The 55,406-nt window shown below is 63.6% G+C and carries 54 protein-coding genes and 6 pseudogenes (2 of these 60 running past the window's edge); 26 read left to right on the top strand and 34 right to left on the bottom strand.

From position 1 onward, the window contains the following. The 3 genes from OKW39_RS28745 to OKW39_RS28755 all read right to left on the bottom strand — a co-directional run. Positions 1–41 carry the 5' portion of a branched-chain amino acid ABC transporter permease gene (locus OKW39_RS28745; RefSeq protein WP_187613388.1) on the bottom strand. The gene continues 886 nt to the left of window position 1, outside the view, so the window shows 41 of its 927 coding nt (coding positions 1–41); it begins with the start codon at positions 39–41; its stop codon lies beyond the left edge, outside the window. A 23-nt stretch (positions 42–64) separates the two neighbouring features. Continuing rightward, on the bottom strand, positions 65–940 hold the full coding sequence (locus OKW39_RS28750) for a branched-chain amino acid ABC transporter permease (protein ID WP_187613387.1): 876 nt from the start codon (positions 938–940) through the stop codon (positions 65–67). A gap of 91 nt (positions 941–1,031) precedes the next feature. Further along, entirely contained in the window at positions 1,032–2,297 is a 1,266-nt protein-coding gene (locus OKW39_RS28755; RefSeq protein WP_187613386.1) for an ABC transporter substrate-binding protein, read from the bottom strand. Between the two features lie 576 nt (positions 2,298–2,873). Between OKW39_RS28755 and OKW39_RS28760 the strand changes: the two genes are divergently transcribed. The 7 genes from OKW39_RS28760 (at position 2,874) to OKW39_RS28790 (ending at position 9,989) form a co-directional block, all read left to right on the top strand. Beyond that, a complete protein-coding gene (locus tag OKW39_RS28760; protein ID WP_429332688.1) occupies positions 2,874–4,130 on the top strand; it encodes an ABC transporter substrate-binding protein in 1,257 nt (418 codons plus the stop codon). Positions 4,131–4,170: 40 nt separating this feature from the next. Continuing rightward, positions 4,171–5,040 (top strand): carbohydrate ABC transporter permease, encoded by an 870-nt coding sequence (locus tag OKW39_RS28765; protein ID WP_090810929.1) that lies wholly within the window; start codon positions 4,171–4,173, stop codon positions 5,038–5,040. Further along, positions 5,040–5,891 carry a carbohydrate ABC transporter permease gene (locus OKW39_RS28770; protein ID WP_429332687.1) on the top strand — a complete coding sequence of 284 codons (852 nt, stop codon included), beginning with the start codon at positions 5,040–5,042 and terminating at the stop codon, positions 5,889–5,891. The genes OKW39_RS28765 and OKW39_RS28770 overlap by 1 nt, the downstream gene beginning before the upstream one ends. Before the next feature lie 57 nt (positions 5,892–5,948). Next, entirely contained in the window at positions 5,949–6,833 is an 885-nt protein-coding gene (locus OKW39_RS28775; RefSeq protein ID WP_429564179.1) for a phosphatidylinositol-specific phospholipase C, read from the top strand. 1,448 nt (positions 6,834–8,281) lie between these two features. After that, positions 8,282–9,025 carry an acetoacetyl-CoA reductase gene (gene phbB, locus OKW39_RS28780; RefSeq protein ID WP_090811854.1) on the top strand — a complete coding sequence of 248 codons (744 nt, stop codon included), beginning with the start codon at positions 8,282–8,284 and terminating at the stop codon, positions 9,023–9,025. A 375-nt stretch (positions 9,026–9,400) separates the two neighbouring features. Then, positions 9,401–9,595, top strand: a complete 195-nt coding sequence (locus OKW39_RS28785; RefSeq protein ID WP_429564180.1) for a hypothetical protein — start codon at positions 9,401–9,403, stop codon at positions 9,593–9,595. Positions 9,596–9,734: 139 nt separating this feature from the next. Continuing rightward, entirely contained in the window at positions 9,735–9,989 is a 255-nt protein-coding gene (locus tag OKW39_RS28790) for a hypothetical protein (protein ID WP_090810919.1), read from the top strand. A gap of 112 nt (positions 9,990–10,101) precedes the next feature. On the opposite strand, the gene OKW39_RS28795 is transcribed toward OKW39_RS28790, so the two are convergent. Further along, entirely contained in the window at positions 10,102–10,479 is a 378-nt protein-coding gene (locus OKW39_RS28795) for a DUF3022 domain-containing protein (protein ID WP_090810917.1), read from the bottom strand. Between the two features lie 302 nt (positions 10,480–10,781). On the opposite strand from OKW39_RS28795, the pseudogene OKW39_RS28800 reads away from it, so the two are divergent. Next, positions 10,782–11,258: pseudogene (locus OKW39_RS28800) on the top strand (ATP-binding cassette domain-containing protein); the annotation flags it as partial. 44 nt (positions 11,259–11,302) lie between these two features. Here OKW39_RS28800 and OKW39_RS28805 read toward each other — a convergent pair. Then, a complete protein-coding gene (locus tag OKW39_RS28805; protein WP_090810915.1) occupies positions 11,303–12,166 on the bottom strand; it encodes an alpha/beta fold hydrolase in 864 nt (287 codons plus the stop codon). A 108-nt stretch (positions 12,167–12,274) separates the two neighbouring features. Here OKW39_RS28805 and OKW39_RS28810 point away from each other — a divergent pair, with 108 nt between their 5' ends. Beyond that, entirely contained in the window at positions 12,275–13,126 is an 852-nt protein-coding gene (locus OKW39_RS28810) for a LysR substrate-binding domain-containing protein (protein WP_184069590.1), read from the top strand. Between the two features lie 177 nt (positions 13,127–13,303). On the opposite strand, the gene OKW39_RS28815 is transcribed toward OKW39_RS28810, so the two are convergent. Then, the gene (locus tag OKW39_RS28815) at positions 13,304–14,434 is read right to left on the bottom strand and encodes an MBL fold metallo-hydrolase (RefSeq protein ID WP_429564181.1); all 1,131 of its coding nucleotides are present in this window, start codon (positions 14,432–14,434) and stop codon (positions 13,304–13,306) included. A gap of 84 nt (positions 14,435–14,518) precedes the next feature. On the opposite strand from OKW39_RS28815, the gene OKW39_RS28820 reads away from it, so the two are divergent. From OKW39_RS28820 to OKW39_RS28830, 3 genes are all read left to right on the top strand, one after another. After that, positions 14,519–15,133, top strand: coding sequence for a TetR/AcrR family transcriptional regulator (locus OKW39_RS28820; RefSeq protein ID WP_429332682.1), 615 nt, complete (start codon positions 14,519–14,521; stop codon positions 15,131–15,133). Between the two features lie 251 nt (positions 15,134–15,384). Further along, a complete protein-coding gene (locus tag OKW39_RS28825) occupies positions 15,385–15,759 on the top strand; it encodes a hypothetical protein (RefSeq protein ID WP_429564182.1) in 375 nt (124 codons plus the stop codon). Positions 15,760–16,135: 376 nt separating this feature from the next. Next, on the top strand, positions 16,136–16,627 hold the full coding sequence (locus OKW39_RS28830; RefSeq protein ID WP_184067903.1) for a lytic transglycosylase domain-containing protein: 492 nt from the start codon (positions 16,136–16,138) through the stop codon (positions 16,625–16,627). 74 nt (positions 16,628–16,701) lie between these two features. Here OKW39_RS28830 and OKW39_RS28835 read toward each other — a convergent pair whose 3' ends face one another. The 5 genes and pseudogenes from OKW39_RS28835 to acnB all read right to left on the bottom strand — a co-directional run bounded on the left by OKW39_RS28835 (position 16,702) and on the right by acnB (position 21,994). After that, positions 16,702–17,970 carry an RNA polymerase sigma factor gene (locus OKW39_RS28835; protein WP_429564183.1) on the bottom strand — a complete coding sequence of 423 codons (1,269 nt, stop codon included), beginning with the start codon at positions 17,968–17,970 and terminating at the stop codon, positions 16,702–16,704. Then, complete coding sequence (locus tag OKW39_RS28840; RefSeq protein WP_018422516.1) at positions 17,967–18,335, bottom strand: YciI family protein; 369 nt, start codon at positions 18,333–18,335, stop codon at positions 17,967–17,969. The genes OKW39_RS28835 and OKW39_RS28840 overlap by 4 nt, the downstream gene beginning before the upstream one ends. 284 nt (positions 18,336–18,619) lie before the next feature. Next, entirely contained in the window at positions 18,620–18,952 is a 333-nt protein-coding gene (locus OKW39_RS28845; protein ID WP_429564286.1) for a LysR substrate-binding domain-containing protein, read from the bottom strand. Continuing rightward, positions 18,906–19,361: pseudogene (locus OKW39_RS28850) on the bottom strand (hypothetical protein); the annotation flags it as partial. The gene OKW39_RS28845 and the pseudogene OKW39_RS28850, both read right to left, overlap by 47 nt. A 47-nt stretch (positions 19,362–19,408) precedes the next feature. Beyond that, positions 19,409–21,994, bottom strand: coding sequence for a bifunctional aconitate hydratase 2/2-methylisocitrate dehydratase (gene acnB / locus OKW39_RS28855; RefSeq protein WP_429564184.1), 2,586 nt, complete (start codon positions 21,992–21,994; stop codon positions 19,409–19,411). Between the two features lie 289 nt (positions 21,995–22,283). Here acnB and OKW39_RS28860 point away from each other — a divergent pair, with 289 nt between their 5' ends. Together OKW39_RS28860 and OKW39_RS28865 are read left to right on the top strand one after the other, a co-directional pair. Continuing rightward, positions 22,284–22,886: a DUF1326 domain-containing protein gene (locus OKW39_RS28860; RefSeq protein ID WP_090810898.1), complete on the top strand. Its 603-nt coding sequence runs from the start codon at positions 22,284–22,286 to the stop codon at positions 22,884–22,886. Positions 22,887–22,888: 2 nt separating this feature from the next. Further along, positions 22,889–23,680, top strand: a complete 792-nt coding sequence (locus OKW39_RS28865) for a DUF2182 domain-containing protein (RefSeq protein ID WP_090810896.1) — start codon at positions 22,889–22,891, stop codon at positions 23,678–23,680. A 119-nt stretch (positions 23,681–23,799) separates the two neighbouring features. On the opposite strand, the gene OKW39_RS28870 is transcribed toward OKW39_RS28865, so the two are convergent. After that, positions 23,800–24,273, bottom strand: a complete 474-nt coding sequence (locus OKW39_RS28870; protein ID WP_429564185.1) for an alpha/beta fold hydrolase — start codon at positions 24,271–24,273, stop codon at positions 23,800–23,802. A gap of 296 nt (positions 24,274–24,569) precedes the next feature. Further along, complete coding sequence (locus OKW39_RS28875; RefSeq protein ID WP_090810894.1) at positions 24,570–25,127, bottom strand: TetR/AcrR family transcriptional regulator; 558 nt, start codon at positions 25,125–25,127, stop codon at positions 24,570–24,572. Between the two features lie 259 nt (positions 25,128–25,386). Here OKW39_RS28875 and OKW39_RS28880 point away from each other — a divergent pair, with 259 nt between their 5' ends. After that, positions 25,387–26,916, top strand: a complete 1,530-nt coding sequence (locus OKW39_RS28880; protein WP_429564186.1) for a CHAD domain-containing protein — start codon at positions 25,387–25,389, stop codon at positions 26,914–26,916. Positions 26,917–27,007: 91 nt separating this feature from the next. Here the strand turns inward: OKW39_RS28880 and OKW39_RS28885 are convergent, their stop codons facing one another. The 4 genes from OKW39_RS28885 to OKW39_RS28900 all read right to left on the bottom strand — a co-directional run bounded on the left by OKW39_RS28885 (position 27,008) and on the right by OKW39_RS28900 (position 32,773). Beyond that, the gene (locus OKW39_RS28885) at positions 27,008–27,409 is read right to left on the bottom strand and encodes a hypothetical protein (RefSeq protein WP_090810890.1); all 402 of its coding nucleotides are present in this window, start codon (positions 27,407–27,409) and stop codon (positions 27,008–27,010) included. Positions 27,410–27,608: 199 nt separating this feature from the next. Continuing rightward, positions 27,609–28,643 carry a phosphate ABC transporter substrate-binding protein PstS gene (gene pstS, locus OKW39_RS28890; RefSeq protein ID WP_090810888.1) on the bottom strand — a complete coding sequence of 345 codons (1,035 nt, stop codon included), beginning with the start codon at positions 28,641–28,643 and terminating at the stop codon, positions 27,609–27,611. Between the two features lie 248 nt (positions 28,644–28,891). Continuing rightward, complete coding sequence (locus tag OKW39_RS28895) at positions 28,892–30,694, bottom strand: thiamine pyrophosphate-binding protein (protein WP_429564187.1); 1,803 nt, start codon at positions 30,692–30,694, stop codon at positions 28,892–28,894. Between the two features lie 354 nt (positions 30,695–31,048). Beyond that, a complete protein-coding gene (locus tag OKW39_RS28900) occupies positions 31,049–32,773 on the bottom strand; it encodes a methyl-accepting chemotaxis protein (RefSeq protein WP_429564188.1) in 1,725 nt (574 codons plus the stop codon). Between the two features lie 447 nt (positions 32,774–33,220). Here OKW39_RS28900 and OKW39_RS28905 point away from each other — a divergent pair, with 447 nt between their 5' ends. Next, the gene (locus OKW39_RS28905) at positions 33,221–33,724 is read left to right on the top strand and encodes a flavin reductase family protein (protein ID WP_429564189.1); all 504 of its coding nucleotides are present in this window, start codon (positions 33,221–33,223) and stop codon (positions 33,722–33,724) included. A gap of 20 nt (positions 33,725–33,744) precedes the next feature. Here the strand turns inward: OKW39_RS28905 and OKW39_RS28910 are convergent, their stop codons facing one another. Next, positions 33,745–34,212, bottom strand: a complete 468-nt coding sequence (locus OKW39_RS28910; RefSeq protein ID WP_429564190.1) for a hypothetical protein — start codon at positions 34,210–34,212, stop codon at positions 33,745–33,747. Between the two features lie 129 nt (positions 34,213–34,341). Here OKW39_RS28910 and OKW39_RS28915 point away from each other — a divergent pair, with 129 nt between their 5' ends. Then, positions 34,342–34,848 carry a PRC-barrel domain-containing protein gene (locus OKW39_RS28915; protein WP_184044898.1) on the top strand — a complete coding sequence of 169 codons (507 nt, stop codon included), beginning with the start codon at positions 34,342–34,344 and terminating at the stop codon, positions 34,846–34,848. A gap of 80 nt (positions 34,849–34,928) precedes the next feature. Here OKW39_RS28915 and OKW39_RS28920 read toward each other — a convergent pair whose 3' ends face one another. Next, on the bottom strand, positions 34,929–35,168 hold the full coding sequence (locus tag OKW39_RS28920; protein ID WP_090811852.1) for a hypothetical protein: 240 nt from the start codon (positions 35,166–35,168) through the stop codon (positions 34,929–34,931). 349 nt (positions 35,169–35,517) lie between these two features. On the opposite strand from OKW39_RS28920, the gene phaZ reads away from it, so the two are divergent. Beyond that, positions 35,518–36,816 (top strand): polyhydroxyalkanoate depolymerase, encoded by a 1,299-nt coding sequence (gene phaZ / locus OKW39_RS28925; protein ID WP_429564191.1) that lies wholly within the window; start codon positions 35,518–35,520, stop codon positions 36,814–36,816. 68 nt (positions 36,817–36,884) lie between these two features. On the opposite strand, the gene OKW39_RS28930 is transcribed toward phaZ, so the two are convergent. From OKW39_RS28930 to OKW39_RS28940, 3 genes are all read right to left on the bottom strand, one after another. Beyond that, positions 36,885–37,199 carry a hypothetical protein gene (locus OKW39_RS28930; RefSeq protein WP_429332670.1) on the bottom strand — a complete coding sequence of 105 codons (315 nt, stop codon included), beginning with the start codon at positions 37,197–37,199 and terminating at the stop codon, positions 36,885–36,887. A 137-nt stretch (positions 37,200–37,336) separates the two neighbouring features. Further along, positions 37,337–38,083 carry an acetoacetyl-CoA reductase gene (phbB, locus tag OKW39_RS28935; RefSeq protein WP_187613367.1) on the bottom strand — a complete coding sequence of 249 codons (747 nt, stop codon included), beginning with the start codon at positions 38,081–38,083 and terminating at the stop codon, positions 37,337–37,339. 64 nt (positions 38,084–38,147) lie between these two features. Further along, complete coding sequence (locus OKW39_RS28940) at positions 38,148–38,495, bottom strand: polyketide synthase (protein WP_429332669.1); 348 nt, start codon at positions 38,493–38,495, stop codon at positions 38,148–38,150. A 204-nt stretch (positions 38,496–38,699) separates the two neighbouring features. Here OKW39_RS28940 and OKW39_RS28945 point away from each other — a divergent pair, with 204 nt between their 5' ends. Further along, positions 38,700–39,539, top strand: a complete 840-nt coding sequence (locus OKW39_RS28945; protein WP_184069548.1) for a universal stress protein — start codon at positions 38,700–38,702, stop codon at positions 39,537–39,539. A gap of 23 nt (positions 39,540–39,562) precedes the next feature. Beyond that, positions 39,563–39,934: pseudogene (locus OKW39_RS28950) on the top strand (universal stress protein); the annotation flags it as partial. 207 nt (positions 39,935–40,141) lie between these two features. Here the strand turns inward: OKW39_RS28950 and OKW39_RS28955 are convergent. Beyond that, positions 40,142–40,603: a universal stress protein gene (locus OKW39_RS28955; protein ID WP_187613365.1), complete on the bottom strand. Its 462-nt coding sequence runs from the start codon at positions 40,601–40,603 to the stop codon at positions 40,142–40,144. A gap of 320 nt (positions 40,604–40,923) precedes the next feature. On the opposite strand from OKW39_RS28955, the gene OKW39_RS28960 reads away from it, so the two are divergent. The 4 genes and pseudogenes from OKW39_RS28960 to OKW39_RS28975 all read left to right on the top strand — a co-directional run. After that, entirely contained in the window at positions 40,924–41,331 is a 408-nt protein-coding gene (locus OKW39_RS28960; protein WP_429332667.1) for a two-component system response regulator, read from the top strand. A gap of 16 nt (positions 41,332–41,347) precedes the next feature. Beyond that, on the top strand, positions 41,348–42,130 hold the full coding sequence (gene fnr / locus OKW39_RS28965) for a fumarate/nitrate reduction transcriptional regulator Fnr (protein ID WP_429564192.1): 783 nt from the start codon (positions 41,348–41,350) through the stop codon (positions 42,128–42,130). 122 nt (positions 42,131–42,252) lie between these two features. Further along, on the top strand, positions 42,253–43,353 hold the full coding sequence (locus tag OKW39_RS28970; protein WP_429564193.1) for a PAS domain-containing sensor histidine kinase: 1,101 nt from the start codon (positions 42,253–42,255) through the stop codon (positions 43,351–43,353). Then, positions 43,287–43,427, top strand: a pseudogene (locus tag OKW39_RS28975) (hypothetical protein); the annotation flags it as partial. The gene OKW39_RS28970 and the pseudogene OKW39_RS28975, both read left to right, overlap by 67 nt. Here the strand turns inward: OKW39_RS28975 and OKW39_RS28980 are convergent. From OKW39_RS28980 to OKW39_RS28990, 3 genes are all read right to left on the bottom strand, one after another. Then, positions 43,387–43,857 (bottom strand): universal stress protein, encoded by a 471-nt coding sequence (locus OKW39_RS28980; protein WP_429360140.1) that lies wholly within the window; start codon positions 43,855–43,857, stop codon positions 43,387–43,389. The pseudogene OKW39_RS28975 and the gene OKW39_RS28980 overlap by 41 nt on opposite strands. A gap of 50 nt (positions 43,858–43,907) precedes the next feature. Then, positions 43,908–44,909: a universal stress protein gene (locus tag OKW39_RS28985; RefSeq protein ID WP_429360142.1), complete on the bottom strand. Its 1,002-nt coding sequence runs from the start codon at positions 44,907–44,909 to the stop codon at positions 43,908–43,910. A gap of 159 nt (positions 44,910–45,068) precedes the next feature. Then, positions 45,069–46,058, bottom strand: coding sequence for a zinc-dependent alcohol dehydrogenase family protein (locus tag OKW39_RS28990; RefSeq protein WP_429564194.1), 990 nt, complete (start codon positions 46,056–46,058; stop codon positions 45,069–45,071). 431 nt (positions 46,059–46,489) lie between these two features. Here OKW39_RS28990 and OKW39_RS28995 point away from each other — a divergent pair, with 431 nt between their 5' ends. After that, positions 46,490–46,864 (top strand): DUF3564 domain-containing protein, encoded by a 375-nt coding sequence (locus OKW39_RS28995; RefSeq protein ID WP_090810855.1) that lies wholly within the window; start codon positions 46,490–46,492, stop codon positions 46,862–46,864. A 49-nt stretch (positions 46,865–46,913) separates the two neighbouring features. Here OKW39_RS28995 and OKW39_RS29000 read toward each other — a convergent pair. The 5 genes and pseudogenes from OKW39_RS29000 to OKW39_RS29020 form a co-directional block, all read right to left on the bottom strand. Continuing rightward, positions 46,914–47,033, bottom strand: a pseudogene (locus tag OKW39_RS29000) (RNA polymerase sigma factor); the annotation flags it as partial. 55 nt (positions 47,034–47,088) lie between these two features. After that, complete coding sequence (locus OKW39_RS29005; protein ID WP_429564195.1) at positions 47,089–48,507, bottom strand: FAD-binding oxidoreductase; 1,419 nt, start codon at positions 48,505–48,507, stop codon at positions 47,089–47,091. 139 nt (positions 48,508–48,646) lie between these two features. Further along, positions 48,647–50,194, bottom strand: coding sequence for a UxaA family hydrolase (locus OKW39_RS29010; protein ID WP_429564196.1), 1,548 nt, complete (start codon positions 50,192–50,194; stop codon positions 48,647–48,649). A gap of 48 nt (positions 50,195–50,242) precedes the next feature. Further along, positions 50,243–51,532 (bottom strand): MFS transporter, encoded by a 1,290-nt coding sequence (locus tag OKW39_RS29015; protein WP_429564197.1) that lies wholly within the window; start codon positions 51,530–51,532, stop codon positions 50,243–50,245. A gap of 131 nt (positions 51,533–51,663) precedes the next feature. Continuing rightward, positions 51,664–51,819, bottom strand: a pseudogene (locus tag OKW39_RS29020) (mannitol dehydrogenase family protein); the annotation flags it as partial. A 326-nt stretch (positions 51,820–52,145) separates the two neighbouring features. Between OKW39_RS29020 and OKW39_RS29025 the strand changes: the two are divergent. After that, positions 52,146–52,856 (top strand): FadR/GntR family transcriptional regulator, encoded by a 711-nt coding sequence (locus tag OKW39_RS29025; RefSeq protein ID WP_090810849.1) that lies wholly within the window; start codon positions 52,146–52,148, stop codon positions 52,854–52,856. Positions 52,857–52,900: 44 nt separating this feature from the next. On the opposite strand, the gene OKW39_RS29030 is transcribed toward OKW39_RS29025, so the two are convergent. The 3 genes in view from OKW39_RS29030 to OKW39_RS29040 are tightly spaced (at most 52 nt apart) and all read right to left on the bottom strand, a layout consistent with a single transcriptional unit that may run on beyond the window. Next, positions 52,901–53,878 carry a N(4)-(beta-N-acetylglucosaminyl)-L-asparaginase gene (locus tag OKW39_RS29030; protein WP_429564198.1) on the bottom strand — a complete coding sequence of 326 codons (978 nt, stop codon included), beginning with the start codon at positions 53,876–53,878 and terminating at the stop codon, positions 52,901–52,903. Between the two features lie 41 nt (positions 53,879–53,919). After that, positions 53,920–54,633, bottom strand: a complete 714-nt coding sequence (locus tag OKW39_RS29035) for an ABC transporter substrate-binding protein (protein ID WP_429564199.1) — start codon at positions 54,631–54,633, stop codon at positions 53,920–53,922. A 52-nt stretch (positions 54,634–54,685) separates the two neighbouring features. Next, positions 54,686–55,406: the 3' portion of a LysR substrate-binding domain-containing protein gene (locus OKW39_RS29040; RefSeq protein ID WP_429564200.1), read on the bottom strand. It continues 200 nt past the right edge of the window; 721 of the gene's 921 nt are visible here — the last part of the coding sequence; its start codon lies beyond the right edge, outside the window — the gene reads right to left on this strand; the stop codon is at positions 54,686–54,688.

Raw genomic sequence — 55,406 nt, forward strand, 5'->3', positions numbered from 1 at the left:
ACGGCGATCCATGCGCCACGCGAACGGAGAAGAACGGACATGGGGGTACGCTCCATTCGCACTGTTAGCGGCGTCCCAGGAAGCCCTGGGGTCTTACATACACCACGAGCACCAGCAGCAGCAACGCGGGCAGCGGCCGCAGGGTCGGCGCGATCAGATAGGCCGTAATGGTTTCCAGATAACCGACGACATACGCGGCCATCAGCGAACCGGACACGCTGCCGAGCCCGCCCAGCACCACAATGGAGAATGCGCTGGCCGTGAGCTGCCCCGCATTGTTGGTGCTCACGCCGAGGAACGAAGCGAGCAGCACGCCCGCGATACCGGCCAGCACCCCATAGATGCTCCACGCGAGAAGATAGATTCGGGAGAGTTCGAAACCGAGCAGCGTGAGACCACGAGGGTTCATCGAAGCCGCGAGCAGCGCCTTGCCCGCGCGCGTGCGGTTCACGAACAGCCACAACATGGCGATCACGGCCCAGCAGACCGCCGCGATCATGATTTCGTTGAACGGCACGCGCACGCTGCCGACCATCGCCACACCGCTGATCAGCGGGCGCATCGTCACCGGGTTGTCGGTGAAGAGCCACGCCATGCCCTGCTGGATCATGATGCCCCACAGCAGCGTGCCGGTGAGCACGAAGATTTCCTTCTCTTCGCCGGGAATCGCGGCCGAGCGTTGAATGGGCCGCACCACCATCAGGTAGGTGACGAAGGCCGTCACGAGACCCGCCAACACGCCGAGCAGCGTACCGAGATAGGTGCCAAGTCCCGCCTCGCCCGCGAGCATCCAGCCCATCAGCGCCGCGACCAGCATCACGCCGCCGTGCGCGAGATTCAAGATGCCGGAGACGCCGAAGATCAACGTGAAACCGATCGCGCCCAGCGCGTAGAGGGAACTGATCGCAAAGCCGTCGACGAGAATCTGCAGTAGCAACATGCCCGGCCTTTCATGTTGGTTAAGGTGTCGATGCGTGCGCTGTCCGGGCCTTCGCTACGCGCGGGTCCGGACAGTCGCGATCGTCGCGCTGCTAGTTCGCGCTTGCCTGCTGCACCTTCATGAAGGTCGGGAATTTGACCACGCCGTTGGCAATCGACTTGGGCCAGATCGCAACCTGCTTGCCGTTTTGCCATTGCAGGTCGATGCCTGTGATATAGCCGGGCCCGTACTTCAGCGCGTGCGTGAACTGATCGCTCTTGCCGTAGAACTGCCAGCGTCCGATCGTGCCCACGTAGTCGGTTTTCTCGAGTGCGTCGACCATCCGGTCCGGATCGGTCGAGCCCTTGTTGCGCTTGATCGCGTCCGCGAGGATGTAGACGAGGTCGTAGCTCGTGAAGCCGCAATACGCCGGAGAAACGCCGAACTTCTTCTGATACTCATCCGTAAAAGGTATCGTTTTCGGCGTGATCGCCACGCCCGGCGCCGCGGCCGAGGCCGTGATCACGCCTTCCGTCGCGCCGTTCGTGTCCTTCCAGAAGCTCGTGGTCGTGGCCTGCGAGCTTTGGCCCGACATCGGGATCGGCACCTGCTGGTCGTGCCATTGCACGGTCGGCTGCACGCCAACGTGGCTGATGCCGGTGGTGATCGTATCGGGGTGCTTCGCCTCGATCTGGTTGAAGATCGGCGTGAAGTCGGAAGTGTCAGGATTGAAGCGGATGTGATCGAGCACCTGAAGCCCCGCTTTGGGCAGGCATTCGAGGTAGCGTTCGTCGAGCGGCTTGGTCCACGCCGCGTCCTCGCTCATGACGACCGTCGTTTTCATCTTGAACTGGCCGACCAGAACGTCGTGTGAGAAGTCGCAGATGGACTGTGCGATGAACGCCGACGTCATCCAGCCGTGGAACGTGTACTTGTAGTGGTCGTAGTCGTCGTGAACGTGCTTCGAAATGTCGTTGCTAGCCGCGCCGGGCGTAATGAAGGGCATCTTCAGGCGTCCCGACCACGGCTCCATCGCGAGCGCCACTTCGCTGATGTAGCTGCCGATCACAGCGACTACCTTGTCCTGGGTCGCCGCGCGCTGGAAGGCGCGCACGCCGTCCGAAGCCGATGAATGGTCGTCGTACGCGACGATCTGGATGGGCCGGCCATCGACGCCACCGCTGGCGTTGATCTGGTCCGCGGCGAGTTGCGCCGCCTTGCTGATCGAAGCGCCCGCCACCGAGGATTCTTCGCTGATCACGCCGATCTTGATCGGCTCTGCCGCCGCATGGGCGCCTGCCGGCAGACCCAGGCCCGCCGCTACCATCCCCGTCGCGACGACGCAATGAAAGTTTCGCCACACACTGTTACTGGACATCATGCATCTCCGATTCGAAAGGATCGTTGAGCAACATTTGCCCGCCACATCGCAGCATTTGAAGAATGCGCACACAACAATATTCACGGGACTCGCAGCGCTCAATCGGTACAAACGATGACCGGGTCCCTACGGATTTCATGGTGCAGAGCGGAAAAAATTTTGCCGCCCGCGCCGCCGGACGCGGTTTGTCGTTTGTCCATAGTGAGAGCGAATGGCTATGGACCGCGAGATTAGCGGCCTTCGTCCTCTCGCTCATTCGTGATCCGAAGCATTGTGGCCGCATCGCTTTGCGGGGTTGGTGCGGCGGTTCAATGGACCAATCCGCGCCATGATCAGCCGAGGGCGGTCGCGGCGCGGAAACGGACCACGCGGCAAGCGTGCCTGCGTGCGGGTCCGAACACTGCGCGGCAACCCTGCTTGCTGACACATGTACGTCATGCTAGGTTGCTGCAATTCCCGCTGCCGCATCTGGCATCTATTTTTCGCAACGCTGCGCGCGATCAAAGAAAACGGGGTGGGTTGCTCTGGACTCATCGTACGCAGACGCCTTTCCCCTGGAGGAATTCAAGAGCCATGGCTTCAATGATCCAGCGGACGACCCTGTTCGCCTGCCTGCGCGCGACTTCCGTCGCGGCTTGCCTGTCCATCGCCGCCCTTGGTGCCCATGCCGCGGATCTCGTGATCGCAGGCCGGGACGACATCTACGGCCGCGGACTCGCGCAGGCGGTGGACGGCTACAAGAAACAGCACCCGGGCGTCGATATCGAGTTGCTGAAGCTGCCGAACAACGACCTGTATCAGAAACTGAAGCTGTCATTACGCGAAAACACGCGCGCCTATGACCTGGTGATGATGGACGACACCTGGTCCCCCGAATTCATCGCCAACGGATGGCTTCAGCCGCTGCCCGCCACGCTCGCGGATGCCGACATGGTGACGTCCACGATCTCCCTCGGACGCACGTCGACGGGAACCTTGTACGCGATGCCGATCGTCGGCAATGTCGAGATGTTCGCTTATCGCAAGGATCTGCTCGCGAGTCGCGGCCTGCAGCCGCCGCGCAGTTGGGACGACGTGCTGAAGATCGCGCAGACCATCGGCACTGCCGACAAGGACGTCTCGGGTGTCGTGTTTCGCGGCGTGAAGGGTAACCCCATCGTCACCGGTTTTCTGCCGATCCTTTGGGCCTATGGCGGAGATGTCGTCGACACCAACGGCAAGGTCACGATCGATTCGCCCGAAGCGCTGGCCGCGCTGAAGATGCTGCTCGCCCTGAAGAAGTGGGCGCCGAAGGACGTCGACGTATATGGCGCCGGTGAAGTGCGAGACGCCCTGCAAGGCGGCACGGCCGCGCAGGCCATCGAAGTGTGGCCCGCCTGGCTGCCCGCGCTCGACGATCCGGCGAAGTCGCGCGTCGTCGGCCAGGTCGCGCTGCAACCGCCGCCCGGTCAGGTCAAGGGGCCGGCGCCGATGCTCGGCATCTGGCAAATGGGTATTGCGAAAGATGCGGCACATGCGAAAGTGGCGGCGGATTTCCTCGCCTATCTGACATCGTCGGCCACGCAAACACAACTGGCCGTGCTCGGCATTCCGCCGACGCGCAAGAGCGTCTTCGTCAATCCGACGCTCGTCAAACAGTATCGCTGGTACCCGGACCAGCTGAAGGCGCTCGAAGCGGGCCGTGCGCGGCCTCGCGTGAAAGACTGGCAGCAGATCGAGGCGATTCTCGGCGACGCGTTGCAACTCGCGCTGACGGGGCAGGCCGCGCCCGACGCAGCCTTGCATCAGGCGGCGCAGAAGATCGCCCAGGCCAACGCCGCATTGCAGTGAAAGCAGCGGTGACAGCGCAGACAAGCGTGGGAAAGAGTCGATGAGCGGGTTGCGACGTTATCTGCCGCTGATCGTCCTGATGAGCCCAGCCGCGCTCGTGCTCGGCGTGCTGGCGCTCTACCCGATGGCGCGCGTGCTGATCGATTCGTTTTTCTCGGTGAATTACGCGTCGGGGCATCGCTCGTTCATCGGGCTCGCCAACTATCGATCGGTCATCGCGGACGGCGAGTTCGGCACGAGTTTCGTCAATACGATCCAGTTCATGAGCGTGGCCTCGCTCGCTGAAGTCCTGTTCGGCCTCGCGCTCGCGCTGCTGTTCGTGCGCGCGTTTCCGGGCCGGCGCATCGCCTTGCCGCTCGCCGTGCTGCCGATGATGCTCTCCACGCTCGTGTGCTCCGCCATCTGGCGCAATTGGCTCAATTACCGCGGCTTCCTGAATGCGCTGCTCACGGCGGCAGGTCTGCCGGCGGTGCCCTGGTTATCCGATCCGCACCTCGCGCTCTGGTCGCTGATGTTGGTCGATGTCTGGCAATGGACGCCGATGGCATTCCTGATCATTCTCGCGGGGCTGCAGTCGATTCCGCCGGAAATCGCCGAGGCGGCCCGCATCGACGGCGCGAACGAATGGCAGTGCCTGCGATACATCACGCTGCCGCTCGTTGCACCCCACGTCGCCCTCGCGATGCTGCTGCGCTCGATCGACACCTTCAAGCTGTTCGACAAGGTGTACGCATTGACGGGCGGCGGTCCGGGCAATGCCACGCAAACGCTGTCGACGTACATCTACGACACGGGTTTCCGGTTCTTCAACGTAGGACCCGCCAGCGCGGCTTCGGTACTGATGCTGCTCACGTGCGCGGTGCTGGTCTCGGGATACATATGGAAATCGGCCGTCAAGCGCGACCGTTGATGCCTCTCGCACGCTTGCAGGGTTTCGCGCGACGCTCGTCCGCTGCCGCGGTGCGAGGGCTGTTGCGGATCGCTGCGCTGGCGGTGTTGCTGCTGCCGTGCATATGGATGGCTGGCGCGGCCTTCACGCCGACGCTGGAACGCCTCGCCCATCCGCTCGCGTTGTGGCCTTCGGCGCCCACGTTCGAGCATTTCGCGGCGGTGTGGGAAAGCGGCATGGCCCAGGCGGTGCTGAACTCCGTGTGGGTCGCGCCAGGCGCCACGTTGCTCGCGCTCGCGCTGGCTTTTCCGGCCGCTTATGCCCTCGCGCGGCTTGCATTTCCCGCGCGCCTCGATCTGCTGTTCCTGCTGCTCGTGCTGGCACTGAAGCTGATGCCGCCGATTACGGTGGCCGTACCGCTGTTTTCGCTGGCCAAGTGGCTCCATCTGCTCGATTCGCTGTTTGGGCTGATACTCGCCTATCAGCTGTACGCGCTGCCGATGGCGATCTGGATGTTGCTGCCGTTCGTGCGCGACGTGCCGATCGAATTCGAGGAGGCCGCGGCGCTCGACGGCGCGAACCTCGCGCAGCGCATCGTCTTCATCGTCGTGCCGCTGTGCGCGCCAGGTCTCGTTGCCACCGCCATCTTCGTGTTCATCATCGCGTGGAACGAGTTTCTGCTGGCGCTGTTGTTCGTCTCGTCGCCGAGTCATTTCACGCTGCCGCTCGCCATGGCGGGTTATGTGACCGAGAACGGCATCGACTGGGGTGAACTGATGAGCGCGGGGCTGATTTCGTCGGTGCCGACGCTTCTGCTCGCGGGCTATGTGCAGCGCTATCTGCTGCAGGGCTTTTCGGGCGGGTTGAAGTAGGGGGCTCCGACTTCACGCCGCCGCTGCAGCAGACGCTTTGCTTATCCAGAGGTTTTCTTGCGCCCTGCCCTGACTGATCACACCGTTTCGCCGGCTGACTGGATGTCGGCCATCGATGGCAGCCGCTTGCTGTCCGCACTGACCTTGCCGGGCAGCCATGACACCTGCGCCTACACGGTCGATGACCGGCTCGCGCGCACGCAGCATGCCACGCTCGACGATCAGTTGCACCATGGCGTGCGGGTCCTCGACATCCGCTGCCGCCATGTGCGTGATCGCTTCGCGATTCATCATGGCGGCATCTCGCTGGATCTGACTTTCGACGATGTGGTGCGGACATGCGCGCAGTTTCTCGCGCTTCACCGCGGCGAATGTATCGTCATGTCCGTCAAGGACGAATGGCCCGCGCGCGACTGCGCCCGCGCGTTTGCCGCGACCTTCGAATCGTATGTGGAAAGACATGCGGATGTGCGCTGGCACCTTGCTTCCGGGCGGCCGCGGCTGGAGGCGGTACGCGGGAGCATCGTGCTACTGCGGCGCTTCGCGAGTGAAGCGCCGCTCGGCATCGACCTGACAGTCTGGCCCGAGAACGCGACGTTCGATATCGACGTCGTGCCGGCGCCATTCACCATTCAGGACGAGTTTCGCGTGCCGGTGCCGACATCGATCGCTTACAAATGGCGCGCCATCGATTCACTGTTGAACCTCGCCCCCGCTCTGTGCGACGAGCGGTGGGTCATCAACTTTTGCAGCGGCACGGGGATGGCGGCGCCGCCGGTCGTCGTGGCGTGTGGCGATACACGGCATCGCGGCATTCACGAGCAACTTGCTGAGCGACTCGCGGCTCGTCCGGAACCACGCGGCACGCTGATGCTCGACTTTTGCGACTGGCAGGACTGGCGCCTCGTTGATGCGTTGATCGACTGCAACTGGAGCCGATAAGGTTTCGCTGCGGGTATGACGTTGCCCGCGAACGTCAGCGTGGTTCCTTGTTTGCCTGAGGCTGCCGCGGTGGCGGCTTCGATTCTTGTCCGCGTTGCGCCGATTCACGCGTACAGGCGTCCGGCGGCGTGACATAAGGAACGTCGTCGCGGCAACAGGCATAGATCGGAAACCCATACGCGTTCGTGCCGACGACGGTCGTTGGCCCGTGCAGCGGGCACACCGCCTTCATGGCGCCTCCTTGAAACTCATCGATCAATCGCTTCCATCTTACGCTCGCGTGCGAACGGTGTTTTATGTGCGCCTGCGTTGCCCTTCGAAACCCGGTCCCGTTCACCGCTGCCGACACGCATTCGCTATGCGTGCCGCGCCGCAGCGTTCGTCATTCTCTACAGCACGCGCCGCGGACGAGCGACGCTCCCTGGGCAGCCGCCCCCTCGTGCAGAGCGAGCCGGCCGGGCCCAGGCAGAAGTGTCTGACAGGGTCGGCTGAATTGTCATTTTCTTGCATAACATGCAATGATGCATCCGGGTGGTGCTCACTGCAGTGTCCTGTCATTTCGGTCATTTTCGTGACATTGTTGGGGTGCTCTGCGAAGCAATCGGAGAGCGCACTCATCATCGCTGGCCATTCGCGTCCTTCGTTCGGACGTTCAAACGTCGACTTAGCTCGACTACGCCCCTGACAGCCGACCTTTCTGGATAGGGTATTCACCTAGCCTTTCTTCTCAAAAATTTAACATTTCGAAGTTAGAATTAACCTTCTAAAATCGATTGTTATGTCATTTCATGACAGTTGAAGTAGAGGGCGAAGCATCCGGTCAGTGGCACGGCAGGATTGACGAGGGTTATGGCCAATCGATTGGCCGCGACCCGATTATGGACACGTGTCGTCATTCGACTGTTGAATACCGACGATCAGAAGTGCGATCCGGGCGAACTGGTTTTGTGGTGTTTATTTAGTCTTACTTATAACACTTTTGCTCCGGAATCCTCTGCGACCGACATTCAGCACATTCATTGCGCATGTCGTCTCCGGGGCAAGCGGGTTCGAAATCAATCGAGGGAGAAGCAATGAGAGACCTTTCGTCCGAAGTTTTGCTGAAATTCTGCCGAACGAATGCGTCGATTTTTCTTTCGCTCGCCAGCGAAGTGTTTGAAGGGCGCAGAAACTCGCCGCCCTGAACCGGCAGGCGAGAAACACCATTCGGGGCATCTGGAATCTTTGAGCAGTGCGCCGGCGCGGCATATCGCCGCGAGCTGACGCACCCGGCTCCATTCGCGCAATACCACAAGCCTATAAAAACCCGCGCAGTTCAATCAATGCCGCAGCCGTTCCTCCCTTGACGCTGGAGGCGGCAGCGCATTGTGGCAAAGCGATGGCGGGTATGCGAGACGGCCATTGGGTATTCACGATCCTCGCAGACATTACGATCACGGATGGAAAGGATGACGAAACGAATCGTAGTAGTAACGGGCGGCATGGGCGGCCTGGGAGAAGCGATCAGTACGAAACTGCACGACGCAGGGTATGCGGTGGTAGTCACGCACTCGCCGAACAACACCGGTGCGGACAAATGGCTGGCTGACATGGAAACTCAGGGCCGGAGCTTCCGCGCTTACCCCGTCGATGTGGCCGACTACGACTCATGCCAGCGTTGCGCGGACAAGGTTCGGGCGGAGGTCGGCCCGGTCGACATCCTGATCAACAACGCGGGGATCACCCAGGACATGACCCTCAGGAAGATGGACAAGGTGAACTGGGATGCGGTCATTCGCACGAACCTCGATTCGGTCTTCAACATGACCAAGCCGCTGTGCGAAGAGATGGTCGCACGAGGCTGGGGGCGCATCGTCAATATTTCGTCCGTCAACGGTTCAAAAGGCTCGGTCGGCCAGACCAACTACGCCGCGGCCAAGGCCGGCATGCACGGCTTCACCAAGTCGCTGGCACTGGAAGTGGCGCGCAAAGGGGTCACCGTCAACACGATTTCGCCGGGCTACCTGGCCACCAGGATGGTCACCGCGATTCCGCAGGAGATTCTCGATACGAAGGTCCTGCCGCATATCCCGATGGGCCGTCTCGGCAAGCCCGAGGAAGTCGCGGCGCTCGTGCTCTATCTCTGCTCGGATGATGCCGGCTTCGTGACCGGCTCCAACATCGCGATCAACGGTGGCCAGCACATGCAGTAACGCGACACACCGCGCCGGTATGCGCCGGAACATCGGACGAAGCGGCGTGAACCATTCACGCAACACCCCTGTGCTTCCATGAGAGGAACGTGTCATGAGTGAGACCTGGATGGGCCTGATCATTGGGGGCTCGGCCCTCAGCATCGCAATGCTGATGGTGATTGATCACTATCGCCGTGAGCGCAGACGGGCACGACTGCTACGACATCTGGATCATCATGAGTGGTGGCATCAACCGCGCGGGCGAATGTAGATGCATCGTCCGTGCCAATAACAAATCAGATACATCGAGAGGGCTGAAGAATGACACCGGAAACCCCCGGACAACTAAAGGCCACAGGCCATCAGATTACGGTTCGTGCGAGGCGCGGCTGCATGCGGGTCGCCGCAGTGTGGCAGGTATTGATGCCGGTCGCGGATGCCATCGAGGACGTACGGATTACGAGCAACCGTAAACGTGACGTCGAAGACATGACGATCGCGTTTGCCGACAAGCTCTCCGGATCGCTGCACACCGTTCTCAGGCAGTTCGAGACGATGCCGTGGGTGGCCGCCGCGGAGCTTTGCTGAACACCGGGGCCGTGCCGCTAGCAATGGGTCGCGTCGCCACGCGCGCCCCGCGCCCCGCATGGGTTGTTTGGCACGAACCGGCCAATTGAAGCCGGACGTATACGACCGGACCCGGCCGGTCACCACCTGAGAGAAGTGGATGAAAACAACAATCAAGAAAGGGCCCCCGGACAGGGAGAGCCCCTATACACCCCTGACCGCTGGAGATGCGATTTCCCATCTCGAACGGATCCTCTCCTCCGATGGCGCGGATTCGTTGTTCAGCCGGACCTACTGGCGCGCGCGTGTTCAGCAGGTGAGCGCTACTCAAGGACTGACTCCGCAGCAGCAGGCAAGGCTCGTGAAGTTGCTCGAGTCGCTCCCGCCCCCGGTCCCGAGCGAAGAATCGTGCTAGTCACTTTTCGACCTCGCTACATCGTGGAGATTCGAGCGCAACTCGATTGGCAGGCGGCTGCCGGCTCGGACAGCCAATCGCCAAGCCGCGGACGTACGCCGTCCGCGATGGATCAGAGCTGATCGTCGACATCCAGCAGCCGATCCTCCACCTGCAGGTCTTCGGCGCACTCTCCTCGCAAGGGCAACTCACCGCCTTCCGGTCGGGGTCGATCGCGGACCATTTGGCAGAGGCGTTCGCGCACGAGGATACGTTGTGCCGTGTCCATCTGCGCGTAACGCTGAATCTGCGAATCCGAAAAGTGGAGTGTGAGCACGCATCGCGCATCCAGCGTCGTGTCGCCATGTGACTCGACGACCCAGGAGGCCTGGATGAAGAACGTCCGGCCGTCGTCGTAGCTGCTGATCGCGGGCGCCTTCGGCGACTCGAATAGGGTGGAAAGAGCCAGTTCGATTTCTTCTACGCGCTGGTTCAGATCGATGTCTTTCATTGAAACTCCTCCTTGTGGTCGAGGGCCCGGTTGCGTGGCCTCGGGCATTGTCGTGACCGCGGGTTCGCTCGACGCTGCGCCCGAGTCGCCCGCTGGCACGACGGCGCTCGCGTGTCAGCACTATGCGTGCCGGCTTTGCGCCTGGCCCCGCCGAATTGATGAATCGATGAATACGCGAGCAAGAACTGTGTCCGGCTGCCGCTGGCCGCCCAATGAAGAGGCAGCGCGCTTCGGCTGAAGCCGTCGAAATCGCTGGCGCGTCCCGAAGTGGGTGCGCGGCTCGTGAAGCAAAGCGCGGACTACGACCGTGCCAGCGCGCGCTGGCCGGCATCGGCTGGGTGCCGCAGGAACGCAATATCTTCAAGTCGCTGACGGTCGAAGAGAACCTGACGGCGATCGCCGTGTCCGGTCCGTGGGATCTGGCTCGCATCTACCGGATGTTCCCGCGCCTGCAGGAGCGCCGCGCCGATATGGGCAACCAGCTCTCCGGCGGCGAGCAGCAGATGTTGGCCATCGGCCGCGCGCTGATGCTCAATCCCAAGGTGCTGCTGCTCGACGAACTGCTCGAGGGCCTCGCGCCGATTATCGTGCAGGACTTGATGCGCATCCTCTCGGAGATCATCCGCGAAGGCCTCTCAGTGATTCTGGTCGAGCAGAACGCGCGCAAGGCGCTGGGCATCACGCACAACGCCGTGGTGTTCGAGCGCGAATCGGTCGTTCATTCGAGTACGGCGGCCGAGTTGCTGGCCCAGGATCACAAGATCGATACCTTGCTGGCCGGGAAAACCAGCGTGCACGCCGGAGCACTCTCCCGTCAACCGGGCTACGCCGCGAAAGTCGCAACCGCCCTGTTGAACGCATCCGGTCTCGCGACATTCATCCCATGCGACGCACCGTCGATCGTTTCGCGTTCGGCAAACTCGATCCACTGTTCGAGCTTGTCGACAGTATTGCGGAACATACGGGGACTTTTCTGGCCGTCGATCAACAACGTACGGCACTTGATATCGCGCGCGGCTTCCGGCGTATAGGCGGGAAGCGGATCGAGCAACTGCTTTGGCAGCGTGAGCGCGTTGTCGAGCGCCATGCGACGAAAGCTCTCCGGGCTTTTGTTCCAGAACCCCGGCATGCTCACCGAGTCGACGAACATCGACAAGCCGGCGTCGAACTCGCCCCGCTCGATCAGTTCCGCGACCCGTGCGCGCAACACGTTGGTCGCCGGCGGCATGAACGCGGGCTGCCCCCTCGGTTCGGTTTGCAGCGGGCCGCCGGGATCGGCTAGCGTCAGCGTTTTCACGAGGCGCGGAAATTCGCGCGCGAGATGGAAAGCCACGCACCCACCCCGCGAGTGACCGACCAGATGAACGGGAGCAAGGTCGAGCGCCGTGATGAATCCGGCAATTTCCTCGACGTGCGCCTCCCAACTGAAGTCGCTGTGTCCAAATGCATCGATCTCGGGCCAGTAATGGCTCAAGCTCGGCGCGAAGCAGCGAAACCCGCCCGACAGGGAGGCCATCTGGGCGTCCCAATAGCGATAGTCGCAAAGCGAGCCGTGCACGAACACCATCGGCTCGCCGCGCCCGGACTCGACATACGGTATCGCAAGACTCGATGCGGTGGTCACAAACGATGGCGCGGACGCGCCAACGGCCGAGGCCAGAATCGATGGGCTGATACGTGCATTCATCACAGGGCTCCTTTGTCGCCACTATCGAGGATGTGCTCGCAAAAGAAAATCGCATAATATTGATGGAATCGATCTACTTTTCTGATATCAACCATCATGGCAACGGAAATGAAAGCGCTCGATCTGGACGTGCTGTCCATGATCATCGCGGTCGCGGACGCCGGCACGATCAGTCGCGCGGCGCAGGTCGTGCATCGTTCGCAATCGGCGGTGAGCATGCAGATCAAGACGCTCGAGACGGCGCTCGGCAAGGCGCTTTTCGTGCGCAAGCCTCGCAGCGTGGTGCCGACGCAGGACGGCGAAATGCTGTTGACCTACGCGCGGCGGATGATCGCCCTGCGCGACGAAGCGTGGGCAGCGGTGGTACGGCCCGACGTGACCGGACGCGTGGTGATCGGCGTGCCTGACGACTATGCGACGTCACTGTTCCCGCCGATCCTCAAGAAATTTTCGGCGACCTATCCGAAGGTGGAGATTCAGGTAGTGGGCCTGCCAAGCGTCGCTCTCGAGCCCATGTTGAAAGACGGCACGGTCGATCTCGTCTGCGCCACGCGCGTGAAAGGATTGCACGGCGAGTTCCTGCGTCACGAACCGATGGTCTGGGCCGCCGCGCCAGGCGCGACCGAGATCTGGCGTGAAAGGCCCTTGCCGATCGCCGTGTTTTTGCCCGGCAGCGTCGCGCGGGAGAAAGCCATCCGGAGCCTGGAGCGCGCGCGCATCACCTATCGAACCTCGTATGAAAGTCCGAGTCTGCTGGGTCTGCTGACGATGGCCGAGGCCGGACTCGCAGTGACTCCTTTGGCCAAGTGCGCGGTACCGGCTCACTTCTCGCTGCTGGGAACCGCGAACGGCCTGCCGGAAATCGGCACACTTGAAGTCGTGCTGGCGCGAAGTGCCGCTTCGAAACGGCCTGTGTGCGATTTTCTCGCGGAACGCATTCTCGCCGACCTGAAGAATTAACGCGCAGATCGACGGTTGCATATCACGCCGCGGCGGACAGTTCCGACGGAGCGTACTTCGAGGTCGCGAGCGCTTCGGCGGGAACGGCAACGTGCGCGCGCCGCACCCGCGCGCCGCCGAGAAACAGTCCGCTCGGTCGCTCTCGTCCGCCGCAAAGACGTGGCGGTGCCAACGACCTCAGGACGACTCCCCCTCCTGGACCCCGCGCGACGCGCACATCCGCCACGAAGCCTTCGGCACGGCAGCGGTTTGCGCAACGTCGCGCCACCAGCGTTCGCCGCGATGCACCGCGGTCAGATCGAGCCGCTCGCCCATGCGCGGTGTCGACAGCGCGACGCCTCGCGCGAGCGCCAACCCCGTCACCCTTTCGAACGGCTCCTGCCAGCGATGCATCGCGAGGTCGAAGGTGCCGTTATGGATCGGCACGAGCCAGCGGCCGCGCAGGTCGATATGCGCCTGCACGGTTTCTTCGGGCTGCATATGGACGTATGGCCACATCGCGTCGTACGCGCCGGTTTCGATCAACGTGATGTCGAATGGTCCGAGGCGCTCGCCGATCGCGCTGAAACCCTCGAAGTAACCGGTGTCGCCGCTGAAAAACACGCGCACATCGTGATCGACGATCACCCACGACGCCCACAACGTCCGGTTGCCGTCGAACAGGCTGCGCCCGGAGAAGTGCTGCGCGGGCGTCGCGGTGAACTCGATACCCTCGACCTCCGTGCCCTGCCACCAGTCGAATTGCCGGACCTTTGCCGCGTCGATACCCCATTCGATGAGCCGGTCGCCGACCCCAAGCGGCGTCAAAAACACCTCGGTACGCTGCGCCAGTATCAGCACGGTTTCGCGGTCGAGATGGTCGTAGTGATCGTGCGACAGGATCACGCCGTGCAGCGGCGGCAAATCGTCGAGTGAGATCGGCGGCGCATGAAAGCGCTTCGGACCGAGATTGCGGAACGGAGACGCCCGCTCGGCGAACACGGGATCGGTCAGCCAGAACTTGCCGCGCAACTTCAGCAGCATCGTCGAATGACCGAGCCGGTACAGGCTGCGGTCGGGCGCCGCGTCGAGTTGCGCGCGCGTCAGCCTTTCGACCGGCAACGCGTCGGCCGGCACGGTGCCGCGCGGCTTGTTGAACAGCACCGTCCACGCGAGGCCGAGCGTTTTGCGCAGGCTTTCCGCCGGACGCGGCTTGACGTTGCGAAAGCGCTCGCCGTCATGCTGCGGCGACAGGCTGAACCTCGCGCGGCTGCGCTGTGCGGCGTTCACGCCGAGCATTCGGCGGACAAAGGCGGGAAGCGACGTCATGAAGTTGACCTTCCGAAGAAAATGTACACTCGGCAGTGTAGATTATCTTAAAGAAAAGTAAACTGCTCAGTGTAAAATCGTTGCATGGAATCCTGTGCCCGCCCCCAACGTCTGACTGACCGAAAGCGCGTCGCGATCGTCGCTGCCGCGATCGAGGAATTCCTCGCGGCCGGCTACGACGCTACCAGCATGGACCGTATCGCCGCCCGCGCGAATGTCTCGAAGCGCACGGTCTATAACCATTTCCCGAGCAAGGAAGCACTTTTCGCGGCGATTCTCCATCAACTGTGGGATGCGAGCCATGACGGCGATGCACCCTCTTATCGTGCTGACCAACCGTTGCGCGCGCAGTTGCTCGATCTGCTGGAGCGCAAGCTGCGGCTGCTTCACGACGAGTCCTTTTTGTCGCTTGCACGGGTGGCGATCGCGGCTGGCATCCATTCGCCGGAGCGCGCGCGGGACATGGTCGCTCGCATGGGCGAACGCGAGGAAGATCTGACGGCGTGGGTCCGGGCGGCCGCCGCGGACGGCCGCATCAAGACCGATGACCCCGTCTTCGCGGCACTGCAGTTGCAGGGGCTCGTGAAGGCTTTTGCCTTCTGGCCGCAAGTGGCGATGGGGCAAGTGCCGCTCGATGCCAAGGAGCAGAAGCGCATCGCGGAAGCGGCGGCGGATATGTTTCTCGCGCGGTATGCGTGAGTCGGTTTGCCGGACTGGGGCGTCAGGTCGATCGCGTTCCGACGAGCGTACGCGTAGCAATCGTTGTGGCTTTACCCGACAGGGCAAGAAGTTCTTTGCTCGAAGGCGGAGGTGCACGCAGCAACCTTCCGGGAAGCGGCGCCGCGAGAGCGAACTCTTTCTTTTTTCGCAAACGTTTGCGCCCTAGTATCAAGTCTCGGCATCCCAAGCCGAAAACGCGTACATCGCCACGAAACTTTGGAGACCCCGACGTGACGCGCGCTGTGCTCTTACTTGCCGTAATGTTAGTAACAGGCTGCGCACAACTGCAGCAGCCCAATACGGCTCAAGCCGAGAAACCTGCGGTGTCGGACGTGATCATGAAGTTCGACATTCCCGCCGATGCACTCGGCGCGCGCGATCCGCAACTGACTACGGTGCTCGCCAAGGCGGGTGCGCTCGCCGCCGCGCAGAAGCAGCCCACTGTGATCCGCGTAACGGCGCTGGGCCAGGACTTCAAGTACATCAACCAGGCGATCTGGCGGGGCGTGCCGCAGCAGGGGCTCAAACCCACGCTCGAAAACCTGACGAGCGGCACGAACCAGACGTACAGCGTCTCGATCCAGCCGCTACATGCGGGGAGCTGACACGATGCGCCTGATTGCTTTCGCCGCGGCATCGCTATGCTTAAGTTCGGCCACATGGGCGGGCCAGCCGGCTACCAGCGCGCCTGCGACTGCGGCCGACACTGCCACCGCTGCCACCACAGCCTCTGCGGACAAGGTCTACCCGCCGCTGCCCACGCTCTCCATGCTGCCGCCCTCCACCGGCGACGACGACGATCTTCCCGCGCCGCGCTCGACGTCGCACAACAAGAAAAATGACGCACCAGCACGATTGCCGCTGCGCGATGCCCACGCCGCGCCTCGTCGTCTCCGATGCGTCGCGCACCTATCTCAAGGACATCGAGCGGCAGCTCGATTCCGCGCTGGCGCAGTAAAGCAGGACCTGGAGCCCCGATCCATGGACCAGCACAAGACCAACGCCTTCCGCCCTTTGCGGTCGTGGGCCCTATGCGCCTGGGCGGCGCTGCTGGCGCTCGGCAGTTCGACCGCGCAAGCCGCCCCGTCCGCCGACGATTGCTTCGACAAGGCCGGCGCTTACCAGGGCGTCAATCCGCACGTGCTGCGCGCCGTGGCATGGCGCGAATCGAAAGGCGACGCGAGCGCCATCAACCGCAACGCCAACGGTTCGATCGACGTGGGGCAATTGCAGATCAATTCGATCCACTTTCCTGAACTCGAGAGCCGGGGCATTCCGCACCGCGCGCTTACGGACCCGTGCGTGAATATCTTCGTGGCCGCGTGGCTGCTCAAGCAGAAGATGGTGCGATACGGCAACACATGGCGCGCAATCGGAGCGTATCACTCGGAATCGCCGCACGAGCGCGACGCCTACGCGCGCAGCATCCAGGCGATTCTCGTGAGCTGGGGGCTGTTGCAGCCGGAGCGGTAAGGTTCAGGCGCAGGCCTGTCGGGGCAAAGCCGCCACGCCCGACCTGACGAAGCAGGCAAACGCAACCCACTCCGCTAACTGCTCGTCGATGCAAGCTCCATTCGCTTGCGCTGCAGGAACCGGCGCACGGCCGGATCGCGCTCAAGGCCGATTGCCAGATCGTACGCGTCGAGTGCTTGCGCAGTCGCGCCGGTACGCGCGAGCAGATTGGCGCGTGCGGCCCAGTAGGGCTGGTAGTCGGCCAGCCGCGGGTCGTCCGCATACGGCGCAAGCGCGTCGAGCGCCGCCTGCGGGCCGTCGCGTTCGGCCACGGCAAGCGCACGGTTCACGGCGACCACCGGCGACGCTGCAATGGCGAGCAGCCCATCGTAGAGCTGCACGATCTCGTCCCAGTTCGGGCGACGCGTCCGGCAGCGATCCACATGCGCCGACTGCAGCGCGGCCTCGAGCTGAAAGCGCCCGATTGCGTTGAGCGCGTTCGCGCGCCGCAGCAGTGCGTTCGCCGCGTCGATCATCGGCGCGTTCCACGTTGCAGGGTCCTGGGCCGACAGCGGCACGTAGTCGCCAGCCGCATCGCGTCGCGCATCACGCCGCGCCTGTGCAAACAGCATCAGCGCGAGCAGGCCCAACGTTTCCGGTTCGTCGGGAAGCAATTCGACGAGCAGTTGCGCGAGATACAGCGCCTCGTCGGCGAGGTCGCGCCGCTCGGTATCGCCGCCGACCGGGTCCGTCCAACCTTCCGCATACGCCGCATAGACCGCTTCGAGCACCGCGTCGAGCCGGCCGGGCAGCTCCTCGCGCTCGGGCACGCTGAACGGAATGCCCGCTTCGCGGATCTTGGTCTTCGCCCGCACGAGACGTTTGCTCATCGCGGCGGGCGACATCAGGAACGCCGACGCAATCGTCTTCGCTTCCAGCCCCAACACCACTTGCAGCATCAGCGGCGTCCGAATCGCGGCCTCGAGCGCAGGGTGCGTGCACGCGAACAGCAGCGCAAGCCGCCGGTCGGGCAACGCGCCTGCCTCACTCTCGTCGATCTCGTCGGCGAGGATCATCAACTGGTTCGCCACGTCGTCGCCAACCTGGCGATGACGCGCGCCATCGATCGCCCGGCGGCGCGCAACCGTCATCAGCCACGCTTCAGGACTCGCGGGACAGCCGTGCTCCGGCCAGTCCGCGAGCGCGGCCGCGAATGCGTCGGCGAGCGCGTCCTCGGCTGCGGCGACGTCGCGCGTGCGCATCGCCAGCAGCGCGACGAGCTTGCCGTAGCTGCGGCGAGCGACCGCCTCGGCAATCGACCGCGCGGCGCCGTCATCGCCTAGGCCGCCGCCGGACGCACTCATGCAGTGGGTGCCTCGTAAGGGGCGGTCCAGACCGGGCGCACCTCCATGACGCCGTGCGCCGCGCCGGGACAACGCGACGCCCACGACATCGCCGCGTCGAGGTTCGGCACGTCGATCAGGTAGTAGCCGGCGAGTTGCTCCTTCGAATCGGAATACGGTCCATCGAGCACCTGCGGCTTGCCGTCGACGAGCCGCACCGTGGTGGCCGTGTTCGTGTGCTGCAGCCGGTTGGCCCCCACCAGAGCCCCCGCTTTCTTCAACGATTCGGTGTACGCGTGATAGGCGGCAACGCCTTGCTGCCGCTCGCTGTCGGTCATCTTGTTCCAGCCGTTTTCTTCCGAGTAGATCATCAACAGGTATTCCATTTGAGCCTCCGTCATGGGGTTGAGGCGGATGAATTGCATCGGCCGCCATCACAATGACGCGCGGGCCGCATGCTGACGGACAGGGGGCGTCAAAAAAATCGCGGACGACCGCCTGGGACCCACGCCGCATTGGAAAAAGACGCCTGGATCGCAGCCCGTTCGACCGTGTTTCGCCAAGCATTGTCGGACGGGTCAAGTGCCTTGTCGACCGGGGATTGGCTGCGGCGCGGTAAGGCCGGACCGCGATCCCTGTTCGGCATGATCCGGTGTCGGCGGAACACTCGCTAGGTCCTGACCGGGACAAAGGCCGGACCGGGATCAGACGTCAAAATTTCCGAAACGAAATCGATAAATACGCGAGTCTTGGTCGGCAATCGTCGGCCGGCAGGATGAACGGCGTGGATGGGCATCGGCGCCGGCGCGAAATCCGGCAACAGGCTGACGACCGCACCGCTCGCGATCTCCGGCGCAAAGAGCCACGCCGGCGCTTGAACCAGTCCCATATGGGCGAAGGTCGAAGCCCTCCTCGACCAGATTGACGGTTCGCTCCGTGGCCGACAGGTCCACGGACACGTTCGGATACCTGGCGAAAAATGCCGGCAGGCGCGGCACCACATACAGCCGGCCAAAAACCGGCGCCACGGTGACCCGGACCATCCCCGCCAGCGAAACCTGACCGCGCCCGACGGACGATTCGAGCTCCGTGAAATCTCCAATGATGCGCAAACCCGCTTCATAGACCGATTGTCCCGTCTCGGTCGCTACGCGGCTGCCGCTGCCCAGCGGGGAAACACGGTGCAGTTGGAAATCTACGAGGGACTCCATCACGCGTTCCAGCGCTCGACCGACGAGCTTGCAAGCGCCCGATACGCGTTGGACCAGGTCGCGGGGTTTGTCTTGCGATGCGGATCGGCTATCGCCAGGCCCTGAGATTCCTCTGCGATGCCGGCGAGGCTGCCGCGCGCGGACCTCGACTCGAACGCCGCAAAAAAAATGGCGCCGCAGGCATTCAGCCCACGGCGCCATTTCGTGGCGCTACGACGCGAACCACACGCCGTAGCCCGGCAGCACACTTACATCGTCACGGCGTCGGCGACTTCCTTGAAGTCCTCGATCTGGTCGAAGTTCATGTATTGATAGATCTTGTCGCCGTTGGCGTTGAGCACGCTCATGTCGGCCATGTACTCTTCCTTGGTCGGGATCTTGCCGAGGCGTGAGCAGATCGCCGCCAGTTCCGCCGAGCCGAGGTACACGTTCGTGTTCTTGCCGAGACGGTTCGGGAAGTTACGGGTCGACGTCGACATGACCGTCGCGCCTTCGCGCACCTGTGCCTGATTGCCCATGCACAGCGAGCAGCCCGGCATTTCGGTACGCGCACCAGCCGTGCCGAAGACGCCGTAATGGCCTTCCTCGGTCAGTTGCTTCTGGTCCATCTTGGTCGGCGGGGCCACCCACAGCTTGACCGGGATGTCGCGCTTACCTTCCAGCAGCTTCGACGCGGCGCGGAAGTGACCGATGTTGGTCATGCACGAGCCGATGAACACTTCGTCGATCTTCGCGCCGGCTACGTCGGACAGCGTCTTCACGTCGTCCGGATCGTTCGGGCAGGCCACGATCGGCTCGTGGATGTCGGCGAGATCGATCTCGATGACGGCTGCGTATTCGGCGTCGGCATCCGGCGACAGCAGTTGCGGGTCGGCCAGCCACTGCTCCATCGCCTTGATGCGGCGCTGCAGGCTGCGCGGATCCTGGTAGCCCTGGGCGATCATCCACTTCAGCAGCGTGACGTTGCTGTTCAGGTATTCGATGATCGGTTCCTTGTTCAGGTGCACCGTGCAACCGGCGGCCGAGCGCTCGGCGGAAGCATCCGACAGTTCGAACGCTTGCTCGACCTTCAGATCGGGCAGGCCTTCGATTTCGAGAATGCGGCCGGAGAAGATGTTCTTCTTGCCTTGCTTGGCAACCGTCAGCGTGCCTTGCTTGATCGCGTACAGCGGAATCGCGTTGACGAGGTCACGCAGGGTCACGCCCGGCTGCATCTTGCCCTTGAAGCGGACCAGCACCGATTCCGGCATGTCCAGCGGCATCGTGCCGGTGGCGGCCGCGAAGGCGACCAGACCCGAACCGGCCGGGAAGCTGATGCCGATCGGGAAGCGCGTGTGCGAGTCGCCGCCGGTGCCCACGGTGTCGGGCAACAGCATGCGGTTCAGCCACGAGTGGATCACGCCGTCGCCCGGGCGCAGCGCGATGCCGCCACGATTGCTGATGAAGTTCGGCAGCGTCTGGTGGGTCTTGACGTCCACCGGCTTCGGATAAGCGGCAGTGTGGCAGAACGACTGCATGACGAGATCGGCCGAGAAGCCGAGGCACGCCAGGTCCTTCAATTCGTCGCGGGTCATCGGGCCCGTGGTGTCCTGCGAGCCGACCGAGGTCATCTTCGGTTCGCAGTACGTGCCCGGACGGACGCCCTGGCCTTCCGGCAGACCGCAAGCGCGGCCGACCATCTTCTGCGCCAGCGAGAAGCCCTTGCCGCTATTGGCGGGCTGCCGCGGCAGGCGGAACAGCGTCGACGGGGCGAGGCCCAGCGCTTCGCGTGCCTTGGCGGTCAGGCCGCGGCCGATGATCAGCGGAATGCGGCCGCCGGCGCGCACTTCATCGAACAGCACGTCGGACTTGACCTGGAACTCGGCGATCACTGCGCCGTTCTTCAGGGCTTTGCCTTCGTACGGGCGCAGTTCGACCACGTCGCCCATTTCCATCTGCGACACGTCGAGTTCGATCGGCAGAGCGCCGGCGTCTTCCATCGTGTTGTAGAAGATCGGGGCGATCTTGCCGCCGAGGCACACGCCGCCGAAGCGCTTGTTCGGGATGAACGGGATGTCTTCGCCCGTGAACCACAGCACCGAGTTGGTGGCCGACTTGCGCGAGGAGCCGGTGCCGACCACGTCGCCCACGTACGCGACCAGGTGGCCCTTTTCCTTCAGCGACTCGATGAACTTGACCGGGCCGCGCTTGCCGTCTTCTTCCGGGGTGATACCGGGACGCGCGTTCTTCAGCATTGCCAGTGCGTGCAGCGGGATGTCCGGACGGGTGGTCGCATCCGGGGCCGGCGACAGGTCGTCGGTGTTGGTTTCGCCCGTCACCTTGAAGACGGTGATGGTCAGGCTTTGCGGCACTTCCGGACGGCTCGTGAACCATTCGGCGTCGGCCCAGCTCTGCATCACGGCCTTCGCATTGGCGTTGCCCTTGTCGGCCAGTTCCTTGACGTCGTGGAACTGGTCGAACATCAGCAGGGTTTTCTTCAGCGCGTCGGCGGCCACGGTGCCCACTTCGGCGTCGGACAGCAGTTCGATCAGCGGCTGGATGTTGTAGCCGCCCAGCATCGTGCCGAGCAGTTCCGTCGCACGGGCGCGCGAGATCAGCGCGCAGGCGGTCTGGCCGTTGGCCACGGCGGCGAGGAAGCCTGCCTTCACGCGGGCGGCTTCGTCCACACCGGCGGGCACGCGGTTGGTGATCAGGTCGAGCAGCGTCTGCTCTTCGCCAGCGGGCGGGTTCGTCAGGAGTTCAACCAGCTCGGCGGTCTGCTGAGCCGTCAGCGGCAGGGGAGGAATGCCGAGCGCGGCGCGTGCGGCCACGTGAGCACGAAAATTTTCAAGCATGGGGGACCTGCTGGTATTTGCGTTTCAGGGAAAGGCTTTTAAGGCACTCCAAGCTGTGCCGGGCACTGCTTCGATCGCGATTTTAATTGCAATACCCATGCAAGGTCAAATGTCTTATGTCTTATATAAGAGTTGCGCCCCTCCTGCACCGCAAAAGCACCGACTGTGTAAGCCGCTTCAATCATTCGCAGTGCCCCGAACACTTTGATTCCTGCCCGCTTAGCGGCTACAACAGAGGATGTCCGGCGATGTTCTTCCCGGCCGGAGCCAACCGGCAGCGGAGGCGTGAATGAGCTATCAACTGATGGGCAGCATCCTCGAAGTGTGTGAATGCAAGGTGCTGTGTCCGTGCTGGATCGGAGAAGATCCCGATAACGGCATTTGCCGCAGCGCGCTTGCATACCACTACGAGCAAGGCATGATCGACGGCGTCGATGTATCGGGCCTGACGATCGCGTTCGCGGCGTTCATTCCCGGCAACGTGCTCAAAGGCGGCTGGCGCGTCGCGATGTTCGTCGACGAGCGCGCGAGCGACGCGCAATTCGACGCCCTGGTTAGCGTGCACCGTGGCGAGCGCGGTGGCCCCATCGCGGATCTCGTGCAGTTGATCGGCGAAGTCGTGTCCGTGGAACGCGCGCCGATCGAATACGCGGTCGTCGACGGCAAGGGCAGGATGAAAGTCGGCGAAGCCATCGAGGCCGAGTTGGAGCCCTATCGCGGCCCGACCGGCGAGCCGACCAAACTGGTCGAAAGCATCTTTTCGACGATACCCGGCTCCCCTGCTTTCGTCGGCAAGGCGAACGCATTCCGACTGCGGCACGAAAAGCTCGATCTCGACCTCGCCTTGACCGGACATAACGCCATTCAGGGATCGTTCAGCTTCGCGTCGTGAAGATGCTCGCACGCTCGCGGCTGTTCGCGCCGCTCTTCGTCGCATTGACGGGCAGCGCGTGGATCGCGTTATGGATATGGGACGCGGGGCCCTATGCGCGTTTTCTGCATCATGCGAGTTGGACCGAACTGCCGCTCGTCGGCCCGATATGCCGTGAGGTGCCCGGCGCGAGCCTCACGATTGCGGCATTGCTGCACAGCGTCGCATGGCTGCTGATGATCGCGGCGATGATGCTGCCGACCGCCTTCCCGCTCTTCGACACCTTCCGGCGGATGACCGTCGCGCACTCAAACCGGCGCACGCTGATGGCGCTTCTGATCGTCGGTTATGCGACGATGTGGGCGCTGTTCGGCGTGCTCGCGCACGGCTTCGACGCGGCGCTCCATCTGGTCGCGGACCAGTCTGCGAGCTTGCTTGCAAACGGCTGGCTGATCGGCGCCGCGATCGTCGCGCTCGCGGGCCTTTATCAGTTCAGCAGCCTCAAGCACCGATGTCTCGACAAATGCCGCTCGCCGCTGATGTTCATCACCGAGCATTGGCGCGGCAGGAGCGCGCGCCGCGAAAGCTTTGCGCTCGGCATCAGTCACGGCGCTTTCTGCATCGGCTGCTGTTGGGCCCTGATGCTGCTGATGTTCGCGGTCGGCACTGGCAGCGTCGGCTGGATGCTGGCGCTGGGCGCGATCATGTCGGCCGAGAAGAATTTCAGCTGGGGCAGGTCCATCGGCAAGCCGCTCGGCATTGCGTTGCTTGTGTGGTCCGCATGGATCGTCCTTCAGCACGCCCGCATCGCCTGAGCCATGCGCGGCATCTTGCGCCCACGTAGCCCCGTTACCCCTCTGCGCTTCCAAAGAACGCAGTGAGTTCGTCGGCGACCGCGCGCGGTTGTTCTTCTGGAATGAAGTGCCCGCAGTGACTAATGATGCGGCCTATTGGCCGCCTTTCGCCGCAAGAACCAGTCGAGGTATTCACGTTCCTTGCCGGCGAGCAGCACTTCCGGCAGGTCCGGTAGCCCGTGAAATGCGAAATGCCAGGTGCGCCATGCACGCTCGGGCGCGCTCGGCAACGCATCAGGCAACGTCACGCCGGGGATCCCCGCATCCAACAGCGCGAGTCGCCGGACTTCGTCGCCGAACATTACGGCGTAAGGAAAAGCCACCCACGCTCCAATGTCGTGTGCAGCAAGAAAGTACCGGGTCATCCCCCGTTGCTGGAGCAAACCGTGAACATGGCTCGCAAGGGCTTGTGTGTCGTAGCCGTCCATCGGACGATCCGAATCACCTTGTCCGGGAAGGTCCGGTGCGACGACTCGGTAGGTCTTTGCGAGCAGTCCCATCACTTTGCGCCAGGCGAACCAGCTCTCGGGAAAGCCCGCGAGCAACACGACCACGTCGCCCTGTGGGTTTCCACCGGTGACGTAGTGCAGCCTCAGTCCGTCGACTGTCGCGAACTTGTGCTCGAATCCTGCTAGCCCCGCAACGGGCCTTGCTACTGGCAACGTGCTTACGAATCCGGAACTCCCTGATGGCACCGGCGAGTGATGTGTTTTCACGAACGAAACTCCTCTGGGTTGGGGGATGACACCGTTGAGCGGCTTTTCTCATTGGCGGATGATGTTAGGAAATGTACGTTTCCTAATAGGGTGACCGGCACGCGGAGGTCATGCGATGCTATGTCTTGATGTGCTTAGTCCAACAGACGCATGGCCTGATCCGCCGCCGCCATCATGTGTGCCCGGGATCGCCCGACTTTGCCGACGACTCTCAAACCTTGCGTCAGACTCAGCAGTGCGAGGCCGGTAGCGTCCGGATCCACGGCGGACGCGATCGAACCGTCTGTCTGGCCCGCTCGGATCAAACGACACAACAGACGCTCCGTTCGCTGCAAAGATGCGACCACATGACTCGCGATCTCATCATCGAAGGCCAGCAGGTCGACTGCACTTCCGACTACGAGACAACCTCGCTTGCCCTCATCGCCAATTGCAGACTCAGCATAAAACCGCAGAATGGCCCGTACCTTGTCGCGGCCGGTCTGCTCCGCGTCGAGCAGGCGCTGCAACTGGTCATTTCGTAGATGGATGTAGCGCTCGAGCGCGGCAAGGAATACCGCTCGCTTATCGGCGAACGCCTTGTAGATACTGCCGGCCGTGAGCCCCATCGCGGACCCAAGGTCGCCAAGAGACGTCCCTTGATAACCGCGCTCACGAAAAATCTGGATTGCCCCGTCCAGCGCGACGTCCATGTCGAATTCGCGTGGACGACCTGGAGCACGTGGCTGTCTGGCAGCATGGTTGCGTGTAGTCATACGGCGATTATAGGAAATGATCATTTCCTAATCAAGCTGTCCCAACGTGTACAGGCATTCGCGCCAGGCTCGTCGACCGTCTCATCCACTTTTTCCGTGTACGACTTTTATCTGAGGCCACAGGGGACGATCGGCCGTGACGCGGTCCAACCAATCCGGTGTAGTCTGACGGTCTGGTGCGCATTTTGGAGGCGGCATGGAACGGGAGCTGAAGCTGCGCGTTGCGAAGGAAGATCTCGTCAAATTGCGCAACGCGTCGATGCTTGCGCAATCAGAAGCCACGGCGGGAACGCCTCACCTGCTGACGAGCACCTATTTCGACACGCCCGATTTTTCATTTCACTGGTGCGGGGCTTCGCTGCGCGTGCGCACCGTCGGCAACGACAAAATCCAGACGCTGAAGCGCGAAGGATCGGCCAAGGCGGGGTTGTTCGACCGGGACGAGTTCGAGATGCCCGTGAATAGCGACGCGCCCGATCTAACGCTGCTGTACGATCAGATCCCCGACGACAGCGACTGCGGAAAGCTGATTCGCGACGAGACCGTTGCGGCCCAACTGAAGCCGGTGTTCGTCACGCGGATCAACCGGTCAGCGTTTGTGCTGCGCCAGCCGTCCGGAGACGAACTCGAGCTTGCTCTCGACGAAGGAAGCGTCGAAGCGGATTCGGGATCAGTGCAGATCGCCGCGGTGGAACTGGAACTGAAACAGGGCAATCCGGATGTGCTGTACCGCGTCGCGCTGGAAATGCTCGAAACTGTGCCGCTGCGTATCGATCATCGCAGCAAGGCAGATGTCGGGTATGCACTGCTCATTGACGAGCATAGCGAGGCGGTGAAAGCGCAACCAGTGCGACTGAACAAACGCGACTCGGTCGAGGATGCGTTCTGCGTGATTGTGCGCAACTGTCTGGACCAGGTCCACGCGAATGAACGGGGCGTCGTGTCGGGCCACGCTCCATCGAGCGTCCATCAGATGCGCGTGGGACTTCGTCGCTTGCGTTCGGCTCTCGACCTGTTTGCGAAGGTCATCCCCGCCTCGTCCGGATTCGACGAGGAGTTGCGCTGGATTGCCTCGGAACTCGGTGGCGCGCGCGACTGGGAAGTGCTTGCGGGATCGACGCTCGACCATGCCGGCGCCGACGGCAATGCGGACGAGATCCGGCCCGTCAGACAGGCGTGCGAGCAGATTGCCGTCAACAACCGGCAGCGCGCGGCTGCCGCGGTCGAGTCGGTTCGCTACACGCGGCTCGCGCTCCAGTTCGCGCTCTGGATGAACCGCAAAGGTTGGCGAGATGAGATGTCCGACGAACAGCGCAACGCAATCAGCGGCCCGGTGAAGTCATTCGCCGCCGATGTCCTGCGTCGTCGGCACAAGAAACTGATCAAACGTGGCAAGGGTTTGGCCGATCTGGACGATCACCGTCGTCACCGCGCCCGCATCGCGGCGAAAAAAGTTCGATACGCCACCGAGTTCTTTGCGTCGCTATGCCCGAAGCAGGCCGTTCGCCATTATGTCGACGCGCTCACCGCGCTTCAGGATGATCTCGGCTGGCGCAACGATGCCGTCGTCGCCGATCAGCTTCTGAAGTCGTTGTTGAAAACGTCGCCGGAAGCAGCCTCGGGCGCGGCCTTCGCACGCGGCTTCCTCGCGTCACGCGTCGCTGCCGATCATCAGACATTGAAGAAGCTGTGGAAGCGCTTCAAACTGCTTTCGTCACCGCACTGACGCGAACAATTCACCGCGATGTATCCGGGCACGAACCTGTCACGCGCAACACTCATCGTGAGGTCTCACGATGTTCGAGATCGAAGTCTTATTATCCGAACAAGCGCGACCACGCCGCGCGTATGCGGCGCGCGCGGTCCTCGAACAGGTACGACGCAGCGAGCGCGAACAGGCCTGACATGACCCCCGTCGCGACGTGTTCGAGAACATGAAAGCGGTACTGGCTCAAATGAGAGTAGGCATCGCCGATAGCGGTCAGGCAACCGACGAGCAGTGCGTTGCTATAGCGATTCCCGTACCACTTCGCCGCCGGCGTGAAGGTGAGCAGCAGGGCGAGCACACCGGTGAGCAGCCCGGTTTTGAATGCGATCGCCCAGTGCGTGAGGCTCATGATGTTGCCCCAGCTCCCCGGCATACAGGTCATGCACGCGCTGGTTGGCTGCCAGAAACGCTGGATAAACAGTTTGAAGCGGCGTTTCCATGCGCTTCCCATGATGTACTCCACGATATCCAGCGCGAGATTTCACGCAGACATGGTACATCGCGAGCGTGCCGTGGCGTGTGATGAGCGTGCGGTGATAAAGGACCGTCACACACGTTACCCGCCTCTGTGCGTCAGTCAATTGACCTGCGTCAATTGACTTCGTCCATGATCGATTACAAGCCGTTTGAGGCGGGTGGCATCGAGGCCTTCACTGAAACACCGGTTTTCCCGACGCGTCCTTGACCTTGGTCTTCCATTGCGCGCGGATTTCCGCCACGACCGAATCCGGCAGCGAAATGTAGTCGAGATCGCTGGCAGCCTGGCCGCCGTTCTTGAACGCCCAGTCGAAGAACTTCAACGTTGCCGCGCCTTGCGCCGGCTTGTCCTGCGTCGCATGCAGGAGCACGAAGGTCGCGCCGACGACAGGCCACGCGTCCTTGCCGGGCTCGTTCGTCAGGATCTGGTAGAAGGTCGTCTTCCAGTCCGCGCCCGAGGCGGCCGCCTTGAAGGTTTCGGTCTTCGGCGCAACCACGATACCGGCCGAATTCTTCAGGCTGGTGTAGATCATGTTGTTTTGCTTAGCATATGCCCACTCGACGTAACCGACCGCGCCCGGCAGGCGTTGCACGAACGCGGCAACGCCGTCATTGCCCTTGCCGCCCGTACCGGTCGGCCAGTTCACCGTCGTGCCTTCGCCGACCTTCGACTTCCACTCCGGGTTCACCTTCGACAGAAAGTTCGTCCAGATGAAGCTCGTGCCCGAACCGTCGGCGCGGCGCACCACGGCGATGTCCGTATCTGGCAGCTTCATACCCGGATTCAGCGCGGCGATCGCCGGATCGTTCCATTTCTTGATCTTGTTCAGATAGATGTCGCCAAGCACGGCACCCGACAGAATGAGTTGACCCGGCTTCACGCCGGGCAGGTTCACGACCGGCACGACGCCGCCGACCACGGTCGGGAATTGGAACAGGCCAGTCTTCGCCAGTTCGTCCTCCTTCATCGGCGCATCGGAACCTGCGAAATCAACGGTCTTCGCGATGATCTGCTTGATGCCGCCCGCTGAACCGATGCCTTGGTAGTTGACCTTGCCGCCTCCCGCCTTTTGGTAGGCGTCAGCCCACTTGTTATAGATCGGGGCCGCAAAAGTGCTGCCCGCGCCGGTGATGTTGACGGTTTGCGCTTGCGCGGCCGCGAGCGGTAGAGCAACGGCAAGAACTGCAATTCCTCGTTTGAACAGCATGGTTTGCCTCCACGAGATTGACTGACCGGTTCAATGGTTGCAGCAAGCTACGCGCCGCGATCCCTCTCTTGCGCATTCCGCAGGCCCGGCGTGCCCATCGCCGCGTCGAGCCTTGCCATCGGCTCGAACGTCTAAACTTAGGCGGTTCGAATGACATTTTGTTGACAACTGCGGCGCGGCGTTCAGACGGTCTGATTGCGGCGTCGTTCAGCAATGCGCTTGGCTTTGCCGCGTTGAAGGATGGAATCTCACGGACAGGCTTCGGCTTCTGCATAGTACCGGTTCGGCGCGGGAAAAACTCCGGTGATGACTTCGATCAGAAAGGGGCCGTCATATTGACAAGCTTCACTCAGTACACCATCAAGCTCGTCGATGCGCTCAACCGCGCGCGCGGCCACACCGATCGACGATGCAAAAGCCGACCAGCTATGACAGGGCAATTTGGAGAACTGCTCTGAAATCGAACCACTCCTGATAGCGTCGATATGGATTGCGCCATGTGCGGCGTTGTTCAGAACCACATAGATCACCTTGACTCGGTATCGAGCCGCGGTCTGAATCTCCATGCCGTGCATCATCATGCACCCATCGCCGGTCACCACGACACACGGGCGTTCCGGGGCCGCAAGCTTGACGCCGATTCCGGCTGCGATGGCCCAGCCCATCGGGGCGAGCGAGCTCGACGAAAAGTAGTTGCCCTTACCTGACGACAGCCAGTAATGGGCCATGAAGATGCGGTGGGCTCCGGAATCCACCACGACGTTGCTGTCCTTCGGCAGAATCCGGCACAAGTGCTTAACTACGTCTCCAGGATATAGCGCTTCGTCACCGCTGGAAACTCGGGCTCCTAACTGCTCGAACCGGTGGTCGTACAGGGGGGTCTCGTTGATCTCGGCAATCCACCCCTTTCTTCTTTGCAGTGCTTGCGGCAGCCCGGGAGGGCTGTCCGCGGCTTTCTGGGCCAGCAACCGGAAGCTCGCGGAAATTCCGGAGAAGATTCCTTGACGCGAAATGTGCCCCATCGCCGGTGAATCGAAGCTGTCATCAAAGATGAATAGCTCCTTCCCCCCTGTCAGCCTCCTGCTCCAGTTCATGCTGTCTCGCTGGTTCAGGTCGCTACCAAATACGACTAGTACATCAAGTTCGTCGGAGTTGATCACCCGTGCAGCGCGCGAATGACTTGAAAATCCGTACACACCCAGTGCAAGGGCATGTTGCTCAGGAAATGCACCTTTTCCCGATAGTGTCGTTGCGACTGGAATGTGAAAGCCTTCGGCAACCTCGAGAAGAAGCTTTGCGGTTTCCGCATCATTGCCGCGACTTCCGACCAGAAACGCGACTCTCTTCGACTGAAACAGATACTGATCGCACAGCGCATCGAGAGCGGCGCGGTTCGCGGGCACTTCGCATGCGTTAAATTCGCGGTGAGCGTAGGGTTGCCGTGCCACCTCCTGACCGGGCAGGACATCCTGCTTTTGAACGTCTACGGGGATACTGATGAATGACTGCGCTCGACGCATCCAGTTCAACCCTTCGATCGCACGACGCATCTCGGCCTGAGTATTTTCCTTGTTCTTTAGCTCGACGATATCCGTCACCAGACTTCTGACCACGCCGCTTTCAAAAATGCCTCCGGGCGTGGCATCCTGGAACGCCCCTTTGCCTTCCGCGTGCGACGAGATCCCGCCGGCAATATAGAGCATCGGAATCCGGTCTGCGTGAGCGGCTGCCATGCCGGGAACGAAATTCATCGTGCCTGGGCCGGAAATCCCTGCGCAAACGCCGAATTTCCGGCTGGCGCGGGCATAGCCATCGGCCATGAAAGCACTGCCAGTCTCATGAGCGCCTACGATTCCGCGAATCAAAGGGGAGTTGTCGATTGCGTCCAGCAGCGGATAGATCAGTTTTCCCGGGACCAGGAACACGTGGTCTATTCCGGCGGACTCCAACGAGTTCACAACCATTGTCGAGACATTGAGCGGAGCGTTTGATCCCATAGTTTTGATTACGATCTCACGAGTTACCGTTAATCGAATCTCACCGCTGCGCATCTGCCCGTCACGCGCTGCATGTCGGAGCGGCGCGAGACGAGATCAGCGATGGCCAGTGCGCGGAGACGGCGAGACGACATTCAAGGCGCTGCACGTCGAGTGCAGTCGCGCATCGCGCTATTTCCTCGAACCCGCTTGACCGGCGGGCCCGGGTGTCTCCGTCCACAATCACACGCCCTGGCTGCACTGTTGATCATCCACGCTGCCTGCGTGCCTGAGGCAGTCGCCGCGCCGCATTGATAGCCATCCGGCGCACGTGTATCGCGGATCTTCGCCCGCTCGACTCCCGCGGGGCTGGCACGCGCCGACGGTATGAATCGACGTCATCAAGCACCCGGAACCGGTCGGAATCGCTCAGAATTTCTGCCAGTCCGTCTCAGTCGCGGCGGCGACGACTACCGGACCTTCTGAAGAGGGGATTGGTCTCCTCGCAACCTTTGCCGGTGTTACAGCAGAGGACGGGGCGCGGTTCAGGGCCGTGCGTTGCGGTACTGCCGCTTGCGTCGTCGCTCGCGATGAAGCAGCCTTCTGGCCATCGACCTTGAAAAAAGCGACCGTCTTGCGCAGGCTTTCCGCTTGCCGGGCCATTGTCTGGGCTGCCGCCGACGCCTCTTCGACAAGCGCAGCGTTTTGCTGTGTGACCTGGTCCATCTGGTTGACTGCCTGATTGACCTGTTCGATACCGGTGCTTTGCTCGCTCGATGCCGACGAGATTTCGCCCACGATGTCGGTCACGCGCTTCACTGACTGCACGATTTCCTTGATCGCACCGCCCGCTTCTTCGACGAGCATCGAGCCTGCCTCCACCCGGCTGAGAGAGTCCGAGATCAACTCCTTGATTTCCTTCGCGGCAGTCGCACTGCGCTGCGCGAGCGTGCGGACTTCACCCGCAACGACAGCGAAGCCCCGCCCCTGTTCTCCCGCGCGGGCCGCTTCGACCGCTGCGTTCAGCGCGAGGATGTTGGTCTGGAAGGCGATGCCTTCGATGACGCCGATAATCTCGGACATCGTGGCCGAGCTGGTGGAGATGTCACGCATTGTGTCGACCACGCGCCCGACGATCTCGCCGCCATGTTGCGCGACGCTCGAGGCGGTACCCGCGAGCGTGGCAGCCTGGGTTGCATTGTCCGTGTTGTGGCGGACCGCCGCAGTCAGTTCCTCCATGCTGGAAGCCGTTTCTTCGAGCGACGCCGCCTGTTGCTCCGTGCGACTCGACAGATCCAGATTGCCTTGTGCGATCTGCGCACTCGCAGTCGCGACACCTTCGGCGTTCTCGCGCACCTCTGATACGACCTGCACCAGGGCGTCGCACATGGCTTTGAGCGACGCCATCAGGCTGTTCGTGTCGCCGGGCCGCAGGGCGATACTGATGTTCAGGTCGCCGGCCGCCACGCTTCTGGCCACAGCAGCAGCCGTCGCCGGCTCCGTACCCAGTTGCCGCGTTACGCTACGCATCATCCATATGCCGATTCCCACGCCGATCGACACGGACATCGCCACGAAGACCAGCATCAAAGTTCGACCTTCCTCGTACACGGCATCGTTGGCTTGAGCTGTCCGTTGCGCGTCGGCCTGTTTCAGGGCAACCAGATTGCCCATCAGCACGAGGGTCTTGAAGCCTTTGTCGTGGTACTCGCCCAGCATGTATTCGGTCAGGCTGTCCCGGTCCCCTAACGCCGCCGCGTTGATCTTGCCTTTCATTTCATTGAAGGCCTGGATGTAGGCCTGCCAACCTTGATCGAGGTCGGCGAACGTAGCCTTGCCTTTGTCGGTATAGATGAGCGGCTCCGCCTGATTGAGGTGCTCACGTGACGAGGCAAAGGCCTTGTCAGCTTGATCGAGCGAGCCAGCCCGCTGTGCGGCCGTCGTGGCCAGAACCGCGTTGCGCAGATAGGTGCCGACTCTCAGTACGTCGGCGTTAGCCTGCTGTATCAGGTTGAGCCCGACAAGGTCCTGCCGATACGTCTTGTCTGCGTTCGCACTGATCTCCGCCATGTTGTGCAGGCCGATCCCGCTGACAACAGCGCTGATGATCGAAACCAGGATGAACGCACTGATCAGCTTGGCGCCGAGTTTCATATTGCCGAAATTCATAGTTCGCTTTGTTGAGAATGTAAGAACCCGAACGGATAAGCAGGTACATCACCGCTTTGGCGCCCGCTATAACACAAGGCCATACCGACGCGAAACGCAGTACCGGACATAACTGGTTATCGGCAATACGCTCTAATTCTTCAGGTGAATAGCGGGATTATCGCGAAGATTTTTTTACGTCCCTATAAGAGAACAGGAGTGGTCTATTTTGGGCCGATGAAAGTGCCAATCGGTGCACGCGCTCGTGCCGGCCGCACTCGCTTGGTGCAACGCTTTTGGTCGCCCCGAACATGCACGCTCTATCGACGAACAACCGCGCTGAGATTCATTCTGTTTCGATATGTTTATATCGATTCAATATTTAAGTTTTGCATGTTCCGGAGCAGCCGCACGGGCATGCAACACGCGACGAAATTTTATCCAGGAGGCCCTATGAGCAATAGGATCGCGCAGCTTTTCCGGCATTTGACTGCGGGTGTGTATGTGATCGGCGTAGCGGACGGCGAGCGCCGCAATGCGTTCACCGCAAGCTCGGTGATGCAGGTTTCGTTTTCACCATTGCTGGTCGCGCTCGGCATCAGTCCCGAGCATGAGTCGTACGAACTACTGCGCAGCGGCGCGGTGTTCGCGATCAGCGTGTTGCGCGCGGATCAACAGAGGGTCGCCGAGCACTTCGGCACGCAGTCGGGCCGAGCCGTCGACAAGCTCGCGGTGGCTCGCTGGCGTACCGGCGTGACCGGCGCGCCGCTGTTACTCGATGCGCTCGCGCATTTCGACTGCCGGGTGACCGGCGACATCGAGGCGGGAGATCATCGGCTGATAGTTGGGCGCGTCGTCGATGGCGCGCTAGCCGGCGCGGACGGCGACCCGCTGATCTACGCGCAGACTGGCAATCTCGACATGAGCGAGGATCTTTATCCGGAGACGTTTTCGTAGTTGGCTGGCGTGCTGGCTGCTCAATGCCAGTGCCCGCCATGTCCTCCGTGCCAGTGGCCGTAATAGCCGCCATGGCCATAGCCACCGCCCCAGTAGCCTCCGATCACCACTGACGGTCCCCACCATCCGTAGTAGCCCGGCCATGAATAGCCATAGGGATAGCCGTAATAGCCGGGATAACCGTAATAGCCCGGATAACCGTAATACCCGGGATAGCCGTAATAAGCAGGCGCAGGTACCGCGACGTACGTGCAATTCTGTCCCGACAACGGCAAGTCGTTTGGCGCCGGATTCGCGGCCGCCGTACCGCTCGCCGGCACAGGCGCGTTGCCAGACGATGCTTGCGCGGGGCCGGTGGCAGTGGCGCTGGTGCAGGCGTAATAGCCACCGGCTCCCGGATAGTACGAATAAGGACCGTAATAGACGCAGCCAGACAACACACATACGCCCGCCACGCCAGTGCATAGACCAACGATTCCACAACGCATGATCGCTCCCCCTATCCGGGCGCAGCGCAGCCGTCTCGACACGGCGTGTTTTTATTCTAGTCTTCGAATCCGGTCTCGGGTACGGGTCTTGCGAACCGCAGATATTCCGTGGAAATCAGGAGTTTCGACATGAACCCGCTCGATCCGCTCGACCCGAACGCCTCCGCGACTCCCGTACAGCCCAGCGCCGGCGCACGTATCGCCGGCAGCGGCGTCGGCGACGGTCCCGGACCCGAGGTCATGGCCGCCGCGACGCTCGACGGCAACAAGGTGATCTCTTCCGATGGCCAGGACCTCGGCAAAATCTCCGACATCATGCTCGACGTGCGCAGCGGCCGCATCGCGTATGCGGTGCTGACGGAGGGCGCTTTCCTCGGCATCGGCGGGACCTTGCACGCGATCCCGTGGCGTTCGCTGACGCTCGACACGGACCGCAAGTGCTTCCAGCTGGACGCCACGGCCGAGCAGGTGAAAAGCTCGCCGGGCTTCGACAAGGACCATTGGCCGGCAATGGCCGATCGCGCATGGGGGACGTCGGTCCATCAGTTCTATCATCGCGAACCGTACTGGGAAGCGACGCGCAGTGTCGTCGAAAGCGATCCCGCGACACGTGTCGATCCGACGAGCGGAATCTGAAGACACGCATCGCGACGCTCGAGCACCGCTACCTCGCACGCGTTGCCTGTTGCGGCGAGCACGCGAGGCGCGGTGCGCTGTTACACCCCGATGGTCCGCGTCGTCTTCAGCGCGATCCACGTCATGCCTTCGCGCAAGCCTTCGAGTACCGCTTCTCTTTCCACGGCGAACACCTGCGACTGATGAAAGGTGCGTTCGAAGTCACCCTCGGGCGACACATGTTTGACATGGATCGTCGACAGGAACCCGCCTTCCTGCGCCTCCCGCGTCTCGACGCTCACGGACCATGTTCCTTCCTGCGCGTTTGCTGATATGGCCATTGGATGCTCCTCGGGGTTGTCGCGAGCGACTGCCATCGTCAGCGTAATGGCCCGCAACGCCTCTCTCGTTGATCCACGTCAACCGTCAACACGAACCATGAGTCACGCTCGACGTCGTTCGCTTTCCCCGATACTTTCAGCTCCGTTTCAGACGCACGCCATCGCGTGAAAACCCTGCCGGGAAAACGCGCAATGCCTCTTGCACGCGGCGTGCTTGGCGCGCCGCGCGCACCGATTTCGCGCCCCTCGCCGCGACGTTTCGCGGTAAGCTTTGCGACGGTATCCGCGTCACGAGTTCGTGCCGGTGCGGCCACGCTGCCCTCATGATCGACGAACGTCGGAGTTCATCATGTGGTACGCCTTCATCGATGCACAGCAACGCCTCGCGCGCGCGATGGTCGGAGGAGTTCTGTCCGAACCGGAGTCGGGGCCGCGCCCGCAAGCGGGCTGGCTCGGCCCGGAGCAGGCGGCCGACGCGTTCAGCTACTGGCTGCTGAGATCCGCCTGCGCTTTCGAACGAACGCCGACATTCGCGATCCACTCCGTTGCCGGCAACGGTAGCCGCGTTACCGTCGACGAAAGCGTCGTCGCCTCCTTGCCGCTCGGCGCGCTGCTCAGGTTCAAGCGCAACCCCTCTACACCCCCTACCGACGCAAAACTGCCGGTGCTGTTGTGCGCGCCCCTCGCCGGACATCACTCAGTCATGCTGCGCGAGACCGTCGAAACGCTGCTCGAGGAACGTGACGTGTTCGTGACCGATTGGGCCGACGCGCGCGACGTGCCGCGCGAAGCGGGCCCGCTATCGCTCGACGACTACGTGCAGGCGCTCGAAAGCTTCGTCGGCGCCGCCCGCGCGTTCGGTTCGCCGGTTCATGTGATCGCGATCTGTCAGGCGAGCGTGCCTGCGCTCGGCGCCGCGGCGCTGCTCGCCATGGACGAGGCGGCGCCGATCGCGAGCCTCTCGCTACTCGGCGGCCCGATCGATACCCGTTTGAACCCGACCATCACCGACCGCTTCGCCAGTTCCCATTCGCTCGAGTGGTTTCACGACCATGCGATCGATATCGTTCCACCGCCCTATTGCGGCGCGGGGCGTCTCGTGTATCCGGGCTTCATCCAGCAGACCGCGATTTTTGCCGCGCATCCGGAGCGGCAGTTGCGACTCGAAGCGGATTACTGGTCCCGATGGCTCGCCGGCGACATGCCCGGTGCGCAGCGGGCGCTGCGCTCGGCAAACGAATATGCCGCGGTGCTCGACATGGCGGAGTGCTACTTCTTCGACATGCTTCGTGTGGTGTTTCACGAACATCTGTTGCCGCGCGATCTGTGGTCGGTCGCCGGGCGCCGGGTACGAATCGCCGCGCTGCGCGATACCCCGCTGTGCTCGATCGAGGGTGACAGCGACGAGATCACGGGCGCGGGGCAAACGCATTGCGCGCATGCGCTGTGCGATGCATCGCCGATGCGCGCCGCGCGGCAGCTCACCATCGAGCAGTGCAATCACTACGACCTCTTCATCGGGCCGCGTTGGCGCGATGCGGTTCATCCGGGGCTCTGCGAATTCTGGCGCGATGTCGAGCACGCCGCGTTGAAGGTTTGCCGGCCGCGCCGCGCGGCCAGGGGTTCGGCAAACCGCAAATCGGCGTGAGGTGGCCGGGAAAACGTCAGCAGTCCGCATCTGACGAACGCCGAGCGTCACGTCACGACGCAAGTTCGTCAGTTCCCACGCTCGGTGCCGATCGCTGTTTCGAGGGTCATTTCCGCCGCATCGAACGCGCGACGGATCGCCGCTTTGGCGTCGTCGTCAGTGCAGTGCGCGACGGGCTTGAACTCGCGCGCGGGCGTGACCAGATCCAGCCTCACGTCATACAGCGGATGCGCCGATCCCGGACGCAACGCCTCGATGGCGAGATGGCAGTGCGACACGAGCGCGCCAAACCGCGCGAGACGCACCAGTTGCGCACCTGCTTCCGCTTCGAGCGGAGCGGCACCCGCAAAGCCAAGGTAGACGATCTGCATGTCGATGCCCATCTTCGCCTCCCCTTGCGAGTGTCGATCGAACCTGTTCCGCGCAGACTCAGGGTCCAGGCGCCTGCTATGGGGCTTATCTTGTTCTTGCCAGAAAGACAGTCATTGACGTGGGTCAAGCGCGGTGAAGGCGAGCACCCTCACTGCATATGCATACCCCCGTTAATCGCAATGTCCGCACCGGTGATAAAAGCCGCCTCCTCCGAGCATAGAAACGCGATCAACGCCGCCACCTCGTCCGGACGTCCCAGCCGGCCGAGCGGAATCTGCGGCAGGATCTTCGTGTCGAGGATCTCGCGCGGCACCGCTTCGACCATCGCGGTCGCGAGATAACCGGGCGACACCGTGTTCACCGTGACGCCGTGCTTCGCGGTTTCGAGCGCAAGTGCCTTCGTGAAACCGTGCACGCCCGCTTTGGCCGCTGAATAATTGGTTTGCCCGTAGGCGCCGCGCGAACCGTTGACCGACCCCACGTTGACGATGCGGCCGTGGCGCCGCTCGAGCATGCCGGGCAACAGCGGCTTGCTCATGTTGAACAGGCCATCGAGATCGGTGCGCAGCACGGCGTCCCAGTGCTCCTTGCTCATCTTCGCGAAGCTCGTGTCGTGCGTGATGCCCGCGTTGTTGATCAGCACGTCTACCGCGCCCAGTTCGGTCAGCACGCGTTGCGCGCAGCGCGCGCATGAATCGAAGTCGGCGATGTCGGCTTCGTACGCGTGAAAGTCGCGCCCCGTGTCGCGCTCGTGCTGCAGCCATGTCGACACGTGATCGTTGTGCGTCGAGTGCGTCACCGCGACCGTCATGCCCGCGTCATGAAGCGCCCGGCTGACCGCCGTGCCCAAACCGCCCATCCCGCCTGTGACCAATGCCACGCGATCCGTTCCCATCTGAACTCCTCCTTGCCGTGTCTGCCATTGACGGTGCGCGCGCCGGCCTTGCCGGCTCGCGCGGCTAAACGACGCCCGCGAACGGCAGCGCGTTCTGCGAGCTCCACCACCATGCGCTCAGGCCGCCCGCGAGCGGCGCGACGCCTGGCGCGATGCCGTACCCCGCCTGCCACCACGCATACCAGGCGGCGCAAGCGCGGTTGGCCTCGCCGAACCAGTCCGCCTCACGCTGCGCGACGAAAGCGATCGACTTGCTCCAGTCGGCGAAGCACCGCTCGGCGTACTCGTGTGCCGCGCCCTGTGCGGTCTGATACGCCGCCGCGTAGTCGAGCCAGCCTTCGGGCGGTCCGGACGCCGTCGAGGTCCATGGTGAAGCGGGGCGCCCGGGCGGCGCATCGGATTCGGAAATCATGATCGCTGCCCTCCAGAGCACAGCATAGGATTGCCAGGCGCGGTTGCAAACCGTCGAGCGTGCCTGCCACTGTATTGAACGCGCGGCGGCCCGCGCTTGATCTGCATCAACAGCCGCGGCCGCCGGGCCCTTAGACTCCATTTGACGACGGGCTCGAGCCTGCTTGCGCCCGTTTCCCCACGTTTCTGTCACGGAGCTTTGGCGATGAGCTACAAAAGCATTCTCGTTCACCTCGATACGAGCGTTCGTGCACATCCGCGCCTCGAAATCGCATTGCAGCTCGCACACCGCTTTCATGCGACGCTGACCGGCCTGTTTTCGACGTACGTGCCACCGCGGCACGCGTTCTTCGTGATGGCCGGCACCGCCGACTACTACGCGGAGCACGAGCGTCTGCGGCACGAGCGTGCCAGCGCGCTCGAGCGGCTGTTTCGTGCGGAACTCGCGCGCGCGAACGTCGACGGTCATTGGATCGCCGCGAACGGCTACGCGAACGACGTCGTGCCGCCCTATGCGCGTCTCGCCGATCTGATCGTGCTCGGGCAGACCGATCCGACCGATCCCGAGGCGTTCGTCGCCGAACAGTTCGTCGAGCACGTCGTGCTGTCGGCCGGGCGGCCGGTGCTGCTGGTGCCGTCGGGCGGCACCTTCGCGGCGCCCGGCCGCCACGTGCTGATCGCGTGGGACGGCAGCCGCGAAGCCACCCGCGCGATCCACGACGCGCTGCCGTTCCTCGCGCACGCGTCCAAAGTGACGCTGCTGACGGTTCATTCATCGGGCGATCGTCCGCCGCGCGACACGGTTCCGGGCGACGACATCGCACTCACCGTCGCACGTCACGGCGTCAAGATCGACGTGCGCGAACTGAGCGTCGCGGACGGCACGCCGGTCGGCGACGCGCTGCTGTCGCAGGCGGCCGACCTCGGCTGCGACATGATCGTGATGGGCGCCTACGCGCATTCGCGTCTGCACGAAGTCGTACTGGGCGGCGCGACGCGCACGATGCTCGAGTCGATGACCGTGCCGGTGCTGTTGTCGCACTGAAGTGACCGCTTAAGGAGTCCGCCATGTTTCACCGCCTACTCGTCGCGCTCGATGGCAGCGACACCGCCTCCCGTGCGTTCGACGCCGCGCTGACCCTTGCCGCCGAATCGGGCGCCGAGCTGCAGCCGCTGTACGTGATCGACGTGCCCGTCATCGCCTACGACGCGCCCGGCTTCGACCCTTGCGTGATCCAGGACGCCTTCATCGAGGAAGGCAAGCGGATCGCGGCCGATGCCCAGAGCCGGATGACCGCGCGCGGGATCAAGGGCACGGCCCGCACCGTCGAAGCCGCGATCACCGGCGAAGACGTCGCGCATCGCATCGTCGAGGCGGCGCTCGAATGGCACGCCGACGCGATCGTGATGGGCACGCACGGCCGCCGTGGTGTTCAACGACTGATGCTCGGCAGCGTCGCCGAGCGCGTGCTGCGCAGCGCCAGCTGCCCGGTGCTGATGGCGTTCCCGCGCACGCGAACGGCGCGACGCGCGATCGGTCAGTCCCGGCCTGCGCCGAAAACGAACTCACCTGAGCTGAGCCGCGAAAACCAGGCTGCTGCGCGGCCGCTCCTACGCGATCGCGCCACGGCTGCGCGACGCGGCGCTTCAGGGCCGCGCGTGCCCGGGTTCGTCATGCCGCACGATCAGCACCGGCTTGTCGGTCGCACGCACGAGCGACTCCGCGACGCTGCCGAGCAGAAAGCGCTGCACGCCGTGGCGGCCGTGCGTGCCCATCACGATCAGATCGGCTTCGATTTCGTCGGCGACGCGCGCGAGCACCGCGGACACGCTTTCGGCGTACGCGTCGATCACCCGCACGCCGCCGGGCACCTGCGCCTCGCGCATCAACTCGCGCGGTGCATCGAGCGCGCGGCTGGCGAATTCTTGCGCCGCGGTCGCCGGTTCCGGCTCGAAAGCCACATCGGCATTGTCCGACCACTTGCCGTGCCCTACCACGCAGCAGGCTTCGAGTGTGGCGCCCGTCAGCTTCGCGAGCTTCAGCGCCTCGGCAAAGGCGCGCTGCGCGCTGGGACTGTCGTCGAGCGCAACCAGAATTCGTGCATACATGTTGGACTCCCTGTGAAAGCGCTGGCATGAACCGAAGCGGTGCCGTCGCGTGTCCGCGCCGACAGTGTGAAGCGCGCGCCGCCGCGCGGCTTGACGCAGGTCAATGGGTCTTTATCGGCTCGTTCCGTGATTACTTGATCAACTGCATGCCTGCGACTTTCGAAGCCGTCACGTCGAAAGTAGCCGTGTACTCGCACTCGGCTACATACCCCATCGCCAGCCATGCACTAGGAATATTCCTACAACACTACCCGAACTCCTAGCGCCGCTTAAATCCCCGCCGATATATTTCTGAGATGAGGTCGCCAATACTGGTCGGTATGGACACCGCCCCGCCAGCCACCTTATCGAGAGTCTTCCTCGTCGACGATGCGACCGAGGTCCGGCGCCGGCTTGCTTGCCTGATCGCGCTGATTCCCGGCATCGAAATCGCCGGCGAGTCCGCCGGCGTCGAGCACACGTTCGACGACATCGTCGCGAGTCGCGCCGATGTCGCGGTGCTGGACCCGTGCTTCTCGGGCAAGACCAATCTGCTGCTGCTCGCGGCGCTGTCGCGGGTGCGGCCGTCCATCGTCAGCATCGTGTTGACCAATCATTGCACGACGGCGTTTCGCCGAGCGTGCGAAGCGGCGGGCGCCGACTTCTGCTTCGACAAGACCTCGGAGTTCGAACTCGCCTGCCGTGCCATCGAAGCGATTGCCTATGCGCGTCGTGCGCATCCGGTCTGAGCGCCAGGAGCCGAGCATGCAAGTTGCCACAGTCTGTGAACCCCGCCACGACGCGCCCCGCAGTTCGCACGTCGTACCGATCCACGTCGTGCCACGCACCGCGGCCACACGCTACGCCGTGACGCGCTGCTCCACCTGCGCGATGCGCGCGATCTGCATGCCGCCCGAGCTGACATCCGACGAACTGAGCCGACTCGACACGTTGATCTGCTCGACGCGCTCGATCAAACGCGGTGACGCGCTGTATCGCGCGGGCGACGCGTTTCAAAGCATCTACGCGATCCGCGCCGGATCGTTCAAGACCGTGGTCATGCATCGCGACGGCCGCGAGCACGTGACTGGCTTCCAGATCGCCGGCGACTCGCTCGGCCTCGACGGCATCGGCGAGGGCAAGCAGAATTGCGATGCGATCGCGCTCGAAGACAGCGTCGTGTGCATCATTCCGTTCGCGCAACTCGAAGCAATCTGTCGCGAGATGAAGCCGATGCAGCATCACATCTACCAGATGATGAGCAGCGAGATCGTGCGCGAATCGAGCCAGATGATGCTGCTCGGCACGATGAGCGCCGAACAGCGCGTCGCGACGTTTCTGCTGAATCTGTCGAAGCGCTTCAAGGCGCGCGGCTTTTCCGCGGCGGAGTTTCATTTGCGCATGACCCGCGAGGAAATCGGCTGCTTTCTGGGCATGAAGCTCGAAACGGTGAGCCGGATGTTCTCGAAGTTCCAGCGCGAGCGCCTCGTCAAGGCGAACGGCAAAACGATCCGCATCGAAGACGCGGAAGGACTGGCTCGGGTTTGAACGCCGACGCGACGCTCGCCTCACGTTCGTTCGCGGGACATGCCGGGTGGAACAAGCGCTCCCGAACTGATATAACTCGGTGCATTGCGGTGCGCGGCCTTGCGTGACCGCCCGGAGGAGCGATGGGTCTGTCGAGCGGCGAGTCTTTCTGCTTCAGCAGTGCGGCGTCCGTTTCGGATGGGCCAGTCGAGGATCGCTATTTCATGTTGATCGATGCGGTTCAGGACTATGCGATCTTCATGCTCGACGTGTCCGGCCGCGTGACCAGCTGGAATCCCGGCGCACAGCGCATCAAGGGCTACACGCCCGAAGAAATCATCGGCCAGCATTTCTCGAAGTTCTATACCCCGGAAGACATCGCGGCCGGCAAGCCCGCCCGCGAACTGGAAATCGCCGCAGCCGTAGGCCGCACCGAGGACGAGGGCTGGCGCGTACGTCGCGACGGCTCGCGTTTCTGGGCCAACGTGGTCGTTTCCGCCGTGCACGACGCGTCGGGCGCGCTGCTCGGCTTCGCCAAGATCACGCGCGACCTGACCGAACGTATGCGCCTCGCGGAACTCGAACGCGCGGATCAGGTATCCACCCACGTGCAGATCGCCCGCGAAAACGAGCAGAAACGTATGGCGCGCGAACTGCACGACGATCTCGGCCAACGGCTGACCGCGCTGAAAATGAGCGTCGCGCTGCTCGAAGCGAAGCTGAAAAGCCAGGCCGACACCGAGCCGCTGGCCGCGCAGACGCATGAACTGCAAAAGCAGATCGACTGGATGGCCGCTTCGCTGCGGCGTATCGCCGCCGATCTGCGGCCCCCGCTGCTCGACGACCTCGGGCTCGCCGCCGCGCTCGACTGGCTGGCCGAAGACTTCACGAAACGCTACGACGTGCGCTCGAGCGTGCATCTCGAACCGGCCGAGCCGGTGTGCGGCGAATTCGCGGCGACGGCGCTGTTTCGCATCGTTCAGGAGGCGTTGACGAACGTCGCGCGGCACGCCAAGGCCAGCCGCGTACGCATCGACATGACCTGCGCGGACCCCATCGTATCGCTCGATATCGAGGATGACGGCGTGGGTGTCGCGCTGGATCGGTCGCAGGGAACAGATTCATTCGGTTTGCTCGGCATTCGCGAACGCGTGCGGCAATTGCGCGGCAACGTGTCGTTCACCAGCTCGCCGGGCCATGGCTTCAGGATCTCGATCCAGATACCGGCCGACGCGCTCGCGTAATGCTCACGCGCTGCCGCGCCCCGCTGTCGCGGGTTACTCTGCTGGCGCATCCTCGGTGCTTGGCTCGCGCATGAGCAGCACCGGACAGGTCGAGAAACGCAGCACCCGCTCCGCCACGCTGCCGATCACGAGGCGCCGCACGCCGCGTCGCCCATGCGTGCCCAGCACAAGCAGATCGGCGTGGATCTGCTCGCCGTGGCGCAGCACGATCGCGGCGACGTCGTCGGACAGGCTCTCCGACTCGATCATTTCAGGGCGGCAAGGCACATCGGCGGCGGCGCAGGCCTGTTCGGCCTCCTCCAGCACCAATTGGCCGTCCTGGCGCAAGGCTTCGACGAGCGTGAGCGGGTCGTAATAGCCGGCATAGGAAAAGAGCGGCGTCTTGTCGACCACATAAACCGGATGCACGACGCCCTTCGTCAACGCGGCGAGATTCACCGCTTCTTTCAGCGCGCGTTTCGAGAAAGTACTGCCGTCTAGCGCGACGAGGATATGTTGGTACATGCCGATTCTCCACTGAGGTTGGATTTGTCAACGCGCGTGGCGCGCCCCTGCTACAGATAAAAGGGCCCGCCCGGACTGCCCAGATACGGCTCCCGCCACTCGCCGTGCGGCACGTCGTCCGCCCGCAACGACGACGCGCCGCGCGGACACACGAGCACGGGACACGCCGCGTCGCGCAGCGTGCGCGACGTCACGTGCCCCGGCAAAGGGTGCGGCGCGCCGCGCATGCCGTGCGAACCCATCACGATCAGGTCCGCGTGCCAGCGTTGCGCTTCGTCGAGAATCGCGCTCGACGCATCGCCGCAATCATCGTCGAACTCGAGCAACGCGGTTTCGGCCGCGCGCCGGCTTTGTTCGAGCATCGCCGCGCCGCGCCGCAAGACATCGATTCGATGCTGCGACACGACTTCGAACGGCAGCCATTCGCACCACGCGAAGCGGTCGTCGGCCGCGTAGACGACCTTGATGCGCGCGTCGGGCGGCGCTACCGCGAGCGCGGTGCGCAGCGCGTCGAGCGCGGTGTCGCTGCCATCGATCGCGACCAGCACGCGGCTCACCGCCGAGGCATCGCTCGCGTCGGTCGACCTCGCCGGCATGTACAGCACCGGACGCCCGATCGACGCGACCAGTTCCTCGGGATCGATACGGCTGTCCCAGCGATGTTCACGCGGATGCGCGGCCACCGCGACCAGATCCGCGTCCCATTGCGTCGCCGTGTGAGCGAGCGCTTCGGCCGCGCCCTGATGCAGCGCGGTGAGATCGACGATCTCGGCGTCGGTCGCCGCGACGACGCCGTGCAACGCGATCACCGCGTCGCGCAGCGCGGCCTGCGCGCCGTGCAGCATCGCGCGATGCGCCTCGCACCAGTCCGGATAGCTGAGCATCAGCGTCGGATAAAGCGCGGCAGGATTGCAAACGATATCGACGAGACGAAAGCGCGCATCCGCCGCGACCAACTGCCGGGCGACGCGCGTGCCGAGCGGCAGTCCGCTGCCGCCCGCGGACGCGATCATCACGCGGTGGAAGGTGTTGCGCCCGGCAGCAGTGTTCATCGGCTCTCCTCGGATCGTCGCACCGCGAGGCGGCGCGTCAAGCGCGTCGCTTCACACCTCGGCCCGTGACGGGGACGCCAACGGTTCGCGCTTACATGAATGAACGCCGACGCGGCGCGCGGCTTGATCTGTATCAAGCGCCAACGGCTCGCTAGCGGATCACGGGCGGACCGCGAGCACGGCCGCGCCGGTCAGGTTGCCGTTGCGCAGATCGTCGAGCGCGCGGTTCGCGTCGCGCAACGCGTAAGTCGTCGTCTCGATCGCGAGCTGCATCTCGGCGGCGCTGCGCATGAACTGAAGCCCATCGTCGCGGGTCAGATTCGCGACCGACACCACGCGCCGCTCGCCCCACAGAAACGCGTACGGGAACGACGGAATGTCGCTCATATGAATGCCGCCGCACACCACCACGCCGCCTTTCGCGACCGCCTGCAACGCCAGCGGCACCAGTGCGCCGACCGGCGCGAACAGCAGCGCGGCGTCGAGTTCGCCGGGCGGTGCCTCGTCGCTGCCGCCGGCCCATGCCGCGCCGAGGCGCAGCGCGAGTTGCTGGGCCGCGTGGTCGCCGGGACGCGTGAACGCATAGACGGTGCGCTGCTGGTGACGCGCCACCTGCGCGACGAGATGCGCGGCCGCGCCGAAACCGTAGATGCCGATCCGTTCGGCGTCGCCCGCCATGCTCAACGTGCGATAGCCGATCAGACCCGCGCACAGCAGCGGCGCGGCCTCGACATCGCTGTAGTGCGGCGGCAGATGAAAGCAGTAGCGGCTGTCGGCGACCGTGCGCTCGGCGTAGCCGCCGTCGATCGTGTAGCCGGTGAAGCCAGCGTCGTCGCAGAGATTTTCGCGGGCGGACAGACAGTAGCGGCAGTGGCCGCAGGTGCGCCCGACCCACGGCACGCCGACCCGCTCGCCCACCGTGAAACCGCTGACGCCCGCGCCCAATTCGGCCACCACGCCGACGATTTCGTGGCCGGGAATCACCGGCCGCTTTGGATGCTCGAGCTCGCGGTCGACCAGATGCAGGTCCGTGCGGCACACGCCGCACGCATGAACGTCGATCAGGATCTCCCCGGCACCGGGCCGCGGATCAGGCACTTCCCGCTCGGTCAGCGTCGCCGAGCTGCCGTCGAACACCATCGCTCGCATCGGGTTCTCCTTCAGATGCTTCGGCGGCGACAAGCTGCCGTCATGGCGGACAGCGAGGCGCGCGCCGTTCTCATCAGCGTAGGCGCGCCATTGTGTCGCGCGATCGGCCCGCGCCGTAGACCGTTTGATCGAAGTCAATAAGGGGCGTTTCGCCGCCCGTACACTGATCTTATTCCTGATACGGGAGTACGTGCCGTGATTGCGCGAATCCGAAACTGTCTGCTCGTGTGCTCGGCGTGCGCGCTGACGGCCGGCGTTGCCTATGGCGAGCCCGAGCCGAGCGCGGTGGGCCGTTATCGGCGCAGGACGCGCACACGCTCGTGCAATGGGTACTTAGCCAATAAGGACTCGATGCGCACGCAGCGGGCCCGCTGCCGACGCGCGATGGCGCCGGCAATGCGAATCAGTTGTATACATTGCGGAGACATGTCATGCGTTTGACTGTTCATCTCGACACGTTCGATCGTGTCAACCCGATGGCCTTCGCCATTCTCTGGCTCGACAAGGACACGCGGCAATGGTCGCGCGAAGGTCATTTCGGGCTCGAGTTGCCCGAATGGGGCGCGTTGCATATGGATTGCGGCAATACGCTCGTGTGCGCGCCGCATAGCTCCGCGCCGGTCTGCGTGCTCGAGGGGCTCGATCTGAATCAGCTCGACGGGCCGTTCGAAGGCGAGGTCGGCCGCGTGCAGTGGTGCGCCGAGCACGGCCGCATCCTCGCGAGCGGCCACTGGCGCGTGCAATGCATCGACGTCGAACGGACGGCACCGGAAAACGGCGTATTCGCAACCGGCGAAGACGCCTGAATCGGCACAGCTCCGGCGTACCGCGTCGCCGATGCCATGACGCGCCGCCGGATATTTCCGTGAGTACGCTCACAACGATGCGATCGCACTGCGCCCCGCCGAATTCGAACACGTCGCGCTCGGCGAGATCGAGTGCCTGAGCAAGCGACTCGCGCAACATGCTGCGCGCGTTCCCGAGCTGCTGAAAGCGCCGTGGCTGCGCACGCAGATTCGCGCCGCGCACACTACATCGCGATCACCTTGCCAGGGTTCAGGAGATTGTGCGGATCGAGCGCGAGCTTGATCGCCTTCATCGCGGCGAGTTCGGCCGGCGAGCGTGACAGGCCGAGCACGCTCAGCTTCTCCTCGCCGATCCCATGCTCGGCCGATACCGAGCCGCCCATTTCCCCCGTCAGTTCATAGACGACGCGCTTGACGTCGTCGATGGCCTCGTCGGTCCAGCCAGGTTCTTGCACCACCACGTGCAGATTGCCGTCGCCGAGATGCCCATAGACGAGGATCGTCGCTTGCGGCCAGCGCGCGCGCAACCGCTCGTCGCAGCGCTGCGCCGCGTCGCCCGCCTGCGCGACCGCGAAGCTGATGTCGAACGAGATGCGTCCCGGAATCAGGCGCGGATATTCGGCTGGCGCGTCGCGAATCGCCCAGAACGCCGCGGCGTCCGCGTCCGATTGCGCGATTGCGGCGTCGGCGATCACGCCGGCGTTCAACATGTCGGCGAGGAATTCCTCGAAAGCCGCCGACTGCCGTTCCGGGTCCGCGCCGCAAGTCTCGAGCAATACGTAGTAGGCGTGATCGCTCGCGAGCGGCACGCGCAGTTCGGGCAGGCGTTGCCGCACGAAGTCGCAATAGCTCGGCCACATGACCTCGAACGCGGACACGCCGGCCGGCAGCCGCTCCTGCGCGCGGCCGAGCAGCGTGGTCACCGCCGCGCAGTCCGTCATGCCGCACCATGCGGTCGAGATCGCGCGCGGCTTGGCCCGCAGGCGCAGCACCGCGCGCGTGATGACCGCGAGCGTGCCCTCGCTGCCCGTCAGCAGGTTGCGCAGGTCGTAGCCGGTATTGTTCTTGATCATCTTGCGCTCGCCGCCGATCACGCTGCCGTCGGCGAGCACCGCTTCGACGTCGAGCACCTGGTCGCGCATCATCCCGTAGCGGATCACGCGATTGCCGCCCGCATTGGTCGCGATGTTGCCGCCGATCGTGCAACTGCCGCGCGCGCCGAGGTCGAGCGCGAACATGAAGCCGGCGTGATCGGCCGCTTCCTGCACGACCTGCAGCGGTGTGCCCGCGAACACGGTCATCGTCGCGCTGACCGGATCGATGTCGATGACGCCGTTCATCCGCTCGACGCTCAGCGCGACCTCCTCCCCAAGCACGCAGGCACCGCCCGCGTGCCCGGTCATGCCGCCTTGCGTGACGACCGGCTGCCGGAATTGATGGCAGATCCTGAGCGCGGTGGCGACCTCTTCGGTCGTGCGCGGGCGGATCAGCGCGATCGGATCGGTCGATGGCGTGCCGCTCCAGTCCGCGAACCGCCGCCCGCCAAATTCGGCCGGCAGGCTCACGATGTCAGCGCCGAGCGCCGCGCGCAGCGCGGCGACGGCTTCGTTACCGCGGGTCGCGGAGATCGGTTCCTGCTGCATCGGATATCTCCAGTTCGTCAGACGGGCAGAGCCGCTGCGCGCGCTTCACCTCGCGGCCTGAATGAAGGCGGCGTTCCAATTGCATCCTCCAATGCGTGATCCGTTCGGCTATTCGGTCGTGTCGCTGCAATGCACCCGCTCAGGTCACCACGCCGACCTGCCACGGCACGAACTCGCTTTGCCCATAGCCGTGCAGCTCGCTCTTCGTGCGCGTGCCGGACGCGCAGTCGAGCATCATGCGAAAGATCGCTTCGCCGAGTTCGTCGATGCTCGCGCTGCCGTCGACCACACCGCCGCAATTGATATCGATGTCGTCCTGCTGGCGCTCCCACAACGCGGTGTTGGTCGCCAGCTTCAATGACGGCGACGGCGCGCAGCCATAGGCGGAGCCGCGCCCGGTCGTGAAGCAGATCAGGTTCGCGCCCGAGGCGACCTGTCCCGTCGCCGACACCGGATCGTAGCCGGGCGAATCCATGAATACGAAGCCCTTCGCGGCGATCGGCTGCGCGTATTCGTAGACGTCGACCAGATTCGTCGTGCCGCCCTTCGCGACCGCGCCGAGCGATTTTTCGAGGATCGTCGTCAGGCCGCCCGCCTTGTTGCCCGCCGATGGGTTGTTGTCCATCGCGCCGCCATTGCGCGCGCAATAGTCCTGCCACCATGCGATGCGCGCGAGCAGCTTGTCGCCGACCGCGGCGCTCACCGCACGCCGCGTCAGCAGATGCTCGGCGCCGTAGATTTCCGGCGTCTCCGACAGGATCGCGGTGCCGCCGTGCCGCACGAGCCGATCGACCGCGGCGCCGAGCGCCGGATTCGCGGAGATGCCAGAGTAGCCGTCCGAACCGCCGCACTGCAGACCGACGCATAGATGCGAAGCCGGCACCGGCACGCGCTGCACGCGGTTCGCGTCGGCGAGCATCTCGCGCACCATCGCGATACCGAGTTCGATCGTCTTGCGCGTACCGCCGCTGTCCTGGATCGTGAAGCTGCGCAGCTTCGTCGTGCTGGCGTCGAGACCGCCCGCGGCGAGCACGCCGTCGATCTGATTCGTCTCGCAGCCTAGGCCGACGAACAGCGCCGACGCGAAGTTCGGATGCACCGCGTAACCGGCCAGCGTGCGACGCAGGATCGCAATGCCCTCGCCTTGCATGTCGATGCCGCAGCCGAGCCCGTGCGTCAAGGCGATCACGCCGTCGACGTTCGGATAGTCGGCGAGCGCGTCGGGACGCACGTCGCGCCGGAAATGATCGGCAATCGCGCGCGCGACCGTCGCCGAGCAGTTCACACTGGTCAGAATCCCGATGTAATTGCGCGTCGCGATGCGGCCGTGGTCGCGGCGAATGCCCATGAAATGCGCGGGTTCCTCGACGTAGACGGTCGGCTGCGCATCGACGCCGAACGCGTGCTCGCGCGCGAACTCCGACATGCCGAGATTGTGCGTGTGGACATGCTGGCCGCGCGCGATCGCCTCACGCGCGACGCCGATGATCTGGTTGTAGCGCTTGACCGGCTCGCCTTGCGCGATGTTGCGCGTCGCGATCTTGTGCCCCGGTGGAATCAGTCCGGCGACGACCAGTTGTTCCGCCTCGATGCGCGTGCCCGGCAGCAACTGCCGGGTCGCGATGATGACGTCGTCGCCGGGGTGCAGGCGGATGATCGCGGACGCGACGCTAGCTTGAGTCGACATGAGAAGCCTCGAAAACAGGGTTATCCGTATGCGTTGACACAGAATACGTCAGATCGTGGAGCGCGCGCCCTTCGGCAGATCGCGGCTTTCCGATTCCAGCGACAGCGGCTCGATGCGTCCCACGATGAAAAGATAGCTGAACGCGCCGAGAAAGCAGAAGCCGCCCGCGACGACGAGCGGGATCGTGAACGAGCCCTTCGTCATTGCGACCATCACGCCGGTGAACGTCGTAATCACGATCCCCGCCAGATTCGACGCAAAGTTCTGGATGCCGCCGATCGACGCGACATGGCGCGGTGTCGGCGCGACATCGCAGGGCAGCGACCAGATGCTCGCCGCGGCGAACGCGAGGCTGCCATAGGCGATACCGAAGAACGCGAGCATCAGATACGTGTTCTCCGTGAACGCCGACAGCGTGATCACCGACGACACCAGCATGCCACCGACCATGCAGGTCTTGCGCGCAGCCGTCAGGCTCCAGCCGCGCCGGAACAGCGCGTCGGACACATAGCCGCCGAGCCAGCCGCCCGGAATCGCGATCAGCGCCGGAATCATGCCGAGCGTGCCGAGCGATTTCAGCGAGAAGCCGCGCGTCTGCACGAGATAGCTCGGAAACCACGTAATGAAGAAGTAGATCACGAAGTTCAGGCAGAAGAAGCCGAGCATCATGCCCCACAGCGTGCGATGGCGAAACAGCGATGCCCACGTCACGTTGTCCTGGCCGCCTCTCGCTTGAGCCGCCGGCGCAGCGTTGCGCGCGGTCTCCATCGCGTCCTGCACGGGATTCCGATAGATCACGAACCAGCCGACGATCCACACCGCGCCGAGCAAGCCGGTGAGGACAAAGGCGGCCTTCCATCCGAGCGTGCCGATGATCAGCGCGACCACGGGAATCGACAGCGCGGAGCCGACCCGCGAGCCGCTATCGAAGATGCTGGTCGCGATCGCGCGCTCCTTGGGCTCGAACCATTGGCTGACGAGCTTCGTGCAGGACGGATACGCGCCCGCCTCGCCGACGCCGAGCAACAGGCGGCAGCCGAACATGCCCGCGACGCTGGTCGTGACCGCGGTGGCCGCGGTAAACACCGACCACCACCCGACCGCGAGCGGCAACGCGATGCGCGCGCCGACACGATCGACGAACCAGCCGAACGGCATCTGCATCAACGCGTAGGTCCAGAAGAATCCGCTCAGGATGAAGCCCATCTCGGCGGGGCCGATGCCGAGCGCCTTTTCGATTTGCGGCGCGGCGACCGCGAGATTCGCACGATCGACGTAGTTCACCGCGATCGCGAGAAAGCACAGAAAAATCACTACCCAACGCATCTTCTTCTTCATGAAACCGTCTCCTCCTGGGCTGGCATCTACTCTATTTGGATGAACCATGCGGCCTCGTGGCCGCCGGTGTGCTGCCGGGGTGTGCTGCCGGGGTGTGCTACGGATCTACTGCGGATTTGCGGCCCGCGTCGTTAGCCGTCGTGCGTGCACGCGGCAAGCGCCGCGCTTAGACGCGGTTGCTCGACACGCACGCCAAGCTCGCGCGCGAGTTCGATCACCGGCTTGAAACGCCGCTCTTTCTTTTGCTCGTGATTGCGCGCGATGTCGGCGAGGCGATGATCGAGGAACCGCCGGCCTCGCGCGTTCGGCGAGCGCGAGTTGGCCGGGTTGTTCGCAAATGACAGTCTTCATCGTCATGGAGAAATTGATCGGGTGTCGGGATGCGGAGCGACCAGCAGGGCTGCACGGCTGGCGTCTCCTCGGCGTCAATCTGGCCTTACCAATTTGCAAAAATAATGGCGAGTGCGATACTGGTCAAGCCAATTCGCACGGAGTTGGGGGAAACCCCGAACGCTGTCGCCGAACACGCACGATTTGCGCGCCGGGCGCTTCGATCTACAATCGGCGCTCGCCTTATGGGGCTTGCACAAGCTACATCGCCGGGAATCGTTTCGTGACCACCAGACCTGCCGACACTCGCCGCCTCTATCTTCAGATCGCGGAAAAATTGCGCGAGCTGATCGCTCAGCCGGACTTCGCGCCGAACGGCCGCCTGCCGCCCGAGCGCGCGCTGGCGGAGACGCTCGGCGTGTCGCGGCCGTCGGTGCGTGAGGCACTGGTCGCGCTGGAACTGGAAGGGCTCGTCGAGATTCGTATGGGTTCGGGCGTCTACCTGTGCGCGACGCCGTCCGCGCAGAATGATGCGTCGCTGTCGCAGGCCGAACTCGGCGATAGCCTGCTCGACATCCTCGGCGCGCGCTGCCTGATCGAAGGCTCGATCATCGCGAGCGTCGCACCGTTCTGCAAACCGAAAGATCTGAAGATGCTGCGCGCCATCTACAACGAGATGGAGCGCGAAGTAAAAGCCGGCAGAATTCCGGTCGCGGCCGATCGCGCGTTCCATCTCGCGATCGCGCAAATGTCCGGCAATGAGGTGCTCGTGCGCACCGTCAGCTCGCTATTCGATGCGCGGCATAGTCCGCTGTCGGAAAAGCTGCGCGGCCACTTCGAGAACGAGACGACGTGGGGCGCCGTGCCCGACGAACATCTCGTGATTCTCGAAGCGCTGGAGGCGCATGATGCGATTCAGGCGCAAGCGGCGATGCAGCGTCACTTGAAGCTATCGTTGGAGCGGGTGATTGCGGGGGGGCAGAAGACGTCTTAGGTGCCGCTGCGGGAATACCGCTGATTCACCACTACGCGTCACCCTCACACGTCGGTATAAACCTGCATCGCAATCCGCTTGCTCTGCGGCTCACCCGCCGAGATCTGGATCAGCTCGCAAGCACGGCGCTCCGGCTGCGCCATGACTGGCGTCCACACCCAGTAGTGATTGCCCGGCAAGCCATTGACCGCCACCACGCAGTAATTGCCCGCGGCATCGATCGCATGGATCGTCACGCGGCTGATCAAGCCGCCCTTGAGCGCGCGCATATCGTCGACCGCTTCGGTGACCGCGCGCTCGACGCTCATGCCCATTTTCATGTAGAGCACCACCGCGCGCGCCGTACCGGCGCGGATCGTCATCTCGCCCGCGCCCGTGCATGCGCAGGCGCCGTAACGGCTATCGGCATAGGAGCCCGCGCCGATCACGGGGCTGTCGCCGAGACGGCCCGGATATTTCCAGCCCCATCCCGATGTACTCGTGCCGGTCACGACATTGCGGGCGCTGTCGAGCGCAAGAAAAACCGTCGTGTCCTTGCCGATCTCCGGATCGACCGCGTCGTGGCAATAGCGTTCGAGCGGCACGTTCGGCCACGCGGCCCTGTCGGCCGCGATGACTTCGCCGTCGAACCAGCGCGCGTAGGCCTTGCGCGAATGATCGGCGAGCAGCTCGCAGCGCTCCGCACCCGTTTCGGCCGCATAGCGCGCGGCGCCCTCGCCGATCAGCAGCTCGTGCGGCAGCCGTTCCATCACGGCACGCGCGACGCTCACCGGATGCCTGAAGCCCTTCAGACCGCCCACCGCGCCAGTGCGCAGCGTCGAGCCATCCATCACCGACGCATCGAGCTCGACTTCGCCGAGCAGATTCGGCCAGCCGCCACGCCCGACCGTGCGCACCTCTTCGTCATCTTCGACGAGCCGGATGCCTGCCTCGACCGCGTCGAGTCCGGCACCGCCATTGCGCAGCAGTTCCGCGGTCAAGCCGATGCCGGATTTACCTTCGTTGTTGGTCAGAATAATCATGTGTTTGGGTCTTGCAGGCAGAAATGTGCGGAGCCTCGGGGTCAAAGTCCAGCGCGGAAATCCTTGTTCCAGAAGTCGAGCATTTCCGTTTTGTGTTTCATCAGCATCGCGAAGTCGACCGGCACGATCCGCTCCAGCTCCTTGCCCGAGAAGCCCACCGCCTGTTGCAACGACGGCGGCAGGTTCGCGTTCGTGATCGTCGGCGCGTAGCCCATCGATTCGGCGAACGCGCGCTGGGAACGCGGATCGAGCATCGCATTCAGATAGGGAAACGCGCAGGCGGACGATTTACTGCCCGCGGTGACGGCGGCCTCGAACGTGGCCGGTAATGCGCCCTCCTTCGGGAACACGTAATCGACCGCGAGGCCCGCCTTTTGCCACTGCAGCGTGCGCGCCTTCCACGTGACGGTCACGACGATCTCGCCGCTCTTGAGCGCCGACGCCAGTGCATCGACCGACGGATACACTCGCGGCGATGCCTCGCGCAGTGCGCGCAAATACTTCTGCCCGAGCGCAAGATCGTTCGCTTGCCCACCCGAGGCAAGCGCGCCCGCGAGCGTCAGATAGTCATACTGATCATCGACCAGGCCGATTTTGCCCTTGAATTGAGGGTCCAGCAGCGCGGCGAGACCGTCCGGGCGCGTGCGCACCCTGTCGGTATCGTAGACGAGCGCGAGCGCGCTGAAGATGTGCGGGACCGCGTAGCTGCGACGAAATTGCGGAATCACGTTGGTGGTTCGGCAGCAGCGCGTCATCGAGTTTCGCGGTCGTGCCTTCGGAGTACATCTGGAACATGGCGGCAATCGGTCAGCTCGCTGCCGTCAAGCGCGTATTCACGGCCACCAGCACTTCTTCGAGCGTCTCCTCCATCACCTTCGACAATTCGTCGAGATGCGGAGCCGGCGCGGCGCCATGCGGCGTGATCTTCAGCGTGTAGAAAGGCATTGCGTGCTCGAAGCGGCGCAAGATCAGATTCGAATCGAGAAAGTCGTACGCCGACACCGGATGCAGCAAACCGATGCCGAGGCCTTCCTTGACCATCGTCGCGATGTTGACCGAATACGGCGCGGTCGCCACCACCTGCGATTGCAGCTGACCGGTCGCGAACACCTGATCCATGCCCCAGCGCACGAGGTCCGGCAGATCGTACGACACGATCGGCTGATTCCGCAGATCCGCCACCTTGATGACCTTGCGCTTGCCCAGCGGATGACCGGCCGGCAACGCGCAGATCGCGTCGAGCTGCGCGAAGGCGGTCGAATCGGTGCCGGTCACGTCGACCGTATTCGTGACGAGACCGAGCGCGAGTTGACGCGACACCACCTGATCGCTAATCAGCGACGATGCCCCGGTCGTCAACGCAATCTGCACGGCCGGATGCCGCCGATGAAAGTTCGCCACGACGCGCGCGAAGTAGCCGAGCCCGAACGATACGACCGAGCCCACGCGAATCACCGCGGTCGACGGATTGCGCAAGCTCAGAGCGAACTCGCGGATGTTGTCCAGGCCGGCATAGCGCCGCTCGACT

Origin of the sequence: Paraburkholderia sp. MM6662-R1 (genome assembly GCF_050436245.1) — a bacterium.
Lineage (GTDB): Bacteria > Pseudomonadota > Gammaproteobacteria > Burkholderiales > Burkholderiaceae > Paraburkholderia > Paraburkholderia tuberum.

Excerpts from the sequence above, each read along its gene's own strand:
- pstS (WP_090810888.1), bottom strand. The coding sequence starts at position 28,643 with ATGCTGTTCAAACGAGGAATTGCAGTTCTTGCCGTTGCTCTACCGCTC.
- OKW39_RS28930 (WP_429332670.1), bottom strand. The coding sequence starts at position 37,199 with ATGGGCATCGACATGCAGATCGTCTACCTTGGCTTTGCGGGTGCCGCT.
- OKW39_RS28765 (WP_090810929.1), top strand. The coding sequence starts at position 4,171 with ATGAGCGGGTTGCGACGTTATCTGCCGCTGATCGTCCTGATGAGCCCA.
- OKW39_RS28785 (WP_429564180.1), top strand. The coding sequence starts at position 9,401 with ATGCGGGTCGCCGCAGTGTGGCAGGTATTGATGCCGGTCGCGGATGCC.
- OKW39_RS28955 (WP_187613365.1), bottom strand. The coding sequence starts at position 40,603 with ATGTATGCACGAATTCTGGTTGCGCTCGACGACAGTCCCAGCGCGCAG.
- OKW39_RS28805 (WP_090810915.1), bottom strand. The coding sequence starts at position 12,166 with ATGAATGCACGTATCAGCCCATCGATTCTGGCCTCGGCCGTTGGCGCG.
- OKW39_RS28905 (WP_429564189.1), top strand. The coding sequence starts at position 33,221 with ATGAGCAATAGGATCGCGCAGCTTTTCCGGCATTTGACTGCGGGTGTG.
- OKW39_RS29035 (WP_429564199.1), bottom strand. The coding sequence starts at position 54,633 with ATGACGCGCTGCTGCCGAACCACCAACGTGATTCCGCAATTTCGTCGC.
- OKW39_RS28760 (WP_429332688.1), top strand. The coding sequence starts at position 2,874 with ATGGCTTCAATGATCCAGCGGACGACCCTGTTCGCCTGCCTGCGCGCG.
- OKW39_RS28815 (WP_429564181.1), bottom strand. The coding sequence starts at position 14,434 with ATGACGTCGCTTCCCGCCTTTGTCCGCCGAATGCTCGGCGTGAACGCC.
- OKW39_RS28865 (WP_090810896.1), top strand. The coding sequence starts at position 22,889 with ATGCTCGCACGCTCGCGGCTGTTCGCGCCGCTCTTCGTCGCATTGACG.
- OKW39_RS28960 (WP_429332667.1), top strand. The coding sequence starts at position 40,924 with ATGGACACCGCCCCGCCAGCCACCTTATCGAGAGTCTTCCTCGTCGAC.
- OKW39_RS28970 (WP_429564193.1), top strand. The coding sequence starts at position 42,253 with ATGGGTCTGTCGAGCGGCGAGTCTTTCTGCTTCAGCAGTGCGGCGTCC.
- OKW39_RS28875 (WP_090810894.1), bottom strand. The coding sequence starts at position 25,127 with ATGGACGTCGCGCTGGACGGGGCAATCCAGATTTTTCGTGAGCGCGGT.
- OKW39_RS28895 (WP_429564187.1), bottom strand. The coding sequence starts at position 30,694 with ATGCGCAGCGGTGAGATTCGATTAACGGTAACTCGTGAGATCGTAATC.
- OKW39_RS28915 (WP_184044898.1), top strand. The coding sequence starts at position 34,342 with ATGAACCCGCTCGATCCGCTCGACCCGAACGCCTCCGCGACTCCCGTA.
- OKW39_RS28810 (WP_184069590.1), top strand. The coding sequence starts at position 12,275 with ATGAAAGCGCTCGATCTGGACGTGCTGTCCATGATCATCGCGGTCGCG.
- OKW39_RS28985 (WP_429360142.1), bottom strand. The coding sequence starts at position 44,909 with ATGAACACTGCTGCCGGGCGCAACACCTTCCACCGCGTGATGATCGCG.
- OKW39_RS28980 (WP_429360140.1), bottom strand. The coding sequence starts at position 43,857 with ATGTACCAACATATCCTCGTCGCGCTAGACGGCAGTACTTTCTCGAAA.
- OKW39_RS28880 (WP_429564186.1), top strand. The coding sequence starts at position 25,387 with ATGGAACGGGAGCTGAAGCTGCGCGTTGCGAAGGAAGATCTCGTCAAA.
- OKW39_RS28795 (WP_090810917.1), bottom strand. The coding sequence starts at position 10,479 with ATGAAAGACATCGATCTGAACCAGCGCGTAGAAGAAATCGAACTGGCT.
- phbB (WP_090811854.1), top strand. The coding sequence starts at position 8,282 with ATGACGAAACGAATCGTAGTAGTAACGGGCGGCATGGGCGGCCTGGGA.
- OKW39_RS28945 (WP_184069548.1), top strand. The coding sequence starts at position 38,700 with ATGAGCTACAAAAGCATTCTCGTTCACCTCGATACGAGCGTTCGTGCA.
- OKW39_RS28860 (WP_090810898.1), top strand. The coding sequence starts at position 22,284 with ATGAGCTATCAACTGATGGGCAGCATCCTCGAAGTGTGTGAATGCAAG.
- OKW39_RS29010 (WP_429564196.1), bottom strand. The coding sequence starts at position 50,194 with ATGTCGACTCAAGCTAGCGTCGCGTCCGCGATCATCCGCCTGCACCCC.
- phbB (WP_187613367.1), bottom strand. The coding sequence starts at position 38,083 with ATGGGAACGGATCGCGTGGCATTGGTCACAGGCGGGATGGGCGGTTTG.
- OKW39_RS28885 (WP_090810890.1), bottom strand. The coding sequence starts at position 27,409 with ATGGGAAGCGCATGGAAACGCCGCTTCAAACTGTTTATCCAGCGTTTC.
- OKW39_RS29015 (WP_429564197.1), bottom strand. The coding sequence starts at position 51,532 with ATGAAGAAGAAGATGCGTTGGGTAGTGATTTTTCTGTGCTTTCTCGCG.
- OKW39_RS28830 (WP_184067903.1), top strand. The coding sequence starts at position 16,136 with ATGGACCAGCACAAGACCAACGCCTTCCGCCCTTTGCGGTCGTGGGCC.
- OKW39_RS29030 (WP_429564198.1), bottom strand. The coding sequence starts at position 53,878 with ATGATTATTCTGACCAACAACGAAGGTAAATCCGGCATCGGCTTGACC.
- OKW39_RS28940 (WP_429332669.1), bottom strand. The coding sequence starts at position 38,495 with ATGATTTCCGAATCCGATGCGCCGCCCGGGCGCCCCGCTTCACCATGG.
- OKW39_RS28990 (WP_429564194.1), bottom strand. The coding sequence starts at position 46,058 with ATGCGAGCGATGGTGTTCGACGGCAGCTCGGCGACGCTGACCGAGCGG.
- OKW39_RS29005 (WP_429564195.1), bottom strand. The coding sequence starts at position 48,507 with ATGCAGCAGGAACCGATCTCCGCGACCCGCGGTAACGAAGCCGTCGCC.
- OKW39_RS28840 (WP_018422516.1), bottom strand. The coding sequence starts at position 18,335 with ATGGAATACCTGTTGATGATCTACTCGGAAGAAAACGGCTGGAACAAG.
- OKW39_RS28995 (WP_090810855.1), top strand. The coding sequence starts at position 46,490 with ATGCGTTTGACTGTTCATCTCGACACGTTCGATCGTGTCAACCCGATG.
- OKW39_RS28820 (WP_429332682.1), top strand. The coding sequence starts at position 14,519 with ATGGAATCCTGTGCCCGCCCCCAACGTCTGACTGACCGAAAGCGCGTC.
- OKW39_RS28910 (WP_429564190.1), bottom strand. The coding sequence starts at position 34,212 with ATGCGTTGTGGAATCGTTGGTCTATGCACTGGCGTGGCGGGCGTATGT.
- OKW39_RS28845 (WP_429564286.1), bottom strand. The coding sequence starts at position 18,952 with ATGTGGTGCCGCGCCTGCCGGCATTTTTCGCCAGGTATCCGAACGTGT.
- OKW39_RS28835 (WP_429564183.1), bottom strand. The coding sequence starts at position 17,970 with ATGAGTGCGTCCGGCGGCGGCCTAGGCGATGACGGCGCCGCGCGGTCG.
- OKW39_RS28755 (WP_187613386.1), bottom strand. The coding sequence starts at position 2,297 with ATGTCCAGTAACAGTGTGTGGCGAAACTTTCATTGCGTCGTCGCGACG.
- OKW39_RS28750 (WP_187613387.1), bottom strand. The coding sequence starts at position 940 with ATGTTGCTACTGCAGATTCTCGTCGACGGCTTTGCGATCAGTTCCCTC.
- phaZ (WP_429564191.1), top strand. The coding sequence starts at position 35,518 with ATGTGGTACGCCTTCATCGATGCACAGCAACGCCTCGCGCGCGCGATG.
- OKW39_RS28900 (WP_429564188.1), bottom strand. The coding sequence starts at position 32,773 with ATGAAACTCGGCGCCAAGCTGATCAGTGCGTTCATCCTGGTTTCGATC.
- fnr (WP_429564192.1), top strand. The coding sequence starts at position 41,348 with ATGCAAGTTGCCACAGTCTGTGAACCCCGCCACGACGCGCCCCGCAGT.
- OKW39_RS28920 (WP_090811852.1), bottom strand. The coding sequence starts at position 35,168 with ATGGCCATATCAGCAAACGCGCAGGAAGGAACATGGTCCGTGAGCGTC.
- OKW39_RS28770 (WP_429332687.1), top strand. The coding sequence starts at position 5,040 with ATGCCTCTCGCACGCTTGCAGGGTTTCGCGCGACGCTCGTCCGCTGCC.
- OKW39_RS28790 (WP_090810919.1), top strand. The coding sequence starts at position 9,735 with ATGAAAACAACAATCAAGAAAGGGCCCCCGGACAGGGAGAGCCCCTAT.
- acnB (WP_429564184.1), bottom strand. The coding sequence starts at position 21,994 with ATGCTTGAAAATTTTCGTGCTCACGTGGCCGCACGCGCCGCGCTCGGC.